The 56620-nt window shown below is 69.7% G+C and carries 54 protein-coding genes and 2 pseudogenes; 31 read left to right on the top strand and 25 right to left on the bottom strand.

The window, feature by feature from the left end:
• The 3 genes and pseudogenes from ABZ855_RS43530 to ABZ855_RS43520 all read left to right on the top strand — a co-directional run.
• Positions 1-251: pseudogene (locus tag ABZ855_RS43530) on the top strand (hypothetical protein); the annotation flags it as partial.
• Between the two features lie 32 nt (positions 252-283).
• Positions 284-886: a hypothetical protein gene (locus ABZ855_RS43525; RefSeq protein WP_360817937.1), complete on the top strand. Its 603-nt coding sequence runs from the start codon at positions 284-286 to the stop codon at positions 884-886.
• 255 nt (positions 887-1141) lie between these two features.
• Positions 1142-1954 carry an MHYT domain-containing protein gene (locus tag ABZ855_RS43520; protein WP_360817934.1) on the top strand — a complete coding sequence of 271 codons (813 nt, stop codon included), beginning with the start codon at positions 1142-1144 and terminating at the stop codon, positions 1952-1954.
• Between the two features lie 176 nt (positions 1955-2130).
• On the opposite strand, the gene ABZ855_RS43515 is transcribed toward ABZ855_RS43520, so the two are convergent.
• Positions 2131-3102 carry a hypothetical protein gene (locus ABZ855_RS43515; protein WP_360817931.1) on the bottom strand — a complete coding sequence of 324 codons (972 nt, stop codon included), beginning with the start codon at positions 3100-3102 and terminating at the stop codon, positions 2131-2133.
• A 275-nt stretch (positions 3103-3377) separates the two neighbouring features.
• Between ABZ855_RS43515 and ABZ855_RS43510 the strand changes: the two genes are divergently transcribed.
• Entirely contained in the window at positions 3378-4544 is a 1167-nt protein-coding gene (locus ABZ855_RS43510) for a polyprenyl synthetase family protein (RefSeq protein ID WP_360817928.1), read from the top strand.
• Positions 4541-5254 carry a biliverdin-producing heme oxygenase gene (locus ABZ855_RS43505; RefSeq protein ID WP_360817925.1) on the top strand — a complete coding sequence of 238 codons (714 nt, stop codon included), beginning with the start codon at positions 4541-4543 and terminating at the stop codon, positions 5252-5254. The genes ABZ855_RS43510 and ABZ855_RS43505 overlap by 4 nt, the downstream gene beginning before the upstream one ends.
• Here the strand turns inward: ABZ855_RS43505 and ABZ855_RS43500 are convergent.
• Genes ABZ855_RS43500 through ABZ855_RS43485 form a run of 4 tightly spaced genes read right to left on the bottom strand, consistent with a single transcriptional unit; the run spans position 5211 to position 10937 of the window.
• Entirely contained in the window at positions 5211-6383 is a 1173-nt protein-coding gene (locus ABZ855_RS43500; protein WP_360817922.1) for an acyl-CoA dehydrogenase family protein, read from the bottom strand. The two genes, ABZ855_RS43505 and ABZ855_RS43500, sit on opposite strands and share 44 nt — an antisense overlap.
• Positions 6384-6391: 8 nt before the next feature.
• Positions 6392-7312, bottom strand: coding sequence for a hydroxymethylglutaryl-CoA lyase (locus tag ABZ855_RS43495; RefSeq protein ID WP_360817919.1), 921 nt, complete (start codon positions 7310-7312; stop codon positions 6392-6394).
• Complete coding sequence (locus ABZ855_RS43490; RefSeq protein WP_360817916.1) at positions 7309-9288, bottom strand: biotin carboxylase N-terminal domain-containing protein; 1980 nt, start codon at positions 9286-9288, stop codon at positions 7309-7311. The genes ABZ855_RS43495 and ABZ855_RS43490 overlap by 4 nt, the downstream gene beginning before the upstream one ends.
• 32 nt (positions 9289-9320) lie before the next feature.
• Positions 9321-10937: a carboxyl transferase domain-containing protein gene (locus ABZ855_RS43485; RefSeq protein ID WP_360817913.1), complete on the bottom strand. Its 1617-nt coding sequence runs from the start codon at positions 10935-10937 to the stop codon at positions 9321-9323.
• Between the two features lie 108 nt (positions 10938-11045).
• Here ABZ855_RS43485 and ABZ855_RS43480 point away from each other — a divergent pair, with 108 nt between their 5' ends.
• From ABZ855_RS43480 to tesB, 3 genes are all read left to right on the top strand, one after another.
• Positions 11046-11636, top strand: coding sequence for a TetR/AcrR family transcriptional regulator (locus tag ABZ855_RS43480; protein ID WP_360817910.1), 591 nt, complete (start codon positions 11046-11048; stop codon positions 11634-11636).
• Between the two features lie 106 nt (positions 11637-11742).
• Complete coding sequence (locus ABZ855_RS43475) at positions 11743-12900, top strand: acyl-CoA dehydrogenase family protein (RefSeq protein ID WP_319207119.1); 1158 nt, start codon at positions 11743-11745, stop codon at positions 12898-12900.
• A 56-nt stretch (positions 12901-12956) separates the two neighbouring features.
• The gene (tesB, locus tag ABZ855_RS43470; protein ID WP_360817907.1) at positions 12957-13838 is read left to right on the top strand and encodes an acyl-CoA thioesterase II; all 882 of its coding nucleotides are present in this window, start codon (positions 12957-12959) and stop codon (positions 13836-13838) included.
• Between the two features lie 27 nt (positions 13839-13865).
• Here tesB and ABZ855_RS43465 read toward each other — a convergent pair whose 3' ends face one another.
• The gene (locus ABZ855_RS43465; protein WP_360817904.1) at positions 13866-14660 is read right to left on the bottom strand and encodes a phosphatase; all 795 of its coding nucleotides are present in this window, start codon (positions 14658-14660) and stop codon (positions 13866-13868) included.
• Between the two features lie 278 nt (positions 14661-14938).
• Here ABZ855_RS43465 and speB point away from each other — a divergent pair, with 278 nt between their 5' ends.
• The 3 genes from speB (at position 14939) to ABZ855_RS43450 (ending at position 18458) form a co-directional block, all read left to right on the top strand.
• A complete protein-coding gene (gene speB, locus ABZ855_RS43460; RefSeq protein WP_360817901.1) occupies positions 14939-15940 on the top strand; it encodes an agmatinase in 1002 nt (333 codons plus the stop codon).
• Positions 15937-17622 (top strand): thiamine pyrophosphate-binding protein, encoded by a 1686-nt coding sequence (locus ABZ855_RS43455; protein ID WP_360817898.1) that lies wholly within the window; start codon positions 15937-15939, stop codon positions 17620-17622. Before speB ends, ABZ855_RS43455 begins: the two co-directional genes overlap by 4 nt.
• A 173-nt stretch (positions 17623-17795) precedes the next feature.
• Entirely contained in the window at positions 17796-18458 is a 663-nt protein-coding gene (locus tag ABZ855_RS43450) for an SUMF1/EgtB/PvdO family nonheme iron enzyme (protein ID WP_360817895.1), read from the top strand.
• An 82-nt stretch (positions 18459-18540) separates the two neighbouring features.
• On the opposite strand, the gene ABZ855_RS43445 is transcribed toward ABZ855_RS43450, so the two are convergent.
• Positions 18541-18936 (bottom strand): helix-turn-helix transcriptional regulator, encoded by a 396-nt coding sequence (locus ABZ855_RS43445; protein WP_360817892.1) that lies wholly within the window; start codon positions 18934-18936, stop codon positions 18541-18543.
• Positions 18937-19395: 459 nt separating this feature from the next.
• Between ABZ855_RS43445 and ABZ855_RS43440 the strand changes: the two genes are divergently transcribed.
• The 4 genes and pseudogenes from ABZ855_RS43440 (at position 19396) to ABZ855_RS43425 (ending at position 20787) form a co-directional block, all read left to right on the top strand.
• Positions 19396-19605, top strand: coding sequence for a type II toxin-antitoxin system VapB family antitoxin (locus ABZ855_RS43440; RefSeq protein ID WP_360817889.1), 210 nt, complete (start codon positions 19396-19398; stop codon positions 19603-19605).
• Positions 19602-20023: pseudogene (locus tag ABZ855_RS43435) on the top strand (PIN domain nuclease). The gene ABZ855_RS43440 and the pseudogene ABZ855_RS43435 overlap by 4 nt, the downstream one beginning before the upstream one ends.
• A gap of 97 nt (positions 20024-20120) precedes the next feature.
• Positions 20121-20507: a GNAT family N-acetyltransferase gene (locus tag ABZ855_RS43430; protein WP_360817886.1), complete on the top strand. Its 387-nt coding sequence runs from the start codon at positions 20121-20123 to the stop codon at positions 20505-20507.
• 31 nt (positions 20508-20538) lie between these two features.
• Complete coding sequence (locus ABZ855_RS43425; RefSeq protein WP_360817883.1) at positions 20539-20787, top strand: sterol carrier protein domain-containing protein; 249 nt, start codon at positions 20539-20541, stop codon at positions 20785-20787.
• 147 nt (positions 20788-20934) lie between these two features.
• On the opposite strand, the gene ABZ855_RS43420 is transcribed toward ABZ855_RS43425, so the two are convergent.
• Positions 20935-21636, bottom strand: coding sequence for a TetR/AcrR family transcriptional regulator (locus tag ABZ855_RS43420; protein ID WP_360817880.1), 702 nt, complete (start codon positions 21634-21636; stop codon positions 20935-20937).
• Between the two features lie 219 nt (positions 21637-21855).
• On the opposite strand from ABZ855_RS43420, the gene ABZ855_RS43415 reads away from it, so the two are divergent.
• Complete coding sequence (locus ABZ855_RS43415; RefSeq protein WP_360817878.1) at positions 21856-22878, top strand: hypothetical protein; 1023 nt, start codon at positions 21856-21858, stop codon at positions 22876-22878.
• Between the two features lie 40 nt (positions 22879-22918).
• A complete protein-coding gene (locus ABZ855_RS43410; protein WP_360817875.1) occupies positions 22919-23974 on the top strand; it encodes an ABC transporter permease in 1056 nt (351 codons plus the stop codon).
• 129 nt (positions 23975-24103) lie between these two features.
• Here the strand turns inward: ABZ855_RS43410 and ABZ855_RS43405 are convergent, their stop codons facing one another.
• Entirely contained in the window at positions 24104-24916 is an 813-nt protein-coding gene (locus ABZ855_RS43405) for an endonuclease (RefSeq protein WP_360817872.1), read from the bottom strand.
• A gap of 299 nt (positions 24917-25215) precedes the next feature.
• Here ABZ855_RS43405 and ABZ855_RS43400 point away from each other — a divergent pair, with 299 nt between their 5' ends.
• The 5 genes from ABZ855_RS43400 to ABZ855_RS43380 all read left to right on the top strand — a co-directional run bounded on the left by ABZ855_RS43400 (position 25216) and on the right by ABZ855_RS43380 (position 33449).
• Positions 25216-26100, top strand: coding sequence for a serine hydrolase (locus ABZ855_RS43400; RefSeq protein WP_360817869.1), 885 nt, complete (start codon positions 25216-25218; stop codon positions 26098-26100).
• 360 nt (positions 26101-26460) lie between these two features.
• Complete coding sequence (locus ABZ855_RS43395) at positions 26461-27393, top strand: cellulose binding domain-containing protein (protein ID WP_360817946.1); 933 nt, start codon at positions 26461-26463, stop codon at positions 27391-27393.
• Between the two features lie 267 nt (positions 27394-27660).
• Positions 27661-31350, top strand: coding sequence for an ABC transporter ATP-binding protein (locus ABZ855_RS43390; protein ID WP_360817943.1), 3690 nt, complete (start codon positions 27661-27663; stop codon positions 31348-31350).
• A gap of 95 nt (positions 31351-31445) precedes the next feature.
• Positions 31446-31868, top strand: coding sequence for a hypothetical protein (locus ABZ855_RS43385; protein WP_360817866.1), 423 nt, complete (start codon positions 31446-31448; stop codon positions 31866-31868).
• Between the two features lie 129 nt (positions 31869-31997).
• The gene (locus tag ABZ855_RS43380; RefSeq protein ID WP_360817863.1) at positions 31998-33449 is read left to right on the top strand and encodes a S28 family serine protease; all 1452 of its coding nucleotides are present in this window, start codon (positions 31998-32000) and stop codon (positions 33447-33449) included.
• A gap of 64 nt (positions 33450-33513) precedes the next feature.
• Here ABZ855_RS43380 and ABZ855_RS43375 read toward each other — a convergent pair whose 3' ends face one another.
• The 7 genes from ABZ855_RS43375 to ABZ855_RS43345 all read right to left on the bottom strand — a co-directional run bounded on the left by ABZ855_RS43375 (position 33514) and on the right by ABZ855_RS43345 (position 40927).
• Positions 33514-34143: an ATP/GTP-binding protein gene (locus ABZ855_RS43375; protein ID WP_360817860.1), complete on the bottom strand. Its 630-nt coding sequence runs from the start codon at positions 34141-34143 to the stop codon at positions 33514-33516.
• On the bottom strand, positions 34124-34513 hold the full coding sequence (locus ABZ855_RS43370; RefSeq protein WP_360817857.1) for a DUF742 domain-containing protein: 390 nt from the start codon (positions 34511-34513) through the stop codon (positions 34124-34126). Before ABZ855_RS43370 ends, ABZ855_RS43375 begins: the two co-directional genes overlap by 20 nt.
• Positions 34510-34938, bottom strand: a complete 429-nt coding sequence (locus ABZ855_RS43365) for a roadblock/LC7 domain-containing protein (protein WP_360817853.1) — start codon at positions 34936-34938, stop codon at positions 34510-34512. Before ABZ855_RS43365 ends, ABZ855_RS43370 begins: the two co-directional genes overlap by 4 nt.
• Entirely contained in the window at positions 34935-37790 is a 2856-nt protein-coding gene (locus tag ABZ855_RS43360) for a nitrate- and nitrite sensing domain-containing protein (protein WP_360817850.1), read from the bottom strand. The genes ABZ855_RS43365 and ABZ855_RS43360 overlap by 4 nt, the downstream gene beginning before the upstream one ends.
• Positions 37791-37948: 158 nt before the next feature.
• The gene (locus ABZ855_RS43355; RefSeq protein ID WP_360817940.1) at positions 37949-38623 is read right to left on the bottom strand and encodes a hypothetical protein; all 675 of its coding nucleotides are present in this window, start codon (positions 38621-38623) and stop codon (positions 37949-37951) included.
• Positions 38624-38848: 225 nt separating this feature from the next.
• Positions 38849-40684: a glycoside hydrolase family 3 protein gene (locus tag ABZ855_RS43350; protein WP_360817847.1), complete on the bottom strand. Its 1836-nt coding sequence runs from the start codon at positions 40682-40684 to the stop codon at positions 38849-38851.
• 120 nt (positions 40685-40804) lie between these two features.
• Complete coding sequence (locus tag ABZ855_RS43345) at positions 40805-40927, bottom strand: hypothetical protein (RefSeq protein ID WP_360817845.1); 123 nt, start codon at positions 40925-40927, stop codon at positions 40805-40807.
• 271 nt (positions 40928-41198) lie between these two features.
• Here ABZ855_RS43345 and ABZ855_RS43340 point away from each other — a divergent pair, with 271 nt between their 5' ends.
• Both ABZ855_RS43340 and aroA read left to right on the top strand, forming a co-directional pair.
• Positions 41199-42182, top strand: a complete 984-nt coding sequence (locus ABZ855_RS43340) for a peptidoglycan-binding protein (RefSeq protein ID WP_360817842.1) — start codon at positions 41199-41201, stop codon at positions 42180-42182.
• Between the two features lie 576 nt (positions 42183-42758).
• Positions 42759-43997: a 3-phosphoshikimate 1-carboxyvinyltransferase gene (gene aroA, locus ABZ855_RS43335; RefSeq protein WP_360817839.1), complete on the top strand. Its 1239-nt coding sequence runs from the start codon at positions 42759-42761 to the stop codon at positions 43995-43997.
• Between the two features lie 18 nt (positions 43998-44015).
• On the opposite strand, the gene ABZ855_RS43330 is transcribed toward aroA, so the two are convergent.
• The 9 genes from ABZ855_RS43330 to ABZ855_RS43290 form a co-directional block, all read right to left on the bottom strand.
• Positions 44016-44828: a sugar phosphate isomerase/epimerase family protein gene (locus tag ABZ855_RS43330; protein WP_360817836.1), complete on the bottom strand. Its 813-nt coding sequence runs from the start codon at positions 44826-44828 to the stop codon at positions 44016-44018.
• A gap of 31 nt (positions 44829-44859) precedes the next feature.
• Positions 44860-45795, bottom strand: coding sequence for a helix-turn-helix domain-containing GNAT family N-acetyltransferase (locus tag ABZ855_RS43325; protein ID WP_360817833.1), 936 nt, complete (start codon positions 45793-45795; stop codon positions 44860-44862).
• 185 nt (positions 45796-45980) lie between these two features.
• Positions 45981-46427 (bottom strand): hypothetical protein, encoded by a 447-nt coding sequence (locus ABZ855_RS43320; protein WP_360817830.1) that lies wholly within the window; start codon positions 46425-46427, stop codon positions 45981-45983.
• An 83-nt stretch (positions 46428-46510) separates the two neighbouring features.
• Entirely contained in the window at positions 46511-47146 is a 636-nt protein-coding gene (locus ABZ855_RS43315; protein WP_319207189.1) for a hypothetical protein, read from the bottom strand.
• Between the two features lie 50 nt (positions 47147-47196).
• Positions 47197-47832, bottom strand: coding sequence for a hypothetical protein (locus ABZ855_RS43310; RefSeq protein ID WP_360817826.1), 636 nt, complete (start codon positions 47830-47832; stop codon positions 47197-47199).
• A gap of 2 nt (positions 47833-47834) precedes the next feature.
• Positions 47835-48275, bottom strand: a complete 441-nt coding sequence (locus ABZ855_RS43305; RefSeq protein WP_360817823.1) for a hypothetical protein — start codon at positions 48273-48275, stop codon at positions 47835-47837.
• A 748-nt stretch (positions 48276-49023) separates the two neighbouring features.
• Complete coding sequence (locus ABZ855_RS43300) at positions 49024-50271, bottom strand: MFS transporter (RefSeq protein WP_360817820.1); 1248 nt, start codon at positions 50269-50271, stop codon at positions 49024-49026.
• 98 nt (positions 50272-50369) lie between these two features.
• Entirely contained in the window at positions 50370-51308 is a 939-nt protein-coding gene (locus tag ABZ855_RS43295; RefSeq protein ID WP_360817817.1) for a hypothetical protein, read from the bottom strand.
• Positions 51309-51392: 84 nt separating this feature from the next.
• Positions 51393-51788 (bottom strand): nuclear transport factor 2 family protein, encoded by a 396-nt coding sequence (locus ABZ855_RS43290; protein ID WP_360817814.1) that lies wholly within the window; start codon positions 51786-51788, stop codon positions 51393-51395.
• A gap of 202 nt (positions 51789-51990) precedes the next feature.
• Between ABZ855_RS43290 and ABZ855_RS43285 the strand changes: the two genes are divergently transcribed.
• From ABZ855_RS43285 to ABZ855_RS43255, 7 genes are all read left to right on the top strand, one after another.
• Positions 51991-52197 carry a hypothetical protein gene (locus ABZ855_RS43285; RefSeq protein WP_360817811.1) on the top strand — a complete coding sequence of 69 codons (207 nt, stop codon included), beginning with the start codon at positions 51991-51993 and terminating at the stop codon, positions 52195-52197.
• A gap of 295 nt (positions 52198-52492) precedes the next feature.
• The gene (locus tag ABZ855_RS43280) at positions 52493-52888 is read left to right on the top strand and encodes an MmcQ/YjbR family DNA-binding protein (protein ID WP_360817808.1); all 396 of its coding nucleotides are present in this window, start codon (positions 52493-52495) and stop codon (positions 52886-52888) included.
• Positions 52889-52910: 22 nt separating this feature from the next.
• Positions 52911-53279, top strand: coding sequence for an MmcQ/YjbR family DNA-binding protein (locus tag ABZ855_RS43275; protein WP_360817805.1), 369 nt, complete (start codon positions 52911-52913; stop codon positions 53277-53279).
• A 194-nt stretch (positions 53280-53473) separates the two neighbouring features.
• Positions 53474-54229, top strand: a complete 756-nt coding sequence (locus ABZ855_RS43270; RefSeq protein WP_360817802.1) for an SDR family oxidoreductase — start codon at positions 53474-53476, stop codon at positions 54227-54229.
• A 40-nt stretch (positions 54230-54269) separates the two neighbouring features.
• Positions 54270-54980, top strand: a complete 711-nt coding sequence (locus ABZ855_RS43265; protein ID WP_360817799.1) for a TetR/AcrR family transcriptional regulator — start codon at positions 54270-54272, stop codon at positions 54978-54980.
• A 94-nt stretch (positions 54981-55074) separates the two neighbouring features.
• On the top strand, positions 55075-56103 hold the full coding sequence (locus ABZ855_RS43260; RefSeq protein WP_360817796.1) for an aldo/keto reductase: 1029 nt from the start codon (positions 55075-55077) through the stop codon (positions 56101-56103).
• Between the two features lie 34 nt (positions 56104-56137).
• Positions 56138-56545: a molybdopterin cofactor-binding domain-containing protein gene (locus ABZ855_RS43255; protein ID WP_360817793.1), complete on the top strand. Its 408-nt coding sequence runs from the start codon at positions 56138-56140 to the stop codon at positions 56543-56545.
• Positions 56546-56620: the final 75 nt, after the last annotated feature.

Here is a 56620-nt window from a genome sequence, read left to right as displayed (position 1 = left end):
AGCCGGTGGCCGTTCGTCTATGCGGGCACCATCCCGATGCCGGAACAAACCCCCGGATCAGGTCGAACCCGTACACCACTCCCCTGGACGCAACCTGCGCCGCACTTTTGCCCCGGCTGGAGGCGATCGCCGGACAATGGCAGGACGAGGCTGGCGACTCGCTCCTCCGACGGCATCTCGATGACGCCCGACAACTGACGGTCGTCCTACGACTCTGCGTTGAAAAGGACGTTGAGCTTCTGTCCCTATGACGTCCAGTGGATGGCTAAGACCGGGGGAGATCGTGAGTCGACCGCTGCTGTTCCTCGACGTGGATGGGCCCCTCAATCCCTACGCGGCCAAGCCGGAGAAGCGCCCCGACGGCTACACCACACTCAGAGTGCCTCGGGAAAACCGGACTCCGGACGAACACATGGGACTCACGGCCCGGCGACGAACCCTGCGGGTCTGGCTCAACCCGGAGCACGGGCGATCCCTGCTCCAGCTCGGCTACGAGCTGTGCTGGGCCACCACATGGATGGACCTTGCCAACCGGTGGATCGCCCCGGTGATCGGCCTGCCTGAACTCCCCTTCGTCGACTTCGGCGACGCGTTGTTCCAGGACCGTCCCGACGGGGTTCACTGGAAGACCGGTCCCCTCGTGGACTACGCCGACGGCCGTCCCTTCGCCTGGGTTGACGGCGAACAGAGCGATCTGGACCAGGCATACGTGACCGCCCACCACCGCGGGCCTGGTCTTCTGCACCACGTCAACCCGCGCATCGGTCTGCGCGAGGACGATTTCCGCGCCGACCCGCGGGGCGCCGACCGCGAGGATCTTCGGAGGGCGGCGGCGGCACTCTTCCGTCTCGGCCCGTCCAGCTTTGTTCGCCGTTTCGGGGGGTAAGTCGGCGTCGTATTGATTCGGAGCTGGATTCCCTTTGTGTGTAGGAAGTGTGTTCTTGATGTGTTTGAATCGAACACAACTCGGCCAGGTGGCTTGAACTGACCGTCCGGTTCCCCGTGCCCTGCTTGTCAGCAAGGTCGCCGTGCGCGTCTGTCATGGCCGCCGGGCCGAGCCGCTGGGTGGGACACGGCAACGCCCTGTCGCGCACCGCTTTTGTGGTGCCGCCCGCCGAGCACGCACGCGAAGGGGACCTGCATGACCGCCACCGTTTCCAACTTCTACTACGGCGCCGTGACCTTGATCGCCGCCTACCTGATGGCCTGCCTCGGGGCCGGGCTCGGACTGCGGTGCACGACTCGGTCTCTGCGGCGGCCGCAGCGCAGGGCCGGGTGGCTGGCGCTGGGCGCCGTGTCCATCGGCTGCGGCATCTGGACCATGCACTTCATCGCGATGATCGGCTTCAGCGTCCAAGGCGCGCTGGTCAGCTACGACATGACGAAAACGCTGCTCAGCCTTGTCGTCGCCATCGTGGTTGTCGCCCTCGGTGTCTTCCTCGTCGGCTACCGGGGCGTCTCCTCGGTCAATCTGGCCACCGCGGGTACGGTCACCGGCCTCGGGGTCGCGGGCATGCACTACCTCGGCATGGCCGCCATCCACACCAACGGCACCATCGGTTATGACGCGCCGACCGTGATCCTGTCCGTCGTCATCGCTGTCGCGGCCGCCACGGCGGCGCTGTGGGCTGCGGTCTCCATCCACACCCTGTGGGCCAGCCTCGGCGCGAGCCTCGTGATGGGAGTGGCCGTGACCGGGATGCACTACACCGGCATGGCCGCCGTCTCCGTCCATCTCACCGGAGTCGCCGAGACCGCGCAGTCGTCCACCGACCTGCTGTCGTTCCTCCTGGCCATGCTCGCCGGCCCGCTCACCGTCCTCCTGGTCTCCGCCGTCATCGTCATGTTCGACCCGGACATGTTGCTCAACGACGAGGACTGGGACAGGGCGGCACCCGCACAGCAAGGAACCGGCGCCGCCTCCCAGGCGCGGCGGCCGTCGCAGCCCGCGTAGTCCTGCCGCCGGGCGTCGGTCGTGCCCCGAGGATGGGCGCGAGCGATCACTGCTGCACGGAAATGGCCCACCACGGCCTTCGGCCGCGTGACCTGTAATGGACCCGCTTGGTCGTTCTGAGGCCGCGCCCGCCGGTGCACTCCGGCGGGCGCGGCCCTTGTCGGCGATTCCGGCGACTACGCCTCGGCGAACAGGTCCGCCGTGTCGGTGGCTGTGAGCGACCGGTCGAACCAGGTGCCTAGGGTGTCCAGGTCGGTGCAGCCGCTGATGCGTTCGCGGGCGGACTCGGGGACGTCGATACCGCGGAGGTCGAGGATGCGGAGGATGTCCTGGGCCCGGCCCTGGGCCTGGCCCTGGGCCCGGCCTTCGGCTTCGCCCTGGGCCCGGCCTTCGGCTTCGCCCTTGGCTTTGCCTTCGGCTTCGCCCTGGGTGTAGCCCTTGATGCGGTATTCCTCCACGATCGTGCCGCTGCCGGGGAAGCGGCTGGGACGCATGGCCACGAGGTTCCTCCAGAGTGCGCGGGCCGGGGTGTCACCCAGGCCGATTTCGGTGTATTCCGCCCAGTCGTCCAAGGCGTTGCCGCCGACGTTGGCGAGCGCTGTCGCCAGAGCCTCCAGTATCTCAGGGAGGGCCGGGTCCTTGGCGTGAGCGAGGGTGGACAGGACGGCCAGGGGGATGTCCTGTTCCGCCTCTTCCGGGTCGATGATCGTGGGCAGGTTGTCGGGGCCCAGGACCAATGGGAAGACCGCGATGCTGGTGTGCGTCGGAAGGCCGATGCGGATCGGGTTCGCGGCCCAGGACGCGGTGTTCTTGTCGCGGCAGAGCACCAGCAGGATCGGGGGCACCCTGTACTTGGCGTAGAGGTGCGCCAAGTAGTACGTCCAGCTGCTGTGCTTCTTCTGATCCGGTTTGCCCTGGGACTCGATGGCGAGCAGATAGCCGCCGTCGTCAGCCGTGTCCGCCGTGCTGATCCGTAACAGGGTGTCCACGCGCCGCTCCAGCGGCTTGATCTCGGTGAGAGCGGTGTCCAGGAACTGGATCGACCTGGGTTCGGGGAAGGGGATGCCGGCCCTCGGGAGGGCGCGGGCGAACAGCTCCGGGTCCTCCCTGAAGATCTGGTGCATCGCCTCGTGCGGTGAGCTGACCATGCGATGGAACGTAATGGGACGAAACCGTTGGCAAGGCGTCAAAGGCGGGTTGTTCAGCCGTATGAGTGACTTTGCCCTTGGAATTTGCCAGCTGGGTATGCATTCGAACCCGTGCAGGCCTGTGCGAGGGTGTGCGGCACACTCAGTGGCTGGATTTCGCCGTACGAGTCGCCGCACTGACCTCGAACTCCCTTGCGAAAAACGTCAGTTGCGATCACGCTTCAGCCTGTCGACGGGGGTCGGGGCGGGGGACGGAAGCGGAGGCTGGGGCGGGTATGAGTGCCAAGGAGAGGGTCGTCGGCCCGGCAGGGGGAGCGGTAGAGGAGAGGGAGGCGGTAGCGGCGGTCGTGCGCGGCGACGCCGCTCTGCTGGAGGACGATCTGGCCGAGTTTCTCGGTTCGCTGACCGCTCCCGCGGCGGTCGCCTCGCAGTCCGTGTACGAGGCCGCGCTGCGGCGGTCGCTTTATGAGCCCGTCGCCGACGCCGTCGGGTCCAAGGTGGGCCAGGAGGCGCTGCCCCCGACCGCCGACTCGCCCGGCGGCAACCGGGCTCCGCTGCGGCCGTCCATGGTCTATTGGGCCTACCGCAACTACCGGGGCTTTCCCCATGAGACCGGGAGCGAGGCGTTCTCCGCCGACATGGCCGTCATCCGGCGGGCCGCCGTCGCCGTACGGGTCATGCTGAAGGCGTTCGTCGCGATCGACGACATCCAGGACGGCAGCGAGGTCCGCTACGGCGAACCCGCGCTCCACGTCACCCACGGTGTCCCGCTCGCGCTCAACACCGGTTCCTGGCTGATCGCGGCCGTTCTGCGGCACGCCGCCGATCCCGCTGTCGTGGACAGTCTGGTGCGGGCCGTCGAGAACGGCTTCACCGGTCAGGCCGTCGATCTGTCCACCCGTACGGCGGAAACCCGCGCCGAGTTGATCGCCGCGCCCCTCGAGGAGCGCGCGGCCTACTGGGAGTCGCTGGCCGCCCTCAAGACCGGCACCCTCTTCCGGATGCCCCTCGACTCGGCGCTCGCGGGGCTGCGTGTCGTCGAGGACGAGCAGTACGTCCTGGACGCCGCCATGCGTCAACTCGGCCTGGCAAGCCAGCTGTTCAACGACCTGACCGACTTCGTACCCGAGTTCGGCGGGGGCCGGATCCACGAGGACTACGACGGGCTCAGCAACCGGGTCTTCCTCGAGCTGCTCGACCAGGACTCGTCGAACCTGACCGGCGAGCGGCTCAAGGCGTACGTTCTCGGGCATCCCAAGCTGGACTCGACGCTCCTCACGCTTGCCGGTGAAGCCGTCCGGCTGAAGCGCGAGGCCAAGGAGAGCGTGTACCGCGTGTGCCGTTCCGACCTCAGCGCGGCCTACTTCGACCTCACCATCGAACGCAAGGGCCACCTCATCGACCGTCTCCAGGAGACCCTCCAGCAGCGGAGCGGCGCATGACGGCGGCCCCGGAAGCCCCGGACCCGGCTCCGGTCCCGGTCCCGGTTCCGGTTCCGGTCACGGTGGTCGAGCGGTTGCGGGCGAGCACCCGTACCTGGCACGACTCCCTTGAGGCCACCCCGTTCGCGAGCGCGATGATCGCCGGCACGCTTCCCGTCGAGCGTTACGTCGGCCAACTCGCCGCCTATCGACCCGTGTTGGAGGCGCTTGAGGGGGCGTTGGCCGAAGCCGAGGCCCCGGACACTACCTCCGTGTGGTCGTCGGACCTGGTCAAACTCCCACTCGTCGAGCGCGACCTGGCCTACTTCGCCGGCCTCGGCACCGCGCCCGGCTCATGGGCGGCCGAAGCGGCGGAAGCCTTCACCGCCGAGATCCGGCAGCGGGCCGAGGCCTCCGACCTCCCCGCCCTCCTCGGCTTCCTCTACGTCATGGAGGGCTCCACCCTCGGCGCCCTCGTGCTCCACCCGTATGTCACCGCCGCCTACCGTCTCTCCGGCACCGACGGCGTCGCCTACTACACCAGCGGCGACCGCGACCGCTGGGCCCGCCTCACCGCCCGTATGAACCGGGCCCTCACCGACCCGGCCGTGCAGGACCGGGTCGTCGCGGCGGCCCACAGTGCCTACCGGCATGCCGCCGCGATCACCGGGGCCCTGTCCATCGGGCTCAGCCCGCCATCTCCGTCCCCAAGCCCAACTCCCGTGCGATGAGCATGCGTTGGACCTCGCTGGTGCCCTCCCCGATCTCCAGGATCTTCGAGTCGCGCCACATCCGGGCCACCGGGTACTCGTTCATGAAGCCGTAGCCGCCGTGGATCTGTGTCGCGTCGCGGGCGTTGTCCACCGCGATCGTGGACGAGTACAGCTTGGCCAGGGCGGCTTCCTTTTTGAAGGGCTCGCCCGTGACCAGCCGGGAGGCCGCGTCCCGCCAGGCCAGGCGGGACGTGTGGGCCTTCATCTCCATGTCCGCGATCTTGAACTGGATCGCCTGGTTCGCGCCGATCGGACGCCCGAACGCCTGCCGTTCCTTGGCGTACTTCACCGACTCGTCCACGCACCCCTGGGCGAGACCGGTCGCCAGCGCCGCGATCGCCACGCGCCCCTCGTCGAGGATGCGCAGGAACTGGGCGTAGCCGCGCCCCTCCTCGCCGACCAGGTTCGCCGCCGGGACCCGTACGTCCACGAAGGACAGCTCCCGCGTGTCCGACGCGTTCCAGCCGACCTTCGAGTACGGCGCCGCCACCGTGAAGCCCGGCGTGCCGGAGGGGACGAGGATCGCGGAGATGAGCGGCCTGCCGTCCGGCTTGCGGCCCGTCACCGCCGTCACCGTGACGAAGCCCGTGATGTCCGTGCCCGAGTTGGTGATGAAGCACTTCGTGCCGTTTATCACCCATTCATCGGTGTCGGGGTCGAGGCGCGCCGTGGTGCGTGTCGCGCCCGCGTCCGAGCCGCCGTCCGGTTCCGTCAGGCCGAACGCGCCCAGGATCTCGCCGGCGCAAAGGCGAGGCAGCCATTCGCGCTGCTGTTCCTCGGTGCCGAACAGGTGGATGGGCATCGCGCCCAGGGAGACGCCCGCCTCCACCGTGATCGCCACCGACGAGTCGACCCGCGCCAGTTCCTCCAGCGCGATGCCCAGCGCCAGATAGTCGCCGCCCATACCGCCGTACTCCTCGGGGAACGGCAGCCCGAACAGGCCCATCCTGCCCATCTCGCGCACGATCTCGTACGGGAACTCGTGCCGCTCGTAGTAGTCGCCGATCTTCGGGGCCACGACGTCGTGCGCGAACTGCTCGACCGTACGGCGGAGTTCTTCCAGTTCGGGGGAGAGTTTGTGGTTCATGGGTGGGGTCACTCCTGGGGGGAGAGGGCGCGGACGGTGCGGGACGGGCTCGGCCGGCCCAGGTGTTCGGCCATCCAGGCGCTGGTGTCGACGAGTCGGCCGAGGTCGACGCCGGTGTCGATGCCGAGGCCCTGGAGCATCCACACGAGGTCCTCTGTGGCGAGGTTGCCGGTGGCGGACTTGGCGTACGGACAGCCGCCGAGGCCGCCCGCCGAGGCGTCCACGGTGGTGACGCCGTGCTGGAGGGCGGCGTGAGTGTTGGCGAGAGCCTGGCCGTACGTGTCGTGGAAGTGCACGCCCACCTTCTCGACCGGTACGTCGAGTTCGGTGAGCAGCGCGCTCACGTGGCCCGGAGTGGCCACCCCGATCGTGTCGCCGAGGCTGAGTTCGTCGCAGCCCATGTCCAGCAGGGCGTGGCACACCCTGACCACCTGGGGGACCGGCACCGCGCCCTCCCAGGGATCGCCGAAGCACATGGAGAGATAGCCGCGGACGTGCACGCCCTCGGCCTTCGCCCGGGTCACGACCGGCTCGAACATCGCGAGGGCCTCGTCCACCGTGCGGTTCAGGTTGGCCTTGGCGAAGGACTCGGTGGCGCTGGCGAAGACGGCCACGCGGGTCGAGCCCAGCGCGAGAGCCCGGTCCAGGCCGCGTTCGTTCGGCACGAGCACCGGCAGCTGCACGGGGAGATCGCTGACCTGCGGGAACAGGGCTTCGGCGTCCGCGAGTTGGGGCACCCACTTGGGGTGGACGAAACTCGTCGCCTCGATCGTCGTCAGGCCCGCGCCGGCGAGGCGGCGGATGAACTCCGCCTTCACCTCCGTGGGGACCGTCGTCTTCTCGTTCTGGAGTCCGTCACGCGCGCCGACCTCGTGGATCCTGACCCGTGCGGGCAGACCCGGAGCCGGTACGACCATGGGGAGCGTCATTTCTCCTCCTCCGCAAGGGAGTCGGCCAAGGACTCCGCAGGTGCGATCACGGCGAGCACCTGGTCCATGGCGACCGTCGTGCCCGGGGTGACGTCCAGCTCGGCGACCGTGCCCGCGTGCGGGGCGGCGATGACGTGCTCCATCTTCATCGCCTCGACCACCAACAGGCTCTGACCGGCGGCCACTTCGTCCCCGACGGCCACCTTCACCACCGTCACCGTGCCGGGCATCGGCGCGGTGAGGGAGTCCGCGCCGGCGTGCGCGGAGCCGGTCAGGGAGGCGGCCACGGGGTCGTGGTCGCGCACCTGCCAGGCGTCGCCCTCGCGGCCGAGCCAGTCGCCGGCGCGGTGGAAGGTGTGCCGGACGCCGTCCAGGACCACGGACACCTGGTCCTCGGTGACCGTGTACGTGTCCTGGGGGAGGTGAGTGACGGGTTCAAGTCCCGTCACTCGCAGGTCGAAGGCCGGTGGCTTCGGCGTGCCGCCCAGTCGCCAGCCGCTGGGTACGGAGAAGGGGTCCGTCCAGCCGCCGCTCGCCGCCTTCGGCCGCAGCGCCTCCAGCCGTACGGCCGCCGCCGCCTCGTAGACCTCCTCCGGCACCCCGTCCGGTACGAGGGAGTCGACCTCGCGCTCCACCAGTCCCGTGTCCAACTCGCCCGCCACGACCGCCGGATGGGCGAGGAGCCGACGCAGGAAGCCCGCGTTCGTCGGTACGCCCAGTGTGACCGTCTCCGCGAGGGCCGCCCGGAGTCTGCGGAGCGCGGTCGGGCGGTCCGGGCCGTACGCGATCACCTTGGACAGCATCGGGTCGTACAGCGACCCGACCTCTGTGCCCTCGCTGAGCCCCGAGTCGGTGCGTACGCCGTCACCGGAGGGTTCGCGCAGGGCGAGCACCGTGCCGCCGGACGGCAGGAAGCCGCGCGCACCCGCCTTCACGGACACCGTCTCCGCGCAGATACGGGCCTCCACGGCGTGCCCGGTCAGCCGCACGTCCTCCTGGCCGAAGGACAGGGGCTCGCCCGCCGCCACGCGCAGCTGCCACTCCACCAGGTCGAGGCCGGTGACGAGTTCCGTCACCGGGTGCTCCACCTGGAGGCGGGTGTTCATCTCCATGAAGTAGTACGACGACGGGTCGCCGCCCGGGACGATGAACTCGACCGTGCCCGCGCCCTCGTAACCGCACGAGAGTGCCGCCTGGACCGCCGCCTCGCCCATCGAGGCCCGCGTCCGCTCGTCGAGGAGCACACTGGGCGCCTCCTCGATGAGCTTCTGGTGGCGCCGCTGGAGCGAACACTCGCGCTCGCCCAGGTGTACGACGTTTCCGTGGGCGTCGGCCAGGACCTGGATCTCGATGTGCCGGGGCCGGTCCACCCACCGCTCCACGAGGAGCGTGTCGTCACCGAAGGAGGCGCGGGCCTCGCGGCGTGCGGCGGCGATCTCCTCGGCCAGCGCGTCGGCCTCCCGGACGAGCCGCATGCCCTTGCCGCCCCCGCCCGCGCTGGGCTTGAGTAGCACCGGCATGCCGATCTCCCGTGCCGCGTCGGCCAGTTCGGCGTCGCTGAGCCCGCTGCCGCTCGACCCGGGGACCACCGGGACCCCGGCGACGCGGACCGTCTCCTTGGCGCGGATCTTGTCGCCCATGAGGGAGATCGCGTCCGCCGGAGGGCCGATGAAGGCCAGGCCGGCCTCGGTGCACGCACGCGCGAAGGCCGCGTTCTCCGCGAGGAAGCCGTACCCGGGGTGCACGGCCTGCGCGCCGGTGCGGGCGGCGGCCTCGAGGATGCGGGGGACGGACAGATAGCTCTCCGCCGCTGCCGCCGGACCGATCCGTACCGCCGTGTCGGCCTCCCGGACGTGCCGGGCGTCCGCGTCGGCGTCGGAGTACACGGCGACCGAGCGCACACCCAGCTCACGCAGGGTACGGATCACGCGTACGGCGATCTCGCCCCGGTTGGCCACAAGGACTGTGTCGAACATCGTGCTGAAGTCCCTCATCGTGTTGGTGCCCCTCACATCCGGAACACGCCGAACTGGGGTTCACCCAGGGGCGCGTTGGCGCAGGCGGTGAGCGCGAGACCCACCACCTGGCGGGTTTCCAGGGGGTCGATGACCCCGTCGTCCCAGAGGCGGGCCGTCGCGTAGTAGGCGCTGCCCTGGCGCTCGTACTGTGCGCGGATCGGGTCCTTGAAGGCGTCCTCGTCCGCCGTCGGCCAGGACTCCCCGCCGGCTTCCAACTGGTCCCGCTTGACGGTCGCGAGGACGGACGCGGCCTGCTCGCCGCCCATGACCGAGATCTTGGCGCCGGGCCACATCCACAGGAAGCGCGGCGAGTACGCCCGGCCGCACATCGAGTAGTTGCCCGCCCCGTACGACCCGCCGACCACGACCGTCAACTTGGGCACGCGCGTGCACGCCACGGCCGTGACCATCTTGGCGCCGTGCTTGGCGATGCCCCCCGCCTCGTAGTCCCGGCCCACCATGAAGCCCGAGATGTTCTGGAGGAACAGGAGGGGGATGCCGCGCTGGTCGCAGAGTTCGATGAAGTGGGCGCCCTTCTGGGCGGACTCGGAGAACAGGATGCCGTTGTTGGCGACGATCCCGACCGGGTGGCCGTGGATCCGGGCGAAGCCGGTGACGAGGGTCTGCCCGAACTCGGACTTGAACTCCGAGAAACGCGAACCGTCGACCACGCGCGCGATGATCTCCCGTACGTCATAGGGGGTGCGGGAGTCGACGGGCACGGCCCCGTACAGCCCGTGGGGGTCGACCTTGGGCTCGACGGAGGCGGTGACGTCCCAGGGCAGCGGGCCGCGCGCGGGGAAGGTCGCGGCGATGTTGCGGACGATGCGCAGCGCGTGCGCGTCGTCCTCGGCGAGGTGGTCGGTGACGCCCGACACGCGCGCGTGGACGTCGCCTCCGCCCAGTTCCTCCGCGGTCACGACCTCGCCCGTCGCGGCCTTCACCAGTGGGGGACCGCCCAGGAAGATGGTCCCCTGGTTGCGGACGATGACGGCCTCGTCGCTCATGGCCGGAACGTAGGCGCCACCGGCCGTGCAGGACCCCAGTACGGCGGCGATCTGCGGAATGCCGGCGCCGGACATCCGCGCCTGGTTGAAGAAGATCCGCCCGAAGTGGTCGCGGTCGGGGAAGACCTCGTCCTGCATGGGCAGGAAGGCGCCCCCGGAGTCGACGAGGTAGACGCAGGGAAGCCGGTTGTCGAGGGCGATCTCCTGCGCGCGCAGATGCTTCTTGACGGTCATCGGGTAGTACGTGCCGCCCTTGACGGTGGCGTCGTTGGCGACGATCACGCACTCACGCCCGCTGACCCGCCCGATCCCGGCGATGACACCGGCGGCGGGCGCCTGCCCCTCGTACAGCCCGTCGGCGGCGAGGGGGGCGATCTCGAGGAAGGGTGAGCCAGGGTCGAGGAGCCGGTCGACCCGCTCCCGGGGAAGCAGCTTCCCGCGCGCGGTGTGCCTCTCCCGGGCCCGCTCGCCCCCGCCCAGCCGGGCCGCGGCCAGCTTCTCCCGCAGCTCCTCGGCCAGCGCGCGGTGAGCCGCCTCGTTGGCCCGCCAGGCCTCCGACGCGGGGTCCGCCGCGCTGTGCAGCTCCGGTGCCTCCTGCATCCTGCGGTCCCCTCACCCAGTGCTCGGCTGGTGGTCGACAAGTTAATGAGCGTTAACGTGATGCCTCCAGGTTAACGACCGCTAACCTCCGTGTCTAGAATCATTTGCATGGCCACCAGAACCGACGCCCCGACCCGCCGCGAACAGATCCTCAAGGAGGCCGCGCGGCTCTTCGCCGAGCGCGGTTTCCACGGTGTGGGCGTGGACGAGATAGGGGCGGCGGTCGGCATCAGCGGCCCCGGCCTCTACCGCCACTTCCCCGGCAAGGACGCGATGCTCGCCGAACTGCTGGTGGGCATCAGCGGTCAGCTGCTCACGGGCGGCAAGCGGCGCGTGTCGGAGGCCGACGGAAACCCCGAGACGCTCCTCGACTCCCTCATCGAGGGCCATATCGACTTCGCCCTCGACGACCGCCCCCTGATCACCCTCCACGACCGCGAACTGGACCGCCTGCGCGACAGCGACCGCAAGCTGGTGCGCCAGCTCCAGCGCCAGTACGTCGAGCTGTGGGTGGAGGTGGTGCGCGAGGTGTACCCGGAACTGACCGAACCGACCGCCCGCTCGGCCGTGCACTCCGTCTTCGGCCTCCTGAACTCGACCCCGCACCTGGGCCGCCCGGGATCCCTCCCGGGCCGGGGCACGACGGCGGAGCTGCTGCACCGGATGGCGAGGGGGGCGTTCGCGGCGGCGGGAGAGTGATGAGCGTTACGGCCGGACTCCACCCGACGCCCCTGGACGCGGCTTCGTACTCGCCGGTACGGTTGATCTGAGCAAGCGCTTAGGTGTTCGAGTCGAGGAGGCGGCGGTGCGCCGTACAGTGTTCAACGAGGATCACGAGGCGTTCCGGGAGACTCTTCGCGCCTTCATCGAGGCCGAGGTCGTTCCCGTCTACGACGAGTGGTTCGCGGCCGGCCAGGCGCCGCGCGAGTTCTACTACAAGCTGGCCGAGCTGGGCATCTTCGGCATCCGCGTCGACGAGGAGTACGGCGGCGCCGGCATCGACTCGTACAAGTTCGAAGCCATCCTGTACGAGGAGACCGCGCGCGCGGGTGTGACCTTCGGCGGCTCCGGCGTGCACGTCCTGCTCGGTCTGCCGTACGTCAAGCTGCTCGCCAACGAGGAGCAGAAGAAGCGCTACCTGCCGAAGTTCGTCTCCGGTGAGGAGATGTGGGCGATCGCGATGACCGAGCCGGGCACCGGCTCCGACCTCGCGGGCATGAAGACCACCGCCAAGCTCAGCGAGGACGGCACGCACTACGTCCTCAACGGCTCCAAGACCTTCATCACCGGCGGCGTCCACGCCGACCAGATGATCGTCTGCGCCCGCACCGCCGCGCCCAGCGCCGAGGACCGCCGCCACGGCATATCCCTCCTCGTGGTGGACACCAAGTCCGAGGGCTACTCGATCGGCCGCAAGCTGGACAAGCTCGGCCTGAAGACCTCCGACACCGCCGAGCTGGCGTTCGTCGACGTCAAGGTGCCCGTCGAGAACCTCCTCGGCGAGGAGAACAAGGGCTTCTACTACCTCGGCCACAACCTCGCCTCCGAGCGCTGGGGCATCGCCTACGGTGCCTACGCGCAGGCCAAGGCCGCCGTCCGGTTCGCCCAGCAGTACGTCCAGGATCGCGTCGTCTTCGGCAAGCCGGTCGCCTCCTTCCAGAACACCAAGTTCGAACTGGCCGCCTGCAAGGCCGAGGTGGACGCCGCCGAGGCCGTCGCCGACCGCGCCACCGAGGCGCTGGACGCGGGCGAGCTGACCCCGGCCGAGGCCGCCAGCGCCAAGCTGTTCTGCACCGAGGTCGCCCACCGCGTCATCGACCGCTGCCTCCAGCTCCACGGCGGCTACGGCTTCATGAACGAGTACCCGATCGCCCGTCTGTACGCCGACAACCGCGTCAACCGGATCTACGGCGGCACCAGCGAGATCATGAAGACGATCATCGCGAAGGACATGGGCCTGTAAGGACAGGACATGGGCCGGTAAGGCCTTCGACATCACCGCTCAGTAGAAATGACTGCATGAGTCAGGCACTTCAGTCGCTCCTCGATCTGCTCGACCTCGAGCAGATCGAGGAGGACATCTTCCGCGGCCGTTCCCGGAGCGCCATAGTCCCGCGCGTCTTCGGCGGACAGGTCGCGGCCCAGGCGCTCGTCGCCGCCGGGCGTACGGTCCCCGCGGACCGTCCCGCCCACTCGCTCCACTCGTACTTCCTGCGCCCCGGCGACCCCGGTGTGCCGATCGTCTACACCGTCGACCGCATCCGCGACGGCCGCTCCTTCACCACCCGCCGCGTGGTCGCGGTCCAGCACGGGCAGCCGATATTCCACCTCTCCGCGTCCTTCCAGGAGCACGAGGAAGGCCTCGACCACCAGGCCCCGATGCCCGCCGCCCCCGACCCCGCGACACTCCCCACCGCCGAGGAACAGCTCCCGACGTACGCCCATCTGCCCCCGGCGGTCGTCGAGCGGTTCCTGAAGTCCCGCGAGGCCGTCGACATCCGGTACGTCCACGATCCCCCGTACGGCAGGTTCGGCGAGCCCCGCGAACCGCGCTCCCAGGTCTGGTTCCGTACGAACGGCAAGCTCGGCGGCGCCGTCGACCGACCGCTGCTGCACGTCTGCCTCGCCACGTACGTCTCCGACTACACGCTGCTCGACTCGGTCCTGCTCGCGCACGGACGCGGCGGCTGGGCGGTGCAGGACGTGGTCGGTGCCTCCCTGGACCACGCGATGTGGTTCCACCGCCCGTTCCGCGCCGACGAATGGCTGCTGTACGACCAGGAGTCGCCGTCCGCGTCCGGCGGCCGTGGCCTCGGCCAGGGCCGTATCTACACGCAGGACGGGCAGCTGGCCATCACGGTCATCCAGGAGGGCGTGGTCAGGGTGCCCCGGGCCGATTGAGCCCCTGACGCCCTGACCGGCGGTTTCCTACTCGCCGAGCAGTCCGGCCGCGTTCAGCAGGAACGCCGTCAGCGGGTCGTAGAAGCGCGGGCTCGTCACATGGTCGTCGAGCGGTACGGCCACCTGGAGGGTGCCCTCCGCCTCGGCCAGGAACAGCGCCGGGTCGTTGCAGTCGGCGTACCCGACCGAGTCGATGCCGTGCTGTGCCGCGTACCCCGCCCAGCCGTGGTCGGCGACGACCAGGTCCGGCAGCGGGCGGCCCTCGCGCTCCAGGCCCGTCAGGATCGCGCGCATCGGCTCGCCGGAGTGCGTGTGCCACAGCGAGGCCCCGTGCTCCAGCACCGCCACGTCCGCGAACTGGAACACGTACCCCTCGTCCGTCGTCAGACCGTCCGGGATGACGACGATGTCGCAGCCGGCGGCCCGCAGCGCCTCGGCCGTGGCGCGGTGCACGTCGAGCAGGCCGCCGGGGTGACCCGTCGCGAACAGCACCCGCTGCTGTCCTTCGGCCGCCTTGCGCAGCCGCGCCGCGAGCCGCTCCAGGGCGTCGATGGTCAGTTCGGGGTCGATGGTGTCCTGCCCGTACCGGTGTTCGGGATCGTCGTTGACGCCGACCCGCTCCGCCATCACCGCGAGCACGTCCTGCTCGTCGGTCCAGCGGTCGCCCAGCTCCAGCCCGAGCCAGTAGTGCCGTTCGCCGTTCGCCAGCTTGCGGTAGTGGGAGAGGTTGTTCTCGCGGGGCGTGGCGACGTCACCCGCGATGCGGGTTCTCACGAGGTGATCGACAAGCTCGGCACGGCTGGGAATCGCGGGTATCGGCATGCCTCCCATTGTGAGGCAGCCGACACCGGGAGCCCCCGGTGTCCCGGCCGCTGGGACGCAGGTCACGCCGCGTGGATCCGTACCCGATCGTCGAGGCCGTACGGCTACGGGCAAGGGCACGGGTAAGGGCCGACGGATGCGGGGAAAAGTACACTTCCTGGGCCGCTCCGGCCGTCCGCTCTGGCGCGAGCGGCTCGCCGGGCACACCATCGAACTCGTGTCCGCACCGGTGCTGAGGCGCAGGCACCGGTTCTGAGGCCAGGAAGAAGGCAGACCGTATGACCAGCAGCCCTGAGACGCCCCGTGGGCCCGTCGACTCCTCGCGCATCCCGAGATTCGCCGGGCCGGCGACCTTCGCGCGGCTGCCGCGCCTCGACGAGGTCGGCGGACGGGCCGATGTGGCCGTGATCGGGGTGCCGTTCGACTCGGGGGTCTCGTACCGGCCGGGCGCGCGCTTCGGCGGCAACGCGATCCGTGAGGCGTCCCGGCTGCTGCGCCCGTACAACCCGGCGCAGGACGCGTCGCCCTTCGCGCTCGCGCAGGTGGCGGACGGCGGTGACATCGCCGTCAACCCGTTCAACATCAACGAGGCCGTCGAGACGGTGGAGGCCGCGGCCGACGAGCTGCTGGGCACGGGCGCGAGGCTGATGACCCTCGGCGGCGACCACACGATCGCCCTTCCCCTCCTCCGCTCGGTGGCGAAGAAGCACGGCCCGGTGGCGCTGCTCCACTTCGACGCCCACCTCGACACCTGGGACACCTACTTCGGCGCCGAGTACACGCACGGGACGCCGTTCAGGCGGGCGGTGGAGGAAGGCATCCTCGACACCTCCGCCCTCTCGCACGTCGGGACGCGCGGCCCCCTGTACGGCAAGCAGGACCTGGACGACGACGCGAAAATGGGCTTCGGCATCGTGACGTCGGCGGACGTGATGCGGCGCGGGGTCGACGAGGTCGCCGACCAGCTCCGCCGGCGCATCGGGGACCGCCCGCTCTACATCTCCATCGACATCGACTGCCTCGACCCGGCGTTCGCCCCCGGCACGGGCACACCCGAGGCCGGCGGTATGACATCGCGCGAGCTGCTGGAGATCCTGCGGGGCCTGGCCTCCTGCAACCTGGTCTCGGCGGACGTCGTGGAAGTGGCGCCCGCGTACGATCACGCCGAGATCACGTCGGTCGCGGCGTCGCACACGGCGTACGAACTGACGACGATCATGTCCCGCCAGATCGCCGGGACGAGGGCCCAGGAGAAGGTTCAAGAGAAGGCTGCGAAGTGACCCACGACCACGACCTGGTGCTGAAGCCGACTGCCGCTCAGACGGAGGCCGCGCTCAATCCGCCTCCCGGCCGGGTCGGCGGAGACCTGGTCGTGGAGACGCTGGCGGCACTCGGCGCGACCACGGTCTTCGGGCTGCCCGGCCAGCACGCCCTGGGCGTGTTCGACGCGCTGCGCCGCTCCGACCTGCGGTACATCGGCCTGCGGGTGGAGAACAACGCGGGGTTCGCGGCGGACGCGTACGGCAGGATCACGGGAGAGGCGGCGCCGCTGCTGCTGTCGACGGGCCCGGGTGCGCTGACGTCACTGGCGGCCCTCCAGGAGGCCGCCGCGGCCTCCGCCCCCGTCCTGGCGATCAGCAGCCAGATCCCCACCGCCGGGCTGGGCGGCGGCCGGCACGGTTACCTCCACGAACTCCCGGACCAGCAGGCGTCGTTCAGAGGCGTGGTCAAATCCGTCCACCCGGTCCGTACGCAGTCCCAGATCCCCTCGGCGATCGCCGACGCCTGGAAGTCGGCGCTCACGGCTCCGCACGGCCCGGTGTGGGTGGAGATCCCGCAGGACGTGTTGACCGCCGAAACACCGATTCCCGTGGTGACAGGCGGTGACGCCTTCCCCGAGGAACTGCCGCCGCGCCCCGAACTGACGGCGCTGGCAGCCCACTTGCTGTCGAACGCCGAGCGCCCGGCGATCATCGCGGGCGGCGGGGTCGTACGGGCGGACGCCTCGGGCAAGTTGAGGGCGCTCGCGGAACGGCTCCAGGCTCCGGTGGTGACGACGTACGGCGGCAAGGGCGCGTTCCCGTGGACGCATCCCCTCTCCCTCCAGTCCTGGCTGGAGGACCGGCACATGACCGACTTCCTGGAGGACGCGGACGTCCTGCTGGTCGTCGGCTCGGGCCTGGGCGAACTCTCCTCCAACTACCACACGTTCAAGCCGCGCGGCCGGGTGATCCAAGTCGAGGCGGACCTGGGCAAGTTGGAGTCCAACCACCCGGCGCTGGGCATCCACGCGGACGCGCGCCTGGCGCTGCAGGCACTGCTGGAGACGGTGAGGGAGAGGCAGGACGAGTCGGCCGGGGAGCGGGTGAGGGTGGTCCTGGACCGGGTGGCCGCACGCCTCTCCGCCCAGGAACTGACCCTGGAACAGGGCTTGTTGGCGTCGATCAGGAGGTCGCTTCCGTCGCGCTCCCCGTCCTTCTGGGACATGACGATCCTGTCGTACTGGGCATGGTCGGCCTTCGACCCGCGCGGCGCGAACACGATGCACTCGGCCCAGGGCGCGGGCGGCCTCGGCTACGCCTTCCCGGCGGCCCTGGGAGCGGCGGTGGCCGACCCGACGCACCCGGTGCTCGCGGTGTCGGGTGATGGCGGTGCCCTGTACGGGATCGCGGAGCTGGCGACGGCCCGCCAGTACGACCTGAACGTGACGTGGCTGATCGTGGACGACGGCGGTTACGGCATCCTGCGCGAGTACATGACGGACGCGTACGGGGAGCCGACGGGCACGGAACTGACCCGCCCGGACTACGTGGCGCTGGCGGAGTCGTTCGGGGTACCGGGGATGCGGACGACGCCGGAGACCCTGGAGGCGGACCTCGCGAAGGCGCTGGGGGAGCCGGGGCCTTCGGTGGTGGTGCTTCCGGTGGGGTTGCGGATGTTCGCGGCTACGCATTTGGGGTGACGGGGAGGCGCTTCTTATCTGGTTATCCGGCGTTGGAAGCCAGGTCGGAGGGTCCGTCCCAGCTGTTAGCGTCCGGCCTCATGTGGGCTCACGAGATAGTGGCTGGTCGACGGGCGTGGCGGCACACCCCTTCCGGAGTAATCTTCAGGGCTGTCCCCGGTGGGACGTTCCTGATGGGTCTGTCCGACGCGGAACTGGACGCGGTTCGTGCCATTGAGCGGTCCGACGGCGCTGATGACGACCTCGAAGCGTTCTTCGCCGGTGCTGTCCATGCCCGGCCGGTCCGAGAAGTGCGGGTCGAGCCGTTCTTGATCGCCCGCCATCCGCTGACGGTGGCGCAAGCACGGCACTGGCTGCCCGAGTACGAGGACAGCTTCGCCGACTCGGATGCGAGCACGGCCCGCTTCGAGGACGACTTGGACGACCTGCTCGGGGCGCTGCCCTTCCGCTTGCCCAGCGAGGCGGAGTGGGAGTATGCGGCCAGGGCAGGGACAACCACTCTGACCTTCCGAGGGGACGGAAAGCCGGACGAGGACGAGGTGCTGGACGACTTTGCCGACGAGGAGCGCACCGCCGCGGCTGAGAACGCCTTCGGCTTGGCGGCGATGGGGTCGGCGAACGAGATCTGCGCCGATGTGTGGATCCCGCATTTCACGGACGCGCCGGCGGACGCACGCCCCCGTACCGGCGACGGACCGCGGGTGGTGCGAGGAGGTGGCGGCGACCTCTCTCCGTGGCAGGGCTGCGACGAGTGGCTGCTGTTGCTCTCCGCCACCCGCGACGAGTCCCAGGACTTCACTGCGGTCCGCCCGGTCGCACCCCTGCCGGCCAGTTAGGGACAAATTCTGGATGCCAGAAGGGGGCTACCATTCGGATGCCGTGGTCCGAGCGGTAGCTGCGCAGTAATCCCTCACTGGGTCATCGTCGCTTCTCGGCGTCGAGCAGAGCGGTCACGAGTGTCTCGAAGGCCGCCACATTCTTCTGGGACTTAATACCGAGCCGTTGTGCAGCAAGCTGCACGGTCAGCGGGCGGCTTCCTGCTCTTGCGGGCTTGTCGTCCAGTACTCCGGCTGCCCTGAGCAGCTCTTTCTGTTCTACGTCCAGGGCATCCGCCAAGGGCTTGAGGGGGTCGGACGGTATATCGAACTCCCCGTTAAGGATCTTGGCTATGTCGGCCTCGGACATGCCAGTCCGTTCAGCGAGCTTGGCTTTGCCGTCCCCTGACGAGGAGTTGACGGCATATCCAGCCTTGGCGGCTGCATCTTTCACAAAACGGGCAAACTTCTTCGCAGTAGGATCCGGACGCGTTGCCACTCTCTACCCCTTCCGTCGCAGGATGAAGCAGGATGCCACCCCGCCTGCCGTTCTGGGTAGGACGCGTGCTTCGGGGGTGCCACGGTCGCTTCTGGGCAGAGGCTGTTGAGGAACCGCGATGCGGTCGGGCGCTGAAGGGGCTCGGTCCAGACACTGGCAGGGGTAAGGGTGCGGGGTCGGAACCCGGGGGAGCGCATGCTCGCAGGGTCGGCGCTCTCGTTTGCTCCTCACGAGCGACTGCGGCGACGTGATGCTTTACGCGGCACATCACGTCTTGGACGAGATGTACGAGCACTTGCTGAGGATCGCGAAGTCGAGTCCGGTTCCGCTGGCTACGCTCCGGGCGGGCACGGAGCTGGCCCGCCCGGACTACGTTGCGCTGGCAGATTCGACGGTTGAGGGGCGTGGGACCGGCCGAGATATATCTTGCATATGAAAAATGCCTAGGGGGGATATGCCATGTCGAATCTGTACGTGGAGGTCGACGACGATGCCCTCAGTGAGGCCGCCGAGATACTGGGCACCAAGACCAAGAAGGACACGGTCAACGCGGCGTTGCTGGAGGTCGCGAAGCGCCGTCGGCGGCTGAAGGCGCTGGACGAGTTGGCCGCCAAGGGGGAGCGGGGCGACTTCGACGTGCTGCTGGACAATGAGAACTGCCGTCGATGAGTCTGGTGACGTACCTCATCGACACCTCCGCCGCCGCGCGTCTTCTGACGAACAAACGTCTTCGGGAGCAGTGGAGCGACGCCCTGGCCGAGGGCGTCGTGGGCATGTGCGAACTCACCGAGCTGGAGTTGCACTTCTCCGCCCGGTCCCTGATGGATCGGCTGGAGAACGAGGAGTTCTTCGCCGAACTCTTCAGCTGGATACCGGTGCCCGACGGTGTGTACCAGCGAGCCGGGCCGTACAGCGCAGGCTGACCGAGTCCGGTGAGCACCGCAGTGCGGGTGCCGTGGACCTGCTGCTGGCCGCGACGGCCGAGCTGTCCGGGCTTGTCGTCCTGCACTACGACGCCAACTTCGAGACGGTGGCGAAGGTGACCGGTCAGCCGACGCGGTGGGTGGCGCGAGGCAGCACGCTGTGACCGGCGGGGGAGGGGCAGGTGCGGACGCCCATTGACCGTCGACCAGTACCCGGTATTCGGTTGCCGGTCGGTGAGGGCGCCGGATCGAATGTCGGGCATGGTGACTCAGGTTCGCCCGCCGCGGCCGGACGAGATGGCTGCCTACTACCGGGCGTTGCCCTTCGCGAACGGGCTGCCGCACTGGGAGCCGGCGGACGCCGCCTGGCACGGTGGCGCTGAGCCGTGGCCGCCGCCGCGTGCCCCCGCGACCGTGGAGCAGCTCGAGCAGTGGGCCGATGCCGACGTCAAGGACGAGTCCTTCCACCCGATCGCGACGTTCGTCGACGGCACGTGCGTCGGCGCGTCGGCCACCATCTCCTTCGGGGTGACGGTTCCCGGCGGGAGCACGGTCAGGATGGCCGGCGTCACCGCCACCGGGGTGATCGCGACCCACCGCCGACGCGGTTACCTGCGGCAGATGATGCAGGCGATGTTCGATACCTAGCGAGCTGAGGTTCACCATCGACAGCGACCGGATGTGTCCGGCGAACAATCGGACATGGTGCCTGCGGGCGGACGGCGACTCGGTGACGTGTGTTCCGACCGAGCAGATGGCAGACCTGACCCTCACGGTCCCGGCGCTCAGTTCGCTCTACTTCGGTGGCATGTCGGCGCACGACCTGGCGTACGCCGGTCACATCACCCAGCACGCCGAAGGCGCGCTGGGGCGACTGAGCCGGATGTTCCGGAGCGATCCCGAACCGCACAACTCCTTCGGCTTCTGACAAGCGGCCGGGTTGGCCGTCAAGATCAGTACAGCACCCTTCCCTGACCGCTCGGGGCGGGTGACGGTCAGTACGCCGTACCTTTCCCTGGGCGACGCTGTCGAAGCTGCCGAGAGCAGGCCCACCTCGTGCCCGACCGGCCCGCGCTCAAGCCTTTCCGGGTCCCGTACTGGGCCTGGTCGGCTTCGATCCGCGCGGCGCGCTCATGGACAGGCCGTCGGCGACGATGCTCAGTGCCTCGAGGATGGCGGTGGCCGGTCCGGTCGTGTACTCCGCCGTGTCGTCGCACGCCCACGTCTCGACGGCGCTCAGAAGGGCCGCGTTCAGAGCGAAGGCCTGGGTCCTGGCGTGCAGGCCGCCCGGTGGCAGACCGGTGCGTTCTTGGATGATCTCCGTGAGGGCCGTCGCCGTTTCGTAGTAGACGTCCAGCCAGACCGCCCGCAGTCCGGGCTCGGTGCGGGTCATGCGGACCAGCGTCCGTAGATAGCCGAGCGCTTCCGGGCTGTCGGCGCCGAGGGAGCTGACCTGCTCCATCGCTTCGAGCAGCGGACGGTCGGCGGGCCAGTCGCGTACCGCCCGCAGCGCCGCGTCCATGCCCGCGCCCAGCAACGGGCGGACGAAGGCCTCCTTGGTCGGGAAGTAGCGCCACAGGGTGCGGGTGGACACCCCCAACGCGTCGGCCACCTCACCCACCGCGGTCCCTTCGAGGCCCTTCTCCACGAACAGCGGCAGCGCGGCCAGTGCGATGTCCCGCTTGATCACCTCTCTGTGACGTTCGGAGAGTGTCGGCCTGCCGGGGCCCGATCGCAGTCGTGACGGCTGAGCAGCGCCGCTCGATCCGCTGGTCATGTGTACGCCTCCTCCGCCGCCGCGCCTGGCTGCACGGTCGAGCATGTCAGATCTCGAATTGTATTTTATGTCGCTGAGCGACATTATTGGCGCTGCGCGACGAACGTAGGTTCCAGCAGAGGAGAAGCGATGGAAGCCGACAGCCCGCCGGAGGGGACAGTCACGGAGCCGGCAGGAGCGAACCCGGGCCCGGGGAGCCCGGTCGCCGTGGGTGGACGCATGAAGTACGTGTTCGTGTTCGCCTTCCCCTTCGTCATGGCGATGCTGCTGGTCGGCATCTACACCAGCGCCATGCACTCCCCGACCCCCAAGAACCTGCCGGTGGCCGTCGTGGGCACCTCCGCCCAGGCGAAGCAGATGGCGGCCGGGCTCAACAAGGCGGACGGCTCTCCCGTCGACGCGCGCGTGGTGGCCGGCGTGGAGCGTGCGAAGGAACTGCTCCACGACCGGGACATCGTCGGCGCCTTCGTCCCGCCCGCCACCGCCGACGGTGACGCCGTGATCTACACGGCCCAGGCGGCGGGTGCCGCTCAGGCGGAGATGGTGAAAGCCGTTCTCGAGCCGCTCGCCTCGGCCCAGCACCTCGACGTGGTCGAGAAGGACATCGCCGCGCTGCCCGCTCACGACGGCATGGGGGTGACCGCGATGTTCACCGGTATCGCCTGGGTGCTCGCCGGCTATATCGTCGTCGCCGCAATCGGCAGCGGCGCACCCGAGTTGAACCCACTGCGCCGTCTGGTCCCGCTCATGGCCGGGTGGGCCTCTCTGATGAGTCTTGTCATCTGGCTGCTGGTCGGGCCTGTCATCGGAGCGGTGGAGGGACACTCGGCCGCGATCCTCGGACTGGGCGCGCTGTCCATCTTCACGGTGTCCATGACGCAGACGATGCTCTTCCGTCTCCTGGGCCTGCTGGCGGTTCTGCCCGGCATCACCCTGTTCGTGTTCCTCGGTGTGCCCGCCTCCGGCCTCAGCGTGTCCGAGTACGCCGTGCCGGGCTTCTTCCGATTCCTGCACGACGTGCTACCGCTTCCCGCAGCGGGCGAGGCGCTGCGCTCGGTCCTCTACTTCGACGGCAGCGCCGCCGGCGCTCACCTGCTCGTCCTCGCCGTATGGACGGTGGCCTCTCTCGCGCTCACCGCGGTCGTCGACCTGCGGCGGCACCGCAGCGGGAGGGAATCCGGCAGCGACACGGGCGGCTCCGCCGTCGACTTCCAGGTTCCACAACCTGCGGCAGCCACGTGAACCGTCTCCGCTCCGACCCGCCTGTACAAGGACCTCTCACATGACATCGACCGCACCCACAGCCGCAGCACAGCCGAAGCACCCGTCCAACAAGGTGAAGTACACCGTCCTCGGTCTCTTCCCCTTCCTTCTCGTGACCCTGTTCACGGGCATCTTCGTGACCGCGATGCACCAGCCGACGCCGAACAACCTGCCTGTCGCCGTCGTCGGTGCCACCGCCGAACAGGGCCGGGGTGTGGCCGACGCGCTGGAGGAGAGGGCGGGGCAAGCCCTGGACGTGCGCGTCGTCGACGCGGCTGACACGGCTCGGCAGCTGGTGACCGATCAGGAGATCGCCGGTGCCTACATCCTGCCGGCCGACGCGAAGGGCGACGCCACCCTGTACGTCGCCGGCGCGGCCGGAGCCAGCCTCAAGCAGATGACGACCCAGATCTTCGCGCAGGTGGCCGAGGAACAGCACACCGGTCTGCGGACCGAGGATCTGGTTCCGCTGCCGTCGCGGGACAGCATCGGCACGGTCAGTCTCTATCTGAGCGCTGCTTTCCTCCTCGCCGGTTTCCTGTTGGTCATCATCGCCTCGGTCGCCGCTCCGGATCTGATGGAGATGCGCCGACTGGTTCCCGCAGCCGGTGGTTTCGCGGCGCTGATCGCGGTGTCCGCCACGCTGCTGGTCGGCCCGGTCGTCGGCGGCTTCGAGGGCCACGTCACAGAGGTGATGTGTGTCGGTTGGCTGACGTCGTTCTGCGCGTCGATGGTGACCGCCTTCTTCGCCCGGTACCTCGGCCCGCTCGCCGTCCTCGTCGCGGCTCCGCTCTTCATGTTCCTGGGAGTGCCCTCCTCCGGTGGTGCGCTCGCGGTGTACGCGGAGCCGGGCTTCTTCCAGTTCCTGCACGGCGTCCTGCCGACGCCCGCGACCCTGGAGACGATCCGCTCCGTCCTTTACTTCGGAGGCGAGGGCGTGGGCGGACACGTGACGGTGCTGGCCCTGTGGACTGTGGGCGGACTCGCGGCCAACGTCCTCGCGGTCCTGGCCAAACGCCGCAAGGCCAGGACGGCCACCCCTTCCGCCACCTCTTCATCCGCCCTGGCCCACTAGGGCTCACACCTACAGGAATAACGCGCTGAACGCCCCGTGGATCACGGGGCGTTCAGGGTTTTCAGGGTTCTCAGGGTTCAGGGCAGAGGGAAAGCTGTGTGGCTACCAGCTACAGCTGTCAGCGATCTCCTACCAGATCGCCTCGACCCACTCCGGGTGGTCGATGAACGGGTTGCGGTTGTGCTGGTAGGTGTCGTAGATGACCTGGTTGCGCTTCTCCTCGAAGGCGCTCGGCGGGTCCGCCTCGTTCCAGGCCTTGAGTACGGAGAGCTTGCCCATGAACGGGTTGGAGCCGTTGCCGACCTTCTCGTTGGGCTCCAGGTCGGCGAAGCCGTCGCCGCCGTCGTAGCGCACGGCCATGTAGAGGATCATGCGGGCCACGTCGCCCCGGTCCGCCGCGCGCGGCGCGAAGGAGTCGGAGTCGACGGTGCTGCCGCCGCCGTTGGTGACGGCGCTGCCGCCGTTGTCGAAGTCCAGGTTCCCGCGGATGCTGTTGACCTGTACGTCGGCCGGGCGCAGGTGGTGCAGGTCCGTGCCGGGGCCGATCGCCTCGCCGAAGTCGCCGTGGGACTTGGCCCAGGTGTGCTCGCGGTTCCAGTCGCCGACGTCGCCGCCGTTGAGGGACTTGGCGCGGGAGACGCCGCTGTACAGCAGGATCACGTTGTTGCTGTTGTTCGGGTCCTGGTCGGTGACCTTGAGGGCGTCCCAGACCGCGGCGTACGAGATCTTCGTGACGTTGGCGCTGATGATCGTGTGCAGGGACGACTTGAGGCTCGTACCGGTCTTGCCGATCGCGTTCTTGTAGTACGTCGAGTCGTACGCGGTTGTCGTCGCGCCGGCCGGGGTGGCGGTCATCGTGGGGAGGGCGAGGGCCGCCAGAACGGTCGACGTGGCCAGCACCACGGTCTTCCAACGGCGGGTGCGTATCTGCGTCGCGGGCATCGGGGGTGTCCGTTCTACGCGTGTCGAATGAGCGAGACATCCGGGAGCGTGACATGGACATGCGTTTCAGGCAATGAACTGCGCGTGTCCGTTGGGTGACTTGATCCGGCAAGTCGGTTGATTTCGGCTCGATTTGACGCGCGTAGAGCGAAGAAGGCGGGCGGAAAGGGGGAGTTGGCTCAAGAGGGTTCGCTTGAAAGTGCGACTGTACGTACAACCATTCGTATGGGTACGGGAGTCAGACGAAGACCAGCGTGCCGGGGGCGCGCTGCTGTCTTTCACGGGGATGGGGAACCTCCATGAATCGCACTCACCGCATATCCGCGACCCGCCGCACATCGAGATCCGCGCGTGCCCGCATACTCGGCGGCGCCGTACTCTGCGTCACGACCGTGCTGGCGCTGCTGGGCGCCGCCGCACCCGTCAACGCGGCTCCGGCGGCCGTCAGTTGTACGTCGACCAAGCCCGCACTCGCCGCCAAACTGAAGCGGGACATCACCTCCGCCATCGCCGGGCGCCGGGGTTCCATCAGCATCGGCGTCTACGACCGCACCACCAGGACGACCTGCGCGTACCGTGCGCAGACCGCCTACGACTCCGCCAGTGTCGTCAAGGTCACCGTCCTCTCGGCCCTGCTCTGGGACGCCCAGAAGCACCAACGCGCCCTGACCGCCCGGGAGAAGAGCCTCGCCACGGCCATGATCACCAGGTCGGACAACGCCGCGACCACGAAGCTGTGGAACCAGCTGGGCCTCACGAAGATCAGGGGCTTCCTCACCGCCGCCGGCATGACGCAGACCAAGCCCGGCGCGAACGGCTACTGGGGTCTCACTCAGATCACCGCCCGCGACGAGACGAAGCTCCTCCAGATCCTCACCCTCACCAACCGGGTCCTGACGGACAACTCCCGTGCGTACGTGCAGAAGTTGATGAGCGAGGTCATCGCCTCCCAGCGCTGGGGTACGCCGAAGGGCGTTCCCTCGGGCGTCTCCGTGCACGTCAAGAACGGCTGGCTGCAGCGCGCCTCGTACGGCTGGCGGGTGCACAGCATCGGCACGTTCAAGGGCCGGGGCCACGACTACATGATCACGGTGCTCACGCACGGCAACAGCACCTGGAACTACGGGATCACGACGATCGAAGGGGTTGCCAAGGTCGTCCATCGCGATCTCCTCGCGAGCTGAACCCAGGGCCGACTCGCGAGCTGATCGCGAGTCGGCTCCGCTTTCCCGTCGGTCCGGGGTCGTCCGGGTTATTGACGTGTTAGTGACAACAGTGGCTTGATGAATGGTGCCGGCGCATGGGAGCGCTCCCATGCGCCCACCACCCACCACCACCCACCCACCACCCACCCACCACCCACCGACCGCAACTGCACCGCACCCGCACCCCCGCTCCCGCCCCCACTCCGGGAAGGACCCCCCGTGCGCAGCAGACACCGTTCCCCCCTCCTCGCCGCTCTCCTGGCCGCCCTGCTCGCCCTCGTCACCGGCCTCGGGCTGGCCGGTGCCCCCTCCGCCGCCGCCGCGACACCGGTACGGATCATGCCGCTCGGCGACTCCATCACCGGCTCCCCGGGCTGCTGGCGCTCCCTCCTCTGGAGTCAGCTGCAGAACGCGGGCTACACCGACATCGACTTCGTCGGCACCCTGAACGCCCAGCACTGCGCACTCACTCACGACGCCGACAACGAGGGCCACGGCGGCTTCCAGGCCACCGCCACCGCCGACCAGAACCTGCTGCCGGGCTGGCTGGCGTCGACCCGGCCGGACATCGTCGTCATGCACTTCGGCACCAACGACGTGTGGAGCAGCATTGCCCCGGACACCATCCTGGCCGCGTTCACCAAGCTGGTCGGCCAGATGCGGGCGAGCAACCCGGCGATGAAGGTCCTTGTCGCCCAGCTCATCCCGATCAACCCGAGCAGCTGCGCCGAGTGCGCCGCTCGTACGGTCGCCTTCAACCAGCGCATTCCGGCATGGGCGCAGGGCATCACCACGGCGCAGTCCCCGGTCACCGTCGTCGACCAGTGGACGGGCTTCGACTCGGCCACCGACACCAACGACGGCGTCCACCCCAACACCTCCGGCGACGCCAAGATCGCGGCCCGCTGGTACCCGGCGCTGTCGGCCCTGCTCACCCCGGGTGACCCGGACGACCCGGGTGACCCCGGGAACGGCGGCTGCTCGGCGGCCTTCCGGGCGGCGTCCGTGTGGCAGGGCGGCTATCAGGGTGAGGTGACGGTCACCAACACCTCGTCCACGGCGCCGATCTCCTCCTGGGCGGTGACGCTCACCCTCCCGACGGGCAGCCAGGTCACCCAGGTCTGGAACGGCGCGCTGACCGGGTCGACGGTGCGCAACGCCGGGTGGAACGGCACGGTGGCTGCGGGGGCGAGCACCAGCTTCGGCTTCCTCGCGAGTACTCCGGCGACGGCGGGCACGCCGACGGCGACGGTCACGTGTTCGGCGTCCTGACAAGGCCCTGTTTCCGCCCCGCCGCCTAAGGATCACCTGATTTCTGCCGCCCGAGCACCCGCGCGGATCATTGCGGAGGGATGAAATCCGCTTCCGCCCGCGTTGGTGCTTACCGGCGGAGTGCGGAATCGCGGATCTACGGAAGGCGCCGGAGTGGCAGAGCAGCGGGGGCGGAAGCCGGGACACGAACCGGAACAGGAACCGGTACCGGAGCCCACAAAGGCCCCGGTACCGGACCAGGTCCCGGGACCCGGATGGGCGCGGCGTCTGATCGGTTACGCCTGGCGGTATCCGAAGGACGTCGTGCTCTCCCTGGGTGCCTCCCTCGGCGGTATGGCCCTCATGGCGCTGGTCCCCCTGATCACCAAGGTGATCATCGACGACGTCATCGGCGACAAGACCCGGTCCATGGCCGTCTGGGCGGGCGCGCTCGTCGTCGCCGCCGTGCTCGTGTACGTCCTCACCTACATCCGCCGCTACTACGGCGGCCGGCTCGCCCTCGACGTCCAGCACGACCTGCGGACGGAGATGTTCGAGACGATCACCCGGCTCGACGGCCGCCGCCAGGACGAGCTGTCGACCGGGCAGATCGTCGGGCGGGCCACCAGCGACCTCCAGCTGATCCAGAGCCTCTTCTACATGCTCCCGATGACCCTCGGGAACGTCCTGCTCTTCCTGATCTCCCTCGCGATCATGGCCTGGCTGTCGATCCCGCTGACGCTGGTCGCCCTCGCCGTCGCGCCCGCCCTCTGGATCGTCGCCAAGCGCAGCCGTACGAAGCTCCACCCGGCCACCTGGTACGCGCAGGCCCAGGCCGCCGCCGTCGCCGGTGTCGTGGACGGCGCCGTGACCGGCGTACGCGTGGTGAAGGGGTTCGGGCAGGAGGAGCAGGAGACGGGGAAGCTCCGGGAGGTCGGTCGGCGGCTCTTCGCGGGGCGGCTGCGGACCATCCGGTTCAACTCCGTCTACACGCCGGCGCTCCAGGCCGTACCCGTGCTCGGGCAGGTCGCCATGCTCGCCGTGGGCGGCTGGCTGGCCGTCGACGGGCACATCACGCTGGGCACGTTCGTCGCGTTCTCCACCTATCTCGCCCAGCTCGTCGGGCCCGTGCGCATGCTCGCCATGGTGCTGACCGTCGGGCAGCAGGCGCGGGCCGGTACCGAGCGTGTCCTGGAGCTCATCGACACCCGGCCGTCCATCGCGGACGGGCACAAGGAACTGCCCGCCGACGCCCCCGCCACCGTCGAGTTCGACGACGTGTCGTTCGGGTACGACCCCGAGCACCCCGTCCTCGACGGCCTCAGCTTCGAGATCCGGCCCGGCGAGACCCTCGCCGTCGTCGGCTCCTCCGGCTCCGGCAAGTCGACCGTCTCCCTCCTCCTGCCGCGCTTCTACGACGTGACGCGCGGCGCGGTCCTCATCGGCGGGCACGATGTCCGCGAGCTGACCCTCGACTCGCTCCGGGCCGCGATCGGTCTTGTCCCCGAGGACTCGTTCCTCTTCTCCGACACCGTCCGCAACAACATCGCGTACGGCCGCCCGGACGCCACCGACGAGCAGATCCTCACCGCCGCGCGCGCCGCCCAGGCGGACCGTTTCATCGCCGAGCTGCCCCACGGCTACGACACCAAGGTCGGCGAGCACGGCCTCACCCTCTCCGGCGGCCAGCGCCAGCGCGTCGCACTCGCCCGCGCCATCCTCACCGACCCCCGGCTCCTCGTCCTCGACGACGCCACCTCCGCCGTGGACGCACGCGTCGAGCACGAGATCCACGAGGCGCTGAAGCACGTCATGGAGGGCCGCACCACCCTCCTCATCGCCCACCGCCGCTCCACGCTCGGCCTCGCCGACCGCATCGCCGTCCTGGACGGCGGACGCCTCGCCGACATCGGCACCCACGACGAACTCCAGGCCCGCTCCGCCCTGTACCGGCGGCTGCTGACCGACCCGGACGAGCTGGGCGGTGTCTCGCCCGGCCGCGCCCTGCCCACGCTGCCGCCCGAGGACACCTCCGTACGGGAGGAGCTGGACGCCGAGTTCGACGCCGAGCGCGGAGTGACGCCGAGGCTGTGGACCGGCGACCGGGAGCCCAAGGACACCGCGTTCGACGGCATGCCGGCCACGCCCGAACTCCTCGCCCAGGTCGAGGCGTTGCCCCCGGCCGCCGACACCCCGGGCATCGACGAGGCGCGCGCGGTCACGCCCGAGGAGTCGTACGGGCTGAGGCGGCTGCTGCGCGGCTTCGGCAGGCCGTTGCTGCTCAGCCTCGGGCTCGTCGCCGTGGACGCCGGGATGGGGCTGCTCCTGCCGGTCCTGATCCGGCACGGCATCGACTCGGGTGTCTCCCAACTCGCCCTGGGTGCCGTGTGGGTGGCCGCCGGGCTCGCCCTGGTGTCCGTCGTCGTGCAGTGGGCGGCGCAGATCGGCGAGATGCGGATGACCGGCCGCACCGGCGAACGCGTGCTGTACGCCCTCCGGTTGAAGATCTTCGCCCAGTTGCAACGCCTCGGACTCGACTACTACGAACGGGAGTTGACCGGGCGGATCATGACGAGGATGACGACGGACGTCGACGCCCTCTCCACGTTCCTGCAGACGGGCCTTGTCACCGCCTTCGTCTCCGTCGTCACCTTCTTCGGCATCATGGTCGCCCTGCTGGTGATCGACGTACAGCTCGCGCTCGTCGTGTTCGTCACCATCCCGGTGCTCGTCTTCGGCACGGTCTACTTCCGCCGGGCGAGCGTGAAGGCGTACGAACTCGCCCGTGAGCGGGTCTCCGCGGTCAACGCGGACCTCCAGGAGTCGGTGTCCGGGCTGCGGATCGTGCAGGCGTTCCGGGGCGAGCGGACGGGCGGCGAGCGGTTCGCGGCGGGCAGCGACAGCTACCGTCAGGCGCGGGTGCGCGGGCAGTGGCTGATCTCCGTGTACTTCCCGTTCGTGCAGCTGCTGGCCTCGGTCGCCGCCGCCGCGGTGCTGATCGTGGGCGCGGGGCGCATCGACGACGGGACGCTGACGACCGGTGCGCTGGTCGCCTACCTCCTCTACATCGACCTGTTCTTCGCTCCCGTGCAGCAGCTCTCGCAGGTCTTCGACGGGTACCAGCAGGCGACGGTGTCGCTCGGCAGGATCCAGGAGCTCCTCCAGGAGCGGACCTCGACCCAGGCCGCCGAGGAGCCCATGGAGGTGCTCTCCCTGCGCGGCGACATCACCTTCGAGGACGTGGACTTCGCCTATGGGGATGATGAAGAGGCCCTGAGCGGCGTGCGGTTGACGATTCCGGCCGGGCAGACCGTCGCCTTCGTCGGGGAGACGGGCGCCGGCAAGTCGACCCTCGTGAAGCTCGTCGCCCGCTTCTACGACCCGACCGGCGGCCGGGTCACCGTCGACGGCTCCGATCTGCGGGACCTCGACATCACCTCGTACCGGCATCGCCTCGGGGTCGTGCCGCAGGAGGCGTACCTCTTCCAGGGGACCGTGCGGGACGCCATCGCGTACGGGCGGCCGGACGCCACCGATGCCCAGGTGGAGGCGGCGGCCCGGGCGGTCGGGGCGCACGACATGATCGCCACGCTCGAGGGCGGCTACCTGCACGAGGTCGCCGAGCGCGGACGCAACCTCTCGGCGGGCCAGCGCCAGCTGATCGCGCTGGCCCGCGCCGAACTCGTCGACCCGGACATCCTGCTCCTCGACGAGGCGACGGCCGCGCTCGACCTGGCCACCGAGGCCCAGGTCAACATGGCCACGGACCGGCTCGCAGGCCGCCGTACGACGCTCGTGGTCGCCCACCGGCTCACCACGGCGGCCCGCGCCGACCGGGTCGTCCTGATGGACCACGGCCGGGTCGCGGAGGACGGCACCCACGACGAACTGCTCCAACTGGACGGAAAGTACGCCGAGTTGTGGCGCACTTTCGTAGGTGCGCCGGAACCGGAGGAACCGGTCACCTCGGCCCGCTGATCCGGCCGGCGCAACCGTTCGGCGGCTGCCGTGCGTCCGTACATCAGTACGGATAAACGGTTAGGGTCATGGGCGGTGGCCGGAGGGGGGACACGGTGAGCGGTGGTTCGATACGGCGGCGGCTGGCGCTCGGGCTGGCCGTGCTGACCGCGTCCGGGATGCTCTCCCTCGCGAGCCCGGCCACGGCCGAGGCGGCCTCCAGGGCCGAGGCGGCCTCCACCGCCTCCCGGGTCTCCGTGTGCTCCGGCCGCAAGGCCCGGACGCTGACCTTCTCCACCGGCGTGGTGCACATCTACCGGCGCAGCGGCTACGTCTGCGCGGTGACCGTGCCCAAACGGCCGGGCGCCCGCCAGTGGATGTCGGTGAGCGTACGGGCACGCGGCAGCCTCCCCGTCGTCGACGAGGGGCGCTTCTCCAAGCGGGCCGGCCCGGTGACCGTGCACACGGGACGGCGGCAGGTGTGGATCAAGGGCGCCGTGGGGCGAGGATCGGTCAGTTCTGGCTGGATCCGATGTTGAGCCTCCTCCCCGGCCCTGTTCCCGACCCTATTTCCTGACCCCTGCCCGAGGGATTTCCCTATCTCCCCTGGTGCACCGGTAGTTGCTCCGATAGCTTCCGGCGCACAGATGTCTCACAGGGGAGGGTGCATGCGCAAGGCGCTCAGATGGCTGCTCGCGCTCGCCGTGCTCATAGGCACGTTGAGCACGGCCGGAGCGGCGACCGCCGCTCAGCCGGAAGCCACCGGCACCACGCGAACGACCAGCAGTGCGGACATCAAGGACCAGCTCCTCGCGATCCCGGGCATGAGCCTGATCCAGGAGAAGCCGTACACCGGCTACCGGTACTTCGTCCTCAACTACACCCAGCCGATCGACCACCGGCACCCGTCCAAGGGCACGTTCCAGCAGCGCATCACCGTCCTGCACAAGGACGTTGCCCGCCCGACGGTCTTCTTCACCAGCGGGTACTTCGTCAGCACGAACCCCGGTCGCAGTGAGCCGACCCGGATCATCGACGGCAACCAGGTCTCCCTGGAGTACCGCTTCTTCACCCCGTCCCGGCCGAACCCCGCCAACTGGTCCAAGCTGGACATCTGGCAGGCGGCCAGCGACCAGCACCGCGTGTTCACGGCGCTCAAGAAGATCTACGCCAACAAGTGGCTCTCCACGGGCGGTTCGAAGGGCGGCATGACCGCCACGTACTACGAGCGCTTCTACCCGCGGGACATGGACGGCGTCGTCGCCTACGTCGCCCCCAACGACGTGGTGAACAAGGAGGACTCGGCGTACGACCGGTTCTTCGCGAACGTCGGCACCAAGGAGTGCCGCGACCGGCTGAACGCCGTACAGCGCGAGGCGCTCGTGCGCCGGGAGCCGCTCGAGAAGAAGTACGCGGAGGTCGCCGCCGCCGAGGGCTACACGTTCACCACCATCGGCAGCCTGGACCGCGCGTACGAGGCCGTCGTCCTCGACTACGTCTGGGGCTTCTGGCAGTACAGCCTGCTCGCCGACTGCGAGTCGATCCCGGCCGACGCGAAGAACGCGACCGACGACGACATCTGGACCTCGATCGACACGATCTCCGGGTTCTCCTTCTACACCGACCAGGGCCTGGAGCCGTACACGCCGTACTACTACCAGGCGGGCACCCAACTCGGCGCGCCCACCATCAAGTTCCCGCACATCGAGAAGAAGTACATCCGCTACGGCTACCAGCCGCCGCGCAACTTCGTCCCCCGCGACATCTCCATGAAGTTCCAGCCGTGGGCGATGCGGGACGTCGACAGCTGGGTCCAGCACCACGCCCGGCGCATGATGTTCGTGTACGGGCAGAACGACCCGTGGGGCGCCGAGCGGTTCCGCCTCGGCAAGGGTGCGAAGGACTCGTACGTCTTCACCGCGCCCGGCCTGAACCACGGCGCGAACGTCGCGGGTCTGGTCCCCGAGCAGAAGGCGCTCGCCACGGCCCGCATCCTGGAGTGGGCGGGCGTCGCCCCGGCCGCCGTCAAGTCGAACCCGTCGGTGGCCAAGCCGCTGGCGACGTACGACGCGCGGCTCGACAAGCGCAACCTCGAGCGCGAGCCCACGCTGCGCCCGTAACTACGTGAGGAAAGCGGCCCGGTGGCATCCGTCACCGGGCCGCTTTTCGTGGTCGTCGTCCGTGTCAGCTGCCGATCGCGGCCGGCGGGCGGCCGGCCATCAGCCGGTCGAGCAGGGCCAGCAGCAGGTCCCGGCTGTCCCACCGCTCCCTGAGATCGCCCATGAGGACCGGGACGTTCGGGTCGAGGTCGAGCGCGTCCCGCACCTCCTCGACCGTGCGGTCCCGTACCCCGTGGAAGCAGTTGACGCCCACCACGAACGGCACGCCACGGCTCTCGAAGAAGTCGATCGACGCGAAACTGCTCTCAAGGCGCCGCGTGTCCGCGAGGACGACCGCGCCGAGCGCCCCGTGCACGAGGTCGTTCCACATGAACCAGAAGCGTTCCTGGCCCGGCGTCCCGAACAGGTAGAGCACGATCTGGGCGCTCACCGTGATACGGCCGAAGTCCAGCGCCACCGTGGTCGTCGTCTTCCGCTCGACCCCGCCGAGGTCGTCCACGTCGAGCCCCGTGACGGTCAGCTCCTCCTCGGTGTGCAGGGGCGGGATCTCGCTCACCGAGCCGACCATCGTGGTCTTGCCGACGCCGAAGCCGCCCGCGACCAGGATTTTCACCGCGGCGGGCGCGGTGGACGTCCCGGCCGCGGACAGCTGTGACCCGGCCTGTTCGTCGGAGTCAGAGTCTGAGTAGGGCATCCTTCACCGCCTGAAGAAGAGTCATGTCGGCTTCCTGGCCGGCCGCGACCTTGAGTGGGGGCCGGGCTGTCACCCGGTCGAGCGCGATGAGGTCGCCGACGAGGATCTTTGTCACCGCCACGGGCAGGTTCAGCCCCGCCGCGACCTCGGCGAGCGCGACCGGCGCACGGCACTGCCGCAGGATCAGCCGGTGCTCGGGCTGCAGCCCACGGTCGACGGGGCGTTCGTGGGGCGCGACGGTGGCGATCACCGTGATGAGGGTGAGATCGTCACGCGCCGAGGCCGTACGCCCATGGGTGATCGTGTACGCCCGGACGAGGCCTTCCTCGGCGTCGTCGTCGTCCGGCGACACGTCCGCCCAGTGGCTCACTCACGCCCCCCGCCCTCCAGGCGGTGGACCCGCACCTCGGTCCCCAGCCGCTGTCCCACCTGCTGTACGAGGGTGTCCATCGCGACGGCCATCACCTCGGCGTCGACCTCCTGGTCCGCGACGACCGCCAGGTGGGTGCCGCGGCCGGCGGCGCTGACGAACAGCCAGAGGTCCTCGAGCTCGATGATGACCTGGTGGACGGCTCCGCCGCCGAAGACCTCGCCGACACCGCGGGCCAGGCTCTGCTGGCCGGTGGCGATGGCGGCCAGGCGCTCCGCGTCGACGCGGGCGATGCTGCTGGACTGGCTCACCACCAGGCCGTCGTCGGACAGCACGATGGCGTTCCGGGTGCCCGGAACCTGGTCGACCAGGCGGTCGAGCAGCCAGTCGAGGTCGGAGTTGGTGGCAGTGGTTCGCAGAGTCATCGTCCGTCTTCCTTCCGGGGCCGGTCGGCTCCCGGTGAGGGGTGAGTGGGCTGTTGGGTGGACTGGCGATCGCCGTCGGACCTGAGCCGGGCGGCCCTGGACTGACGCTGGAACGCCCCGACGGTGGCCCCGGACCGGGCCCCCGACCGCCGGGGCAGCGGGGGCTGCGCGCCGGCGGCCGGCGCGGCAGAAGGAACCTCCCGGAGTTCGTTGACGAGACTGGCCTGCCGGACCCGCCGGGGAAGGGGGTTGGCCGCGGCCACCTGACCGGAACCGGACGCCTGCGCCCGACCCGGCGAGACCGCCGACGACGCCACCGCCGGCGAGGGCGCGATCCAGGGCCCGATGAGGGGCCGGGAGTAGGCCTCCGGCTCGGTGGTGTTCCTGGGGCTCGGGGCGGTAGAGGGGTTTCTGGAGTCCCCGGCAGATGCAGGGTTCCTGGGGTTCCTGGTGTTCGAGGGGCTCCTGGAGTCCCCGGTAATCGCGGGGTTCCTGGACGCCCCGGTGACTGCGGGGTTCCTGGGATTCCCGGTGTTCGCGGGGCTCTCGGTGGGCCCCCCGGGCCCGACGTACGGTCGGGAGGTGCGCCGGGCGGTCGCACCCCGCAGGGCACGACGTTCGGAAACGGCGCCCGGCGAGACCTCCGGGAGCGGCGACTCCGCCCGCCCCGACCTCGGCTCCCGCCGCGACCGCGACGCACCCGGCGTCGCCTCCCCGGGGGCCGGGCGCCCCGGCGCCGCCTGCCCGCCGCGCAGCGAGGCGCCCGATTCCGGCCCGCCCGACACCGGCCCGCGCGACGGCGACGGCACCACCCCGCCCCGAACCGGCCCGCGCGACGGCAACGGCACCGCCCCGCCCGACATCAGCTGGCGGCCAGCCATCCCCTGGCCCCCCGTCATCGCCCCGGCCCGGGTCGGGCGGCCCGTGGAGATCAGGTCTGCTGGGACCAGGACCACCACCCGGGTGCCGCCGAACGATGACGGGCGTAGTTCCACCTGGAGGTTCAGGTTCGCGGCGAGTCTTGCCACCACGTACAGGCCGAGGCGGGCGTCGTCCGCTCGGGACATCACGTCCATGCGGGGCGGCGCCGCCATCAGCGCGTTGGCCTCCGCGTACTGCTCGGGGTCCATGCCCATGCCACGGTCCTCGATCTCGATCGCGACCCCGCGTCCCACCTGCGAGGCGGTCACCTCGACCGGGGTCGGCGGCCGGGAGAAGGACACCGCGTTCTCCATGAGCTCCGCGAGGAGATGGACCATGGGGCCGACCGCGCGCTCGGACAGCCATGTCTCGCCGTCGGTGTCGATCCGGATGCGCCGGTAGTCCTGCACCTCGCCCTGGGCGGAGCGCAGGATGTCGAGCAGCGAAACAGGCCTGCGCCAGCGCCGCTGCGGGGTGCCGTTGCCGAGGATCACCAGGTTCTCCTCGTAGCGGCGCAGCCGGGCCGCGAGGTGGTCCAGGTCGAACAGGCCCTCCAGGACATCCGGGTCCTCGTGCCGCCGCTGCATCTCGCCGAGACGTTTCAGCTGCATGCCGATCAGCAACTGGGTGCGCCGCGCGATGCGTTGCAGCAGCCGCTCGAAGCCCCGGTAGAGCTCGACCTCCCGGGCGGCGGTGTCCAGGGCCGAGGTGCGGGCCTGGTTGAGGGCCTGCCCGAGCTGTCCGAGTTCGTCGTCGCCCTGCCCGATCTCGGGCAGTTCGGCGTCGGCGTCGACCTTCTCGCCCTTGCGCAGCCGCTCCACGATGTCCGGCAGCAGCTCCTGGAACTGGAGGGCGTCGTCGCGCAGGCCGAAGATACGGCGGCGCAGCGTTCCGGTCAGCCGCAGGGAGAGGACCAGCACCAGCACCACGGACGCCGTACTCACCGCGCTGTTGACGATCATGTTGGTCATCAGGCTGTCGAGTTGGTCGTCGGTGGAGGCGAAGAGGTCCTCGGAGTAGGCGTTGCCCGCCCCCAGCAGCTGGGGAGTGACGGCCGCGATGCTCTGCTTCCATGCCTTCCCGAGCGTGGCGGAGACGGCGGTCGGGCCGCCGGCGCCGGTTTTCCCGGTGTTCAGGAGACTCTGCTCGACCGAGGTCTTGCGAATCCAGTCGGTGCCGGTCAGCACGGTCCGGAAGGCCTCGGCCCTGGTGTCGGGGAGCCGGGGAACGACCTTGTCCTGGTAGATGTGCTGCTGGCTGCCGATCATCTCGGCGATCTGGAAGCGCTGCTCACCGGTGAGCCTGCCGCTCGCCACTCCCGCCGTGATGATCGCGTCCTCACGCGAGATCATCTCCTGGCCCCACTGCGCGTCGAGCGACGGCCGCGCGAGGACGGCGGTCTCGGCGAAGCCGACGTTGCTGAAGTCTTCGAACATCTGCATGCTCGACGCGATCACCTCCGTGTACGCGTCGAACGACTGCTGCAGGTAGGTTGACCGCCGGTCCACGGAGTCCCGGTAGCCCGGCAGCTTCTTCAGGCCAAGGGTGAGCTGCTGGAAGGCGTCGTCCACAGCGCTCGGAGCGGCGCCGAGCGCGTCCAGGCTCCGTACAGACCTGTCGGTGAGTTCACGCTGCCGCCTCAGTTCGAGCTTGTCGACCTTGGGGTCCGCGATCGCCGCCGCACTGAGCCGCCGTTCCTCCTGCAGGTTCACGTAGAGGGTGACGAGCTGGGGGGCGAAGCGTTTCGCCTCCTTGTCGCGGTCATGGACGGTCCGCCACTCGCCGTAGAGATGGGCCGAGTCCATCGTGCCCAGCGCCAACAGGGCCAGACAGGGCACCAGAGCCAGGACGAGGAGCATGGTCCGGACCGACAACCGGCGCTTCGAAGCCCGGTCCTGCGGCTGCTGCGCCGTGCGTGCGTTCAGTGCCACAGAGGTTCCCGGCCTGTGAGTGCTGACGGACTGTCCGAAAAGAAGTGGTCCGCGCCATGACAGGGGGGAGCCTACCGATTCACGAAATCATCACAACGGTGTTTCGCGAATTGGCATGACCCGTTTTTCGGCCGAGGAAGCCGACCAAATGGAATCCTTCATACCGGTTTCGCGCAGCCGACCGGCGAATCCCCGCCCAACTGCACGTAAAGGGCAGTGGACGGCGGGCAGTTGAAGCGCTTGCCGACCGCCTCGGTCACCCGGTACTCCGGCTTCTTCTCGCCCTTCCCGTCGCACGCCGTCTCCCGCACCTCCCCGCGCCCCGCGCTGTACACACAGTCACCGACGATCGTGCGCGGGCCTCCGCCGCCGCCCGGGTCGCCGGGGTGCGGGGCCTGGAGGTTGCGCATACAGGCGTACCCCTGCGGGACGGCCCCGTCGCCGTCCTCGTCGGCGGCGGGGCGCTGTTCGCTGATGTGCAGCACGAAGTCGGTGGTCGCCGGGCACGACGGACCCTCGCTCACCCTGCCGTCGTACCGGGCCACGACCCGGGCCGCCGCCCGCTCGCTGGTGCAGGGCACCTCGGTGAAACGGGTCGTGCCGAAGGAGCTGCACTCGTCGATGGCGAGGAAGACGGTGCCGTAGCCGGTGGGCCGGGGCCGCGCGGGCCGCTGGTCGACCGTCGTACCGTCGACGGCCCCCGAGGCCCCGCCCGAGACCGACGAGGCGCCGGCGGAGCCGCTCCCTCTGTCCGCCGATCGGCCCGGCGAACCGTCCGGCGAACCGTTCGGCGACAGCTGACATCCGGTCACCACGAACACCGCGACCACCATCAACAGCGCGCGGACGAAAGCCCGCCCGCTTGTCACTCCGGTGAGCCTCGTAAACCTCACGGACCCCACAGAACGCACTACACGCATCGCATCCCCCTGAGTTTCCCCTGCTCAGCGTGGCCCGATCCGCCAGGGCCACGCCGGAAGTCCAGCGGATTTGCGCCTATTGGGGGGAGTGCGCCGGTTGTGCGGCGTACGCGACGTACGCCTGCCCAACCCCCGCGCCTAGTACGACAGTCCGTGACCGATCGGATACAGCACGCTCGTCGGATCGTCCGCGCGCAGCACCGGCACCGGCAGTTTCCCGCGCGGCCGAACCCGTCCCGCGATCACCCGCGCTGCGGCCCGGAGTTCGACGTCGGTCCAGGAGTAGGTGGCCAAGTAGGCCTGTACGGACGGAAGTTGAGCTACGTCGTAGGGGTTGCGGATCGCCACGCACACCACGGGGCGCCCGGTGGCGAGGAGGGCGGTGACCAGGGTCCGCTGACTGCTCGCGGCGTTGAGGTTGTACGTCCCGACGACCACCGCGTCCATCTCCCCGGCGGCGGCGACGGCCTGGGCGACGACGGCGGCGGTGGGTGCGGTGCCGGTCGACAGGGCGGTGGCGGTGAACCCCAGTTCGGTGAGGGCGTTGGCCAGGACGGTGGTGGGCGGGCCGGTGGTACCGGACGGCGACGCCGGATCGGCCCCGACGACGAGCACCTTCTTCTGGGTCACCCGGGAAAGGGGCAGCGTCTTCCGCTCGTTGACGAGCAGCGTGGTGGTCCGCTCGGCGATCCGGTCGGCGGCCTGGAGATGGCCCCGGACACCTACGGCCCGGTCGACACCGGCGTGGGTGACATACGGCCGGTCGAGCAGCCCGAGCCGGTTCTTGAGCCGCAGGATGCGCAGGAGAGAGGTGTCGAGCCGCGCCTCGGTCAACTCGCCCTGCCGGACAGCCGTCAGTACGGCGTTCCAGGCGATGTCGATCGACGGCGGGTTGAGAAGCTGGTCGACCCCGGCCTTCAGCGCGAGCACCGGGACCCGGTCGTCCCCGTACTTCTCCCGTACGCCCTGCATGCCCAGCGAGTCGGTGACCACGACCCCGTCGTAGCCGAGTTCGCCACGCAGGATGCCGGTGAGGATCGGGTGGGACAGGGTGGCCGGGTCGCCGGAGTCGTCGAGGGCCGGGACCATGATGTGCGCGGTCATGATCGAGTCGATGCCGGCCCGGATCGCGGCGCGGAACGGCGGCGCGTCGACGGTGTTCCACTGCTCGCGGGTGTGCTGGATGACGGGGAAGCCGTAGTGGCTGTCGACGGCGGTGTCCCCGTGCCCCGGGAAGTGCTTGGCGGTCGCCGCGACGGAGGATCGCTGGTACCCGGTGACCTGCGCGGCGACCAGCCCGGCGACGGCTTTCGGGTCGGCGCCGAACGACCGTACGCCGATCACCGGGTTGGCCGGATTGACGTTCACGTCGGCGACGGGCGCGTAGTCCTGGCGGATGCCGAGGGCGCGCAGCTCGGCGCCACCGACGCGGCCTGCGGTCAGCGCGTCGGTGCGTGAGCCGTTCGCGCCGAGTGCCATGGCCCCGGGGAGGAGAGTGGCGGGCCGGCCGACGCGGGCGACGATGCCGTGCTCCTGGTCCGTGGAGATGAGTACAGGGAGCCCTCGGGGGAGGCCGAGGGAGGCCCGCTGGATGCCGTTGCTCAGGTCGGCGATCTGATGCGGGTCGCGGGTGTTGTGCGCCCACGCGAAGTAGATGATCCCGCCGACCCGGTACTTGGCGATGAGCTCGGCGGCCGTCCGTACGCCGAGCTCGGCGAGGTTGGCGTCGATGTCGGCCTGGTCGGGCGCGGTGGCGGAGTGCCCGTACACCCGCATGACGAACAGCTGGCCGACCTTCTCCTCCAGGGTCATCCGGGAGACGATCCGGCGAAGTCGCGCGTCACTGTTGGTCCGGTCGGCCGGACTGGCCTCGCCCCCGAGGGCGAGCGCGGCGCCGCTGCCCGCGGTCGCGGCGAGAAGTGCGCGTCTGGACGGACGGGCGGCGGTCCCGTTCTGATCGGCTGGGTCGCGCACGGGGGCGCTCCTTCCCTCGTGAAGGAAACTTCCGAGAAGTCACGAATAACCGGGAAGTTTCTTCCAGTCAAGAGCGCGCGGCCCGTAAGGGTTCCGATCGGGACGGGAAATGAGGGACCGTCACCGGCGCATCGGAGGGGGGCGCACCGGTGACGGCTCGCTGCCGGGCCGCAGGCGGTTGGAGAGGGTCAGGTCGACGATCGCAGCCAGCGGCGAGGCCGACACCGCACGACGGTGACTCATCCGGCAGTCGTGCCGGTTGGACGGGCCGGGGCGGGAGCGGGTTCCCGGATCGCGGGTGATTCCGGGAAGTCGGTGCGGGCGTGACCCGAGGGGCAGAAATGAGTACCCGCGAACCGGCCCGTGTAACCCGGGCGACACACCGAAAGCCCGTCAAGCCTCGTACAGTTCAAGCCTGTTGGGAGATGATCCCGGCAGAGTCCTACATGCTCTCACCGCGGCAGCGCCTGTCGGGGGGCCGGCCATGGGGAAGCCGAAAAACAGGAGGCGTGGGATGACCACGAAGACAGGACCCCAGCGATACCCGGGCGCCAGCCGGGCGAACTGGTACCAGGACGACTACCCGGGTGACCCGATGCAGGTCAACGTCGTCGTCCTGCACACCACCGAGGGGCGCACGCTGCCCACGTACGGCGGTGGCTCCATGGCGCCCAACCTGACGGCGGTGCCGGATTTCGCGGCCAAGAAGCTGAAGTGGTTCCAGCACTTCGACATAGAGACCTCCTCGCGGGCCCTCGCCAACAAGCGGGGCGGTGTCGAGACCAACACGCTCAACGTCACCCAGATCGAACTGGTCGGCACCTGCGACCCCACGTCGCACAAGAAGTGGACGGCGGCCGGCCAGGAGCACATCTTCTGGCCCGACGCCCCCGAGTGGGCGCTCAGGTCGGTCGCGCGGTTCCTGGCCTGGATGCACGAGGAGCACGGCGTCGCGCTGTCCGGCCCGAAGTCCTGGCCGGCCTACCCCACCTCGTACGGCACCGCCGGCGGCCAGCGTCTGTCCTTCACCGAATGGGCAGACTTCAAGGGTGTCTGCGGGCACATGCATGTCCCGGAGAACGACCACGGGGACCCGGGCGCGATCGACTTCGCGACGCTCGTCAAGTACGCCAAGGCCGAGCTGGACGTGGACGACGACACCCCGCCGAAGCCGCCGAGCACGCCGAAGCCGCCCCACAGCACGCCCAAGCCGCCGCAGGGCACGCACAAGCCCCCGCAGACCACCCCCAAGCCGGCGGTGCCCGCGTACCCGGGTCGCAAGTACTTCAAGGACGGGGTCTCCAGCGAGAACGTCCTCAAGCTCGGCAAGCAGCTCGTCAAGCGCGGCTTCGGCGACCACTACAAGGTGGGACCGAGCCGCACCTGGGGCGAGGCCGACCGGCTCAACGTCCGCGACTTCCAGAAGTCCCGCCCGGAGCTGCGCGGCGACGCGGACGGCTACCCGGGCCCGCTGACCTGGCGCCTGCTGTTCTCATGACCCACTGAGGGTGCTGCCCGCCCCGCCGCGGGCCGGGCAGCACCCCGCGCCTCGCACCCCGCGCCTCGCACCCCGCGCCTCGCACCCCGCGCCTCGCACCCCGGGCCTCGGGCCTCTCGCCTCGGGCCTCTCGCCCCGGGCCTCGCACCCCGGGCCTCGGGCCTCTCGCCTCGGGCCTCGCGCCTCGGGCCTCTCGCCTCGGGCCTCGCGCCTCGGGCCTCGCACCCCGGGCCTCGCACCCCGGGCCTCGGGCCTCTCGCCTCGGGCCTCGCGCCTCGGGCCTCGCACCCCGGGCCTCGCACCCCGCGCCTCGGGCCTCGCGCCTCGGGCCTCGCACCTCGCGCGTCGCACCTCGCGCGTCGCACCCCGCGCCTCGGGCCTCGGGCCTCGGGCCTCGGGCCTTGCGCCTCGGGCCTCGCACCCCGGGCCTCTCGCGCTGCGAGCGCCCCGGGCCTCTCGCCCCGCGCCCCGGGCCCCGCGCCCCGGGCCTCGCACCCCGCGCGGAGCGCTCAGCGTTCACGGTCCATTACGCGGACGTTCCGGCGCGTGGGGCGCGGGGCGGGCGAGCATAGGGCCATGGCCGTCGTAGAGATTCCCGGTTCCAAGTCCATCACCGCGCGCGCCCTCTTCCTCGCCGCGGCAGCCGACGGGGTCACCACCCTCGTACGCCCCCTGCGCTCGGACGACTCCGAGGGCTTCGCCGAAGGCCTTCTCGCTCTCGGCTACCGGGTCGGACGCACCCCCGGCGCCTGGCAGATCGACGGCCGCCCCGAGGGCCCCGCGGCCACCGAGGCCGACGTCTACTGCCGCGACGGCGCCACGACCGCCCGCTTCCTCCCGACCCTCACCGCCGCCGGCCACGGCACCTACCGCTTCGACGCCTCCCCCCAGATGCGCCGCCGCCCCCTCGCCCCCCTCACCCGCGCCCTGCGCGACCTGGGCGTGGACCTGCGGCACGAGGAGGCGGAGGGGCACCACCCGCTGACCATCGAGGCGGCGGGCGTGGAGGGCGGAAACGTCACCCTCGACGCAGGCCAGTCCTCCCAGTACCTCACCGCGCTCCTCCTCCTGGGCCCCCTGACCCGCAAGGGCCTGCGCATCCACGTCACCGACCTCGTCTCGGCCCCCTACGTCGGGATCACCATCGAGATGATGCGGGCGTTCGGCGCGGACGTACGCCAGGACGGCGACGTCTTCGTGGTCCCGCCCGGCGGCTACCGCGCCACCACGTACGCCATCGAGCCCGACGCCTCCACCGCCAGCTACTTCTTCGCCGCGGCGGCCCTCACCGGCGGCGAGGTCACGGTCCCCGGCCTGGGCACCGGCGCCCTCCAGGGCGACCTGGGCTTCGTCGACGTACTGCGCGGGATGGGCGCGCGGGTGGACATCGCCGAGGACCGCACGACGGTCACCGGAACCGGCGAACTGCGCGGCCTGACGGTCAACATGCGGGACATCTCCGACACCATGCCGACCCTGGCGGCGCTCGCCCCCTTCGCCTCCGGCCCCGTACGCATCGAGGACGTCGCCAACACCCGCGTGAAGGAGTGCGACCGCCTGGAGGCCTGCGCGGAGAACCTCCGGCGGCTGGGGGTACGGGTGGAGACGGGCGCCGACTGGATCGAGATCCACCCCGGCACGGCTCCCGCCCCCGGCACGGACATCAAGTCGTACGGCGACCACCGCATCGTCATGTCCTTCGCGGTGACCGCCCTGCGCACCCCGGGCATCACCTTCGACGACCCGGGGTGCGTACGGAAGACGTTCCCCGGGTTCCACGAGGCGTTCGGCGAGCTGCGGGACGTACTCGGATGACGCGGGCCGGGGCAGGGCTCAGGCGGACTCGGTCAGCAGCCGGGCGAGGTGCTCGCGGCCGGTGTCCAGCAGGTCCGGGAGGGGGGCGGCGGCTTCGTACCACCGCTTCTCGTACTCCCAGCACAGCCAGCCGTCCCAGTTGTGCCGGGACAGGACCTCGACGACCTCGCCGAGCGGCAGGACACCGGCGCCCAGGGCCAGCGGGGTGGTGTCCTCGGGCGAGGCGATGTCCTTGACCTGCACATATCCGAGGTGCGGGGCGAGGGCCGCGTAACTCTCCGAGGGCTGCTCGCCGCCGAGCCAGGTGTGCATGACGTCCCACAGCGCGCCCACCTGCCGGTGACCGACCGGGCCCAGGACGCGGATCGCGGCGGCGCCCGTGCGATGCGAGTCGTGGGTCTCCAGGAGGACGCGTACGCCGATGTCGGCCGCGTACTCGGCTGCCGTGCCGAGCCTCCGGGCCGCCGTCGCGTCGGCCTCCTCGGGGCTCTGGTCGGTGGCGCCGTCGACGGATCCGCCCGGGAACACGCGGACGAAGGGCGCGCCCAGGTCGCGGGCCAGGTCGAGAAGGGCACGGAGTTCGGTGAGCACGGGTTCGTCGTCGCCGGGGGCCGCGACCCGGACGTACCCGGCGAGACCGAGGAGCTCGATGCCGGATGCCTTGAACTCGGCGGCCACATCGGCTCGTTGGCCGAGATCGAGACCCAGGTGGACGGGTTCTTCGGGGTGTGTGCGAAGTTCGACGCCGTGATAGCCGTGGTCGGCCGCGAGCCGCAGCACTTCGGGGAGGGGGAGACCGGGGACGCCGAGGGTGGAGAACGCCAGTTTCATGTCCACGGACCCTACCCGCCGCTCCGGGGTTTCACCGATCCGTCGTCCCGTGCAGATCCAGCCGCCAGTCCTGGCCCACCAGGTCCCTGCCGAAGGAGCGGTGCGCCCTGTCGGTGACGAGGACGAAGCCGTGACGCTGGTAGATGTGCCGGGCGGCGGTGAGGACGTCGTTGGTCCACAGGACGAGTTCGCGGTAGCCGACCTCACGGGCGAAGCCGACGACGGACGCGACGAGCCGGTCACCGATGCCGAGCCCGCGCGCCTCCGGCTCGACGAGCAGCAGCCGCAGCCTGGCCGTTCCGGGCGCCTCGTCCCGTACGCACATCACGCAGCCGACCGGCCGGCCGTCGAGCTCGGCGATCCACACCCGCTCGAGGTGGGGGTCGTGATCCTCGGCGAAGTCGGCGACGATCCTCGCCACCAGCCCCTCGTAGTCGGTGTTGAAGCCGTACTCGGCCGCGTAGAGCGCCGCGTTGCGCTGCACGATCCAGCCGAGATCGCCGGGGTAGGGGTCGCGCAGCACGACGTCCTCGCGGCGCGGGGGTCGGCCGTCGGAGAGGAGCGAGCGGACGGTGCCCAGCGCCTCCGTGAGCCGGGGCCGGTCCGCGGCCGGCACGGTGGCCAGCAGTGAGGCGATGGCCTCCGTGGAACGTTCGTTCAACAGGTTGGCGGTCTCCCGCCCGCGCGCGGTGAGTGTGACACGCCGCCGCCGGGGATCCCGGTCCGAGGGCGCCCGCTCGATCAGCTCGTCCTGCTCGAACTTGTTGAGGATCCGGCTCAAGTACCCGGCGTCCAGGGTGAGTTCGGCACGGAGATCGGCGGCGTCGGTACGGGTGGAGTGCGCGAGCTCGTAGAGGACGCGGGCCTCGGTGAGGGTGTAGGGGGCGTAGAGGTGGCTGCTGTAGTCGAGGGCGCCGATGACGTTCGTGTAGAAGCGGTTGAAGGACCGGATGTCCTGGACGGTCATGGAAGGGACCACCTCGTGGGCAACGAACTGCTCGCTGCGGACAGTTGACTCAGTCAGAGATCTCGCTGCGTCGAGGGTAGGCCCCGGGGGACGGGTTCCTCAAGGGCGCAGGACCGTGCCATGCCCCTGGCCGGTTGCCCGACCCCCGTGGGGGTGGGGTCGGGCAACCGGGGCGAGCGCCGTGGTCAGGGCTTGACGTAGAACTGGCTGATGGTGCGGTTCTTGACCTGGAACACGTTGTCCGCGCGCAGCATGCTGTTGCAGACGTCGTCCCCGTGCTTGGAGTCGAGGACGTCCTGGGAGAAGTACTCGCAGGTCACGTTCTGCAGCCGCTGCCGATCACCCCACTTCACACCGAGGTTCACGGTCTCCTGCGGCGGGTTGCCGACCCGGTCGGTCCTGTTGATGGCGACGTCGCAGGCGATGCCGTCACTCTTGGGGACCTCGATCACCCGGGACCAGGTGACCTCCTTCTGGCCGTTGTCGTAGTAGCCCTTCCAGTAGTTCCCGCAGATACGGGAGCCCGACTGGGCCTCGGCGGTGCCGGGGACCGCGACGGCGAACAGCGCTCCGGCGGCCAGCCCGGCGGCTGCCAGCGTCGCGACGCGCCGCTTGATGAACGTGACCCTCATGAACATCTCCTCGAAGTCTCCGCGATGTGCGGTGTGCGATGTGCGATGTGCGATGTGCGATGTGTGATGGGTGAACTGCCGGATCACATACGGCCGTTGACGGCGTAGCCGACCTTTTCCTTCTCGAAGACGTCGCGGGTCCAGTTGCCGAACCTGACGTTTCCGTTCCATTCGTAGGTGGTGCCGCCCCGGCAGCCCCGGTTGGTCCTTTCCCAGCCGCCGGCGAAGTCGCCCTGGGTCCAGCGGCGGACAGCGACCTGTACCGGCTGTGCGACATCGCCGCCCTCGAGATGCACGGTCCAGGTGAAGTTGGTGCTGATCTCGGTGGTCTTCTGATAGCCGCCGACGAGGGAAAGCACGGTGTTGTACCACTTCTTGGAGGGCGAGGTGGCGTTACCGAGGTCGGTTCCGCCGCCGATGGCCCAGCCGGTGGTGGTGGTCTTCGACTTCGTCCAGGCGTAGTCGCAGGTCCGGCCTCGGGGGCACTGGAATTCGGTGCCGCGCCACACCCAGTCGTCCCAGGTGTTGCCGGCGCGCTGCCGGGTGATGGCGCGGGTGGTGTTTCCGCCGCCGGTGCCGGGGACGATGTTCGCCCCGTCGGAATAGCTCTGGGTGAAACACTGGGTGGCGGCACTGGCGGTGCCTTCTGTGGTGGCGAGCGTCGCGACGGCGAGAGCACCGCACATCAGAACGCGATTCAACCAGGTTCTACTTGGCATGGCTGTGTCCTTTCAGGGAAAGGGAATTCGCTGATGGCCGATATGGCAGGTCACATTCGGCCGTTGACGGCGTAGCCGACCTTTTCCTTCTCGAAGACGTCGCGGGTCCAATTGCCGAACCTGACGTTTCCGTTCCATTCGTAGGTGGTGCCGCCCCGGCAGCCCCGGTTGGTCCTTTCCCAGCCGCCGGAGAAATCGCCCTGGGTCCAGCGGCGGACGGCGACCTGAACCGGCTGTGCCACATCTCCGCCCTCGAGATGCACGGTCCAGGTGAACGCGGTCGTGAGCTGCGTGGTTTTCTGGTATCCGCCGACGAAGGAAACCACGGTGTTGTACCACTTCTTGGAGGGCGAGCTGGCGTTACCGAGGTCGGTTCCGCCGCCGATGGCCCAGCCGGTGGTCGTGGTCTTCGACTTCTCCCACGCGTATTCACAGGTCCGGCCTCGCGGACACTGGAATTCGGTGCCGCGCCACACCCAGTCGTCCCAGGTGTTGCCGGCACGCTGCCGGGTGATGGCTCGGGTGGTGTTTCCGCCGCCGGTGCCGGGGACGATGTTCGCCCCGTCGGAATAGCTCTGGGTGAAACACTGGGTGGCGGCACTCGCGGTGCCTTCTGTGGTGGCGAGCGTCGCGACGGCGAGAGCACCGCACATCAGGACGCGATTCAGCCATGAGGTTCGGCGCATGATCAGTAGACCTGCGACCACTCGACGGGCGTGCGGTTCGCCACCTGACCGATGAGGTCGACCCGGTTCATGGTGAGGCAGGGGTCGTTCCCGTACGCGTCGTTGAACAGGTCGCCGGCGTCCTCGCAGGTCCAGGACCGCAGAGGCTGACGCGGATTCCAGGTCACCGCGCCGGCGTAGCCGGGCAGACTCCGGCCGTTGATGCTGTTCGTCTTGTCGATGACACGGAGGCAGATACCGAAGTCGACCTTGGGCACCTCCAGGACCTTGGCGATGATCCCGACGGTCTTCCCGTTGGCGCGGGCCTCCCAGTAGTTCCCGCAGATACGGGAGCCCGACTGGGCCTCGGCGGTCCCGGGCACCGTGACCGTGGTGGCAGCCGCGGCCGTGATCACGAGAGCGGCCAGGACGGCCTTGCGGTTGAACGGGCGTGTGATCGCCACTTTGTCTCCTGACTGTCCACGAAAACGGACCTCCAGCGAGATCCGAATTCGAAGCTTGGGGGGTGGTGGCCACAAATATGAAGCGGCCCGGGATACGAAGTCAATACTTCCGGAACCTTTTGCGGACGACTTCTTGAAACACTGATTGCATTCTGTTTTCGAGCAGGCCAAAGCGCCCCTTCAACGCTCGCAGGAAATATGGGAGGCGAGGGAAAAGGGGTCACTAAAAATGGGTCGCGAAAATGGATCGCGAAAAGGGGTGAATGACGAGAACGCCAAGTGAGGGGAGAGGGGAGAGGGGAGTGGGGAGTGGGGGGTGGGGAGTGGGGGGTGAAGGTGGGGGGTGGGTATTACGGACAACGGAGAAGCGCAGCATCGAGAAAGGGCAGCACTTTTAGTGCGCCCTCCGAAGGCATCGCGCCCCGTTTTCATGCGAAGAAGCCGCAAGGGCCTGGTCAAGACCCGTGGGGGAGGGCTTCTTCGCGGTAATGCGGCTCTGGTTCAGCGCTGATCATGCAGCGATGCGGCACGGTCGTCAAGATCAGACGCGAAAGGACTCAATGAACGAAACGCTACCGGGGAGTCACCTGGGCAATTACCGAACCGTACGGTAACTAATCTTCCGGGAAGGGGAGTCGATGGCCAATAATCGCATGGTTTTGCTGGGTCGTTCGGGTGTAGAAGCAGCTGGCCGACGGTGACGTCCGCGCGCTGCACGGCTGTCGGTCCGTACGCGTTCGAGTCGGGCTCAGCCAGGCACCGCATCCTCGACCACCGGCAGCGGTCGTGCGGTTTTGGGGACCAGTGCGCGGACGGAGGGCGTGGCGACCATGGCCAGGGTGGCGAGGAGGACGAGCCCGGCGGCCGCGTAGAGGGTGGCGTGGAGGCCGAGGAGGAGTACGGCCGGTCCGGCGCTGAACTGGGCGAGCGGCAGCGCGAGGTACGAGCCGAGGTCGTCGTAGGCGTACACGCGGGCCAGACGGTCCTCGGGGATCTGCTCGTTGAGGGTCGAGTACCAGGCGACGCCCGCCTGTTCGCTGCCCACGCCGGCGGCGAAATTGGCCACGACCAGCAGCCACGTGTAGGGGGCGAGGGCGAGCAGCAGCGGGATCGTCGCCGTCAGGCCCATCAGCGCGCAGCCGACCAGGATCGCGCGCCGGGGCCGCCATCTCAGCGACAGGACGCCACCGGCGACCGCGCCGAGCGAGCCCGCGGCAAGGATCAGCCCCCAACCGCCGCGGCCGATCTCGGTGCTGTCGGCGACGGCCGGGCCGAGAACGGTGAACGAGGCGGTGAGGCCGGCGTTGAGGAAGCAGAAGGCCACCACGATCACCCACACCCAGCTGCGGGAGGTGAACTCCCGCCAGCCGACGCGCAGTTCATGAACCACACCGGCGCTGGGCGCGGGCGGTGCGGCCTGGACACGGACCAGCGCGAAGAACGCTGCGGCGAGCGCGAAACTGAGCGCGTCGACGGCCAGACCCCAGCCCGGACCGATCGCGGCGACCAGTAGGCCGCCGAGCGAGGCACCCGCGACCGCCGCGCTGCTGCCCGCGATCCGGGAGAGCGCGAGGGCGGCGCGTCGGGACTCGGCCGGCACGGTCTGGGGCAGCAGCGCCTGGGCGGCGGGCTGGTAGCAGGAACCGGACGCCCCCGAGATCGCGGCGAGCACCATGAGCAGGGGGATGGCGGCGTTGTGGGTGAGGACCAGGGCGGCGATCACCGCCTGGCTCGTGCCGCAGACCACGCTGCTGCCGACCAGCAGCGGGCCGCGCGGCAACCGGTCCGCCAACACCCCGCCGTACAGCAGGAAGACGATGCTGGTGAGGGAGTAGGCACCGACCACCAGCCCGAGTGAACCGACCGAGCCGGTGGCGTCGAGCACCGCGAAGGCCAGAGCGATGGGCGCCACCCCGCTGCCGAGCAGGTTGACCGTCGTACCGATGAAGAGGTGACGGAACGGGCGGTGGCGCATGGGTGCCAGGGCAGCGGACATGCGCATGATCGTCGGGACTGGGCGGCACGCCCGCAACGGGTTTTATGACCGGCCCAAGTTTGCCCAGGTCAGAGAGTCCCCGCTGCCTTCGCCGGGCTTCACGTCCGGTGCTGTGTCCGTCCGGCGAGCTCGCGGACGTGTGCGGCGGCGTCTTCGCCCCGGCGCCGGCTGCCGCGTACGGCCTGCTCCGCATCCCGTGTGCGCCCGCGGGCCTTGCCGACGGCATCCCGTGCCCGCTGCTGAGCACGTTCGGCGTCCTGGAGCTGCCGGGACAGCTCGGCGACGTGCCGCTCGGCCTGCTCCTGCTCTCCCTCCGCCCGGCGCTGCTCTTCCTCCACGGCGGCCAACTCGCCTTCCCGGTCCCGGAGTTCCCGCGCGACGTCCGCGGCCTTCTGCCGGGCCAGCTCAAGGCGCTCCTGCTGCTCCTGCTGCTCCTGCTCCTGTTTCTGCTTCTGCTTCTGCTGCTCCTGGCGTCGTACGCGCGCGGCATCCAGATCGCCCACCTCGCCCGACGGCCGGCCGGTGCGGCGAGAAACTGGTGCCTGTGGCGGCTGCCCGGAGGGCATCGGAAAACCGGCCACAACACTCAGCGGCTTCGTCAGCCGCCCCTCGGCCAACTGCTCGGCGGCCCCCGAGTCGGCCAGTACGGCGTGCAGGGTGTCCTGGACCTCCTGTCGTACGTCGTCGCTGATGCTCTGCCCGGCCTGGGCCGCGAGTTCGCCGGCCTGCCGGGCCAGAGCGAAGGTCAGCAGGCGCTGCTGCGCCGACAGCTCGCGCAGCCGCGCGCCGTCCAGGTCCTGGTGGGCCCGCCGCAGCGCCTCACCGAGTTGCAGCAACCGCTCGGTCTCGTCGGGCTGTTCACGCACCAGCAGATTGCTGGCCCACGCGGCCAGAGTCGGCCGGCGCAGCCGACGTATCCGCGCGGCCAGCTCCCGGTCACCGGCGGCCCGGGCAGCCTGGGCCCGCTCGTCCCGGACGGCGGTGAAGTCACCCGGGGCCAGGCCGTACAGCTCGTCGGCGACCGCGTCCAGATCCACGAGGGCCTCCCGTCGAACACCTCTGACGTGCGCCGTTCCGGCTGGATCACGTCCGACGACGACAACCCCGAGGTCGGCCGCGACTCAGCCCCAGAACTCGTTGCCGCGCTCGATGTCCTCGACGCACTCGTCAAGGTCGGTGATCTTGTCCCCGACGATCCGGAAGACGAGGGCGCCGGTCTCGTCGATCTCCCGGCCCTGGCGCCGAGCGGTGAAACGGTGCAGTGACACCGCGTGTCCCCGGCCGTCGACCAGGACGTTCATCGGTACGACGTGCACGGTCCCGTCCGTCTCCTCGGCGAGCCGACGGTACATGTCGATGATCGCGTCCTGCCCCTTGAAGTCCCCGGAGAGGGAGTGACTGCCGGGGACGTGATGCGTGGCGTCCCCCGCCAGCAGGGTGCGCATGGTGTCCATGTCACCGCGCGAGAAGGCGTCGTAGCCCTTGCGTACGAGGGCTGCGTGCGGGTGCTCAGCCATGGTGATCGCCACCTTTCGAGTACGGGTGTGGGGCGATGTCCGACTGACGGGGTCCATTGTCCTCGGGTTCGGGACGGTACGCAGATGCTCCACCCTCGTGGGCCGAGGAACTTGAAACTTCATATTGACGCGTAGGTGGTAACCCCACAAGATGATGATCTATCGCATCCCCCACTCTCCATGCGAAGGAATCAGCACAATCATGCAGCGACTCGCACCCAAGGCCCTGGCCACGACCCTGGCCACGACCCTGGCCACGGCCGTGGCCACCGCCGCCCTGATCGTCACAGCCGTCGGCATCTCCTCCGCCGACAACGGCCAGGACAAGGTCACTCGACAGCCATCGTCGAACGTCCACACCCTCTCCGGGTGCTGGCCGGGCCAGACATGCTGGGGGCAGTGGTCCTGACCATGGGCTCCGGCAGCGGCACGCGCGGTCCGCTTGACGCGGTCGACGTCGTGCCGCGGTCGACGTCGTGCCGCGGTCGACGTCGTGCCTCGGCTCACCCTCGGTGAAACCGCGATGAGGACGAGTTGAGGCAGTGGCGCAACGGGGTGTCGCCTGTCGACCATCACATGTCCGCAGCCTCCCGCCCTTCTGGTCGGCTGCGGCGGAAGGATGGGACGTGCCGCCGCGCCCGCCCGGCGCGCCTCCGCGTCCTTCGACGCCGCGGCCCGTCACCACCTGAGGAAGGCCACGCCCCATGAACGGACCGGCCCTGCACAAGACCGCCGCCGACTGCGCGGAGGAACTCCCAGGGGCTCGGCTGGAGCACCCCTTCGGCCCCGACTGGGAGGTCTACAAGGTGCGCGGCAAGGTGTTCATGCTGATGACCGAGGTCCCGGGGCGGCCCGTCGTGATCCTCAAGGCGGACCCCGGCGAGGCGCATGCCCTGCGGGAGCAGTACGCCTGCATCACCCCCGGCTATCACATGAACAAGAAACACTGGATCACCCTGGAGAGCGGTGAAGGCGTCGACAAGGAGCTCATCAAGGAGCTCGTCACCGACTCCTACCGGCTCGTCGTCGCAGGTCTACCCAAGGCCGAGCGGCCCGTCGACCCGCACACCTACGGCACCGGAACGCGGGCGGCCCGATGACCGCGGCCTGTGACCGGCCCCGGTGACTGCGCCCGGTGACCGGCTCCAGGACGCCGCCCGCCAGGCTGCCCTGGCCCTCCCCGGCGTCAGTCACGGCTACCCCTTCACTCCGGGACTCGACGTGTACAAGGTCGCGGGCAAGGTGTTCCTGATCGTCACCGACGACCCGGACGACCAGATCATCACGGTCAAGTGCGAACCCGAACACGCGCGGGCACTGGAGCGCGGCCACGCATCGATCACCCCGGGCCGCTACCTCGACAAACGCCACTGGATCTCACTGGGACCGGGACCCGGCATCACCGAGCGGCTGATCACCGACGCGGTCGAGGATTCGTACGACCTGGTCACCGAGCGGTTGCCGCGACGCGACCGCCCGAGCGCCCGATGAAGGCCGCGAGCTTCCCCGTCACTTCAAACCCACGCTTCGACCCTCACATCAGCCCGCGCATCAGGCCGCGCATCAGGCCGCGCTCCCCGGATCGCCGATGGTAAGTGGACCGACTTGCCATTGGGGTGGTGCGGGTTTACCTTGGCGTGGTGAGTCCTTCGACTTACCTTACATCTCGGCAAGGAACAGGGAACATGACTCGTCTTGCGGGCAAGCGCGCCCTCATCACCGGTGGCACGAGCGGCATCGGCCTGGAGACCGCGCGGCGTTTTGTCGCGGAAGGGGCTGAGGTGCTGGTCACGGGCGTCACCCCGGCCAGCATCGACAAAGCGCGGCAGATCCTCGGGGACAAGGTGCCCGTCGTACAGGCCGACGCACGCGACCTCGACGCGCAGCGCGCCCTGGCCAAGCAGGTGGAAGAGCACTTCGGAAAGCTGGACGTGGCGTTCCTGAACGCCGGTGTCTCGGACTGGCGGCCGTTCGAGGACCACACGGAGGACAGTTACGACCGGCTCTTCGACATCAACGTCAAGAGCGTCTTCTTCCTCACCCAGGCCCTGGTGCCCGTGCTGGCCAACCCGTCCTCGGTCATCCTCAACGCGTCCAACAGCGCGCACGGCGGCTACGGCCATTCGAACGCCTACGCCGCGACGAAGGCGGCAGTCTCCTCCCTGATGCGGTCGTGGAACGCGGACCTGCTGAAGTCTCACGGCATCCGGTTCAACGCGGTCAGCCCCGGCCCGGTGGACACCCCGCTGTACGCCAAGCTCGGGATCGAGGACCCCGCGGTGCAGGCGGCGGTCCTGGAGGGGCTCAGCTCCAACATCCCGCTGGGCCGCATGGGCCTGCCCGAGGAGGTCGCGGAAGCGGTCGTGTACCTGGCCTCGGACGTCTCCGCCTTCGCTGTGGGCCAGGACCTTATCCTGGACGGCGGCCAGACCGTCCTCTGACAGCGAGGATGCGGCCGGGAGACGGGCGAGGGACGTGGGTATGCCGGTGGTGGACCGAGCGGAAACCGATGGCGACACCTGCCAGGCGGGGTATCCCGCGCAGGCCAAGGCCGGGTATCACGCGCAGATCAAAGAAGAGAACCGGGCGCGGATCATCCGTGCCGCCCGCGACCTCTTCCTCGCCCGGGGATACGACAAGACCTCCCTCGCGCAGATCGCCAGGGAGGCCGGCGTCTCCACCGGCACCCTCTTCAAGCGGTACCCCACCAAGGCTGCCCTCTTCGCGGCCGTCACCTCCGAGCAATGGCAGCTGGACGTGGAGTACGCCGAAGCGCCCCCGCCCGGTGATCCCCGGTACGGCCTGGACCACATCGGCCGCGACTACGCCTGTCTGGTCGCCCGGCCCGGCACGGCCGCGCTGTGCCGTCTGATCATCACCGAGCTTCCAAAGATGCCGGAACTCGCCGACATCGTCGGCACCGGCTTCGCCATCGACCGCGGCCCCTTCTTCGACCGGCTCCGCGACTACCTGGACGCCGAAGCACAGGCCGGCACACTCGACTTCCGTACGGCCGAGGGACAGCCACAACCGGCCTCCGCGGTGGCCGAACAGTTCCTCGGCATGATCTGCAGCCAGTTCCTCTGGCCCCAACTCGTACGCACCGACTTCATCCCGCCCAACCCCACCGACGCCGCGATCGTGGACGAAGCCGTCACCCTCATGCTCAGCCGCTACGGCACCGGCTCCTGAACCCGGCCCACCGGGGTCCACGCCGCCAGGAGCCCGACACTTCGCCGTGCCCGAGTGCTCACTTCGACCTCGACCACACCTCAGGAGAGCCCACATGCGGTACCGCAACCTTGGCCGGACCGGTATCAAGGTCAGTCCCTACGCACTCGGCGCCATGATGTTCGGAGCCGCCGGCAACCGCGACCACGACGACTCGATCCGCATCATCCACAAGGCTCTGGACGCCGGGATCAACTTCGTGGACACCGCCGACGCCTACAGCCGCGGCGAGTCGGAGCAGATTGTCGGAAAGGCCCTCAAGGGACGCCGCGACAACATCGTCCTCGCGACCAAGCTGCATATGCCGATGGGTGACGATCCCAACCAACGGGGCAACTCGAGGCGCTGGATCGTCACCGCCGTCGAGCAGTCACTGCGGCGCCTGCAGACCGACCACATCGACCTCTATCAGATCCATCGGCCGGACCCGGACACCGACATCGAGGAGACGCTTTCCGCGCTCTCGGACCTGATCCACAGCGGTAAGGTCCGCGCGATCGGCTCATCCACGATGCCCGCCTCCGACATCGTCGAAGCCCAGTGGGTGGCCGAGCGGCGCGGCCTGGAACGGTTCCGCACCGAACAACCGACCTACTCGATTCTCAACCGTGGCATCGAGACGGAGATCCTGCCCGTCGCCCAGCGTTACGGCATGGGCGTCCTGGTCTGGAGCCCGCTCGCGAAGGGGATGCTCACCGGGCGAATCCGCAAGGGTCAGCAGACCGACCTGCGTCGCGCTGCCATGTTCACGAGCTTCAGTGACGAGCGTCGGCTCGATGCCGTCGAACAGATCGTCCCGCTCGCCGAAGAGCTGGGCCTGCCGACGACCCACCTCGCCATGGCGTTCGCGATCGCCCATCCCGGTGTGACCAGTGGGATCATCGGGCCCCGCACGATGGAGCAGCTCGACGACCTGCTCGCCGGCGTCGACGTCACGCTCACCGACGACGTCCTCGACCGGATCGACAAGATCGTTCCACCCGGCGTGAACATCGGCTCACCCGACCAGTCCGCCTATCTCCCTCCGGCCCTCCGGCACCCGGACCTGCGACGTCGTCCCGCTCGCGAGCGAGCCGCCGCCTGACCACCAGTCCGTGAGCGAGTAGACGAACGTACGGGTGCTGGCGCCCTTCGTCGGCGGCGCCTTCGGCGGCAAGTTCGCGATGTGGCCAGGCACGATCCTCGCGGTGCCGGCGGCCCGGGCGACGAGCAGGCCGGTACGGCTGCTGCTGTCGCGGGAGGCGGTCTACCGCACGGTGGGCGGACGCACCCCGTCCCTCCAGCGGACTCCTGATCCGATCCAGCAGCCGACACCGGCCCACCATCCAGCCCGTCCGGCACCCTTCCCGCGCCGGCCCACCCCATCCAGCCCGTCCGGCACCTGTCCCACACCGGCCGACCATCCAGCCCGTCCGGCACCTCTCCCGCGCCGGCCGACCATCCAGCCTGTCCGGCACCTCTCCCACACCCGGCCCACACCCCCAGCCCGTCCGGCGTTTGAGGACGAGGCCCCTTCAGGGCCGTAGCGGGGGTCTGGGGGCGGCAGCCCCCAGGAACGGGATGGGACGGGTAGGGGCGGCGGGGGCGAAAAAACACCCCGG

It is taken from the genome of Streptomyces sp. NPDC047042, from assembly GCF_040644035.1.
GTDB lineage: Bacteria > Actinomycetota > Actinomycetes > Streptomycetales > Streptomycetaceae > Streptomyces.
This window is presented reverse-complemented; position numbering and strand designations above follow the sequence as displayed.

Excerpts from the sequence above, each read along its gene's own strand:
- ABZ855_RS43520 (WP_360817934.1), top strand. The coding sequence starts at position 1,142 with ATGACCGCCACCGTTTCCAACTTCTACTACGGCGCCGTGACCTTGATC.
- ABZ855_RS43515 (WP_360817931.1), bottom strand. The coding sequence starts at position 3,102 with ATGGTCAGCTCACCGCACGAGGCGATGCACCAGATCTTCAGGGAGGAC.
- ABZ855_RS43510 (WP_360817928.1), top strand. The coding sequence starts at position 3,378 with ATGAGTGCCAAGGAGAGGGTCGTCGGCCCGGCAGGGGGAGCGGTAGAG.
- ABZ855_RS43505 (WP_360817925.1), top strand. The coding sequence starts at position 4,541 with ATGACGGCGGCCCCGGAAGCCCCGGACCCGGCTCCGGTCCCGGTCCCG.
- ABZ855_RS43500 (WP_360817922.1), bottom strand. The coding sequence starts at position 6,383 with ATGAACCACAAACTCTCCCCCGAACTGGAAGAACTCCGCCGTACGGTC.
- ABZ855_RS43495 (WP_360817919.1), bottom strand. The coding sequence starts at position 7,312 with ATGACGCTCCCCATGGTCGTACCGGCTCCGGGTCTGCCCGCACGGGTC.
- ABZ855_RS43490 (WP_360817916.1), bottom strand. The coding sequence starts at position 9,288 with ATGTTCGACACAGTCCTTGTGGCCAACCGGGGCGAGATCGCCGTACGC.
- ABZ855_RS43485 (WP_360817913.1), bottom strand. The coding sequence starts at position 10,937 with ATGCAGGAGGCACCGGAGCTGCACAGCGCGGCGGACCCCGCGTCGGAG.
- ABZ855_RS43480 (WP_360817910.1), top strand. The coding sequence starts at position 11,046 with ATGGCCACCAGAACCGACGCCCCGACCCGCCGCGAACAGATCCTCAAG.
- tesB (WP_360817907.1), top strand. The coding sequence starts at position 12,957 with ATGAGTCAGGCACTTCAGTCGCTCCTCGATCTGCTCGACCTCGAGCAG.
- ABZ855_RS43465 (WP_360817904.1), bottom strand. The coding sequence starts at position 14,660 with ATGCCGATACCCGCGATTCCCAGCCGTGCCGAGCTTGTCGATCACCTC.
- speB (WP_360817901.1), top strand. The coding sequence starts at position 14,939 with ATGACCAGCAGCCCTGAGACGCCCCGTGGGCCCGTCGACTCCTCGCGC.
- ABZ855_RS43450 (WP_360817895.1), top strand. The coding sequence starts at position 17,796 with ATGGGTCTGTCCGACGCGGAACTGGACGCGGTTCGTGCCATTGAGCGG.
- ABZ855_RS43440 (WP_360817889.1), top strand. The coding sequence starts at position 19,396 with ATGTCGAATCTGTACGTGGAGGTCGACGACGATGCCCTCAGTGAGGCC.
- ABZ855_RS43430 (WP_360817886.1), top strand. The coding sequence starts at position 20,121 with ATGGTGACTCAGGTTCGCCCGCCGCGGCCGGACGAGATGGCTGCCTAC.
- ABZ855_RS43425 (WP_360817883.1), top strand. The coding sequence starts at position 20,539 with ATGTGTCCGGCGAACAATCGGACATGGTGCCTGCGGGCGGACGGCGAC.
- ABZ855_RS43420 (WP_360817880.1), bottom strand. The coding sequence starts at position 21,636 with ATGACCAGCGGATCGAGCGGCGCTGCTCAGCCGTCACGACTGCGATCG.
- ABZ855_RS43415 (WP_360817878.1), top strand. The coding sequence starts at position 21,856 with ATGAAGTACGTGTTCGTGTTCGCCTTCCCCTTCGTCATGGCGATGCTG.
- ABZ855_RS43410 (WP_360817875.1), top strand. The coding sequence starts at position 22,919 with ATGACATCGACCGCACCCACAGCCGCAGCACAGCCGAAGCACCCGTCC.
- ABZ855_RS43405 (WP_360817872.1), bottom strand. The coding sequence starts at position 24,916 with ATGCCCGCGACGCAGATACGCACCCGCCGTTGGAAGACCGTGGTGCTG.
- ABZ855_RS43400 (WP_360817869.1), top strand. The coding sequence starts at position 25,216 with ATGAATCGCACTCACCGCATATCCGCGACCCGCCGCACATCGAGATCC.
- ABZ855_RS43395 (WP_360817946.1), top strand. The coding sequence starts at position 26,461 with ATGCCGCTCGGCGACTCCATCACCGGCTCCCCGGGCTGCTGGCGCTCC.
- ABZ855_RS43380 (WP_360817863.1), top strand. The coding sequence starts at position 31,998 with ATGCGCAAGGCGCTCAGATGGCTGCTCGCGCTCGCCGTGCTCATAGGC.
- ABZ855_RS43375 (WP_360817860.1), bottom strand. The coding sequence starts at position 34,143 with ATGCCCTACTCAGACTCTGACTCCGACGAACAGGCCGGGTCACAGCTG.
- ABZ855_RS43365 (WP_360817853.1), bottom strand. The coding sequence starts at position 34,938 with ATGACTCTGCGAACCACTGCCACCAACTCCGACCTCGACTGGCTGCTC.
- ABZ855_RS43355 (WP_360817940.1), bottom strand. The coding sequence starts at position 38,623 with ATGGTGGTCGCGGTGTTCGTGGTGACCGGATGTCAGCTGTCGCCGAAC.
- ABZ855_RS43345 (WP_360817845.1), bottom strand. The coding sequence starts at position 40,927 with ATGAGTCACCGTCGTGCGGTGTCGGCCTCGCCGCTGGCTGCGATCGTC.
- ABZ855_RS43340 (WP_360817842.1), top strand. The coding sequence starts at position 41,199 with ATGACCACGAAGACAGGACCCCAGCGATACCCGGGCGCCAGCCGGGCG.
- aroA (WP_360817839.1), top strand. The coding sequence starts at position 42,759 with ATGGCCGTCGTAGAGATTCCCGGTTCCAAGTCCATCACCGCGCGCGCC.
- ABZ855_RS43330 (WP_360817836.1), bottom strand. The coding sequence starts at position 44,828 with ATGAAACTGGCGTTCTCCACCCTCGGCGTCCCCGGTCTCCCCCTCCCC.
- ABZ855_RS43325 (WP_360817833.1), bottom strand. The coding sequence starts at position 45,795 with ATGACCGTCCAGGACATCCGGTCCTTCAACCGCTTCTACACGAACGTC.
- ABZ855_RS43320 (WP_360817830.1), bottom strand. The coding sequence starts at position 46,427 with ATGAGGGTCACGTTCATCAAGCGGCGCGTCGCGACGCTGGCAGCCGCC.
- ABZ855_RS43315 (WP_319207189.1), bottom strand. The coding sequence starts at position 47,146 with ATGCCAAGTAGAACCTGGTTGAATCGCGTTCTGATGTGCGGTGCTCTC.
- ABZ855_RS43310 (WP_360817826.1), bottom strand. The coding sequence starts at position 47,832 with ATGCGCCGAACCTCATGGCTGAATCGCGTCCTGATGTGCGGTGCTCTC.
- ABZ855_RS43300 (WP_360817820.1), bottom strand. The coding sequence starts at position 50,271 with ATGTCCGCTGCCCTGGCACCCATGCGCCACCGCCCGTTCCGTCACCTC.
- ABZ855_RS43290 (WP_360817814.1), bottom strand. The coding sequence starts at position 51,788 with ATGGCTGAGCACCCGCACGCAGCCCTCGTACGCAAGGGCTACGACGCC.
- ABZ855_RS43285 (WP_360817811.1), top strand. The coding sequence starts at position 51,991 with ATGCAGCGACTCGCACCCAAGGCCCTGGCCACGACCCTGGCCACGACC.
- ABZ855_RS43280 (WP_360817808.1), top strand. The coding sequence starts at position 52,493 with ATGAACGGACCGGCCCTGCACAAGACCGCCGCCGACTGCGCGGAGGAA.
- ABZ855_RS43270 (WP_360817802.1), top strand. The coding sequence starts at position 53,474 with ATGACTCGTCTTGCGGGCAAGCGCGCCCTCATCACCGGTGGCACGAGC.
- ABZ855_RS43265 (WP_360817799.1), top strand. The coding sequence starts at position 54,270 with ATGCCGGTGGTGGACCGAGCGGAAACCGATGGCGACACCTGCCAGGCG.
- ABZ855_RS43260 (WP_360817796.1), top strand. The coding sequence starts at position 55,075 with ATGCGGTACCGCAACCTTGGCCGGACCGGTATCAAGGTCAGTCCCTAC.